This window comes from Candidatus Berkiella aquae (genome assembly GCF_001431295.2).
Classification (GTDB): domain Bacteria; phylum Pseudomonadota; class Gammaproteobacteria; order Berkiellales; family Berkiellaceae; genus Berkiella; species Berkiella aquae.
In genome coordinates this window covers 2,017,807-2,074,795 of sequence record NZ_LKAJ02000001.1, presented here as the reverse complement: position 1 = coordinate 2,074,795, position 56,989 = coordinate 2,017,807, and the positions used below count along the sequence as shown (strand labels likewise).

The 56,989-nt window shown below is 38.6% G+C and carries 61 protein-coding genes (1 of these 61 cut by a window edge); 35 read left to right on the top strand and 26 right to left on the bottom strand.

The window, feature by feature from the left end; translation table 11 throughout:
- Positions 1–55 precede the first annotated feature (55 nt).
- The 4 genes from HT99x_RS09220 to HT99x_RS09205 all read left to right on the top strand — a co-directional run bounded on the left by HT99x_RS09220 (position 56) and on the right by HT99x_RS09205 (position 4,780).
- Entirely contained in the window at positions 56–1,327 is a 1,272-nt protein-coding gene (locus HT99x_RS09220; protein ID WP_075066060.1) for an MFS transporter, read from the top strand.
- Positions 1,327–2,238: an EamA family transporter gene (locus tag HT99x_RS09215; protein WP_075066059.1), complete on the top strand. Its 912-nt coding sequence runs from the start codon at positions 1,327–1,329 to the stop codon at positions 2,236–2,238. Before HT99x_RS09220 ends, HT99x_RS09215 begins: the two co-directional genes overlap by 1 nt.
- A gap of 137 nt (positions 2,239–2,375) precedes the next feature.
- A complete protein-coding gene (locus HT99x_RS09210) occupies positions 2,376–4,319 on the top strand; it encodes an aconitate hydratase (RefSeq protein WP_075066058.1) in 1,944 nt (647 codons plus the stop codon).
- 95 nt (positions 4,320–4,414) lie between these two features.
- Positions 4,415–4,780, top strand: coding sequence for a BON domain-containing protein (locus HT99x_RS09205; protein ID WP_075066057.1), 366 nt, complete (start codon positions 4,415–4,417; stop codon positions 4,778–4,780).
- 167 nt (positions 4,781–4,947) lie between these two features.
- Here the strand turns inward: HT99x_RS09205 and HT99x_RS09200 are convergent, their stop codons facing one another.
- On the bottom strand, positions 4,948–5,583 hold the full coding sequence (locus tag HT99x_RS09200) for a glutathione binding-like protein (protein ID WP_075066056.1): 636 nt from the start codon (positions 5,581–5,583) through the stop codon (positions 4,948–4,950).
- Positions 5,584–5,739: 156 nt separating this feature from the next.
- On the opposite strand from HT99x_RS09200, the gene HT99x_RS09195 reads away from it, so the two are divergent.
- The 3 genes from HT99x_RS09195 (at position 5,740) to HT99x_RS09185 (ending at position 8,441) form a co-directional block, all read left to right on the top strand.
- The gene (locus HT99x_RS09195) at positions 5,740–7,005 is read left to right on the top strand and encodes a SidE phosphodiesterase domain-containing protein (protein WP_075066055.1); all 1,266 of its coding nucleotides are present in this window, start codon (positions 5,740–5,742) and stop codon (positions 7,003–7,005) included.
- 217 nt (positions 7,006–7,222) lie between these two features.
- Positions 7,223–8,077, top strand: coding sequence for an MFS transporter (locus HT99x_RS09190; RefSeq protein WP_075066054.1), 855 nt, complete (start codon positions 7,223–7,225; stop codon positions 8,075–8,077).
- Positions 8,052–8,441, top strand: coding sequence for an MFS transporter (locus tag HT99x_RS09185; protein WP_083482843.1), 390 nt, complete (start codon positions 8,052–8,054; stop codon positions 8,439–8,441). Before HT99x_RS09190 ends, HT99x_RS09185 begins: the two co-directional genes overlap by 26 nt.
- Positions 8,442–8,490: 49 nt before the next feature.
- Here HT99x_RS09185 and HT99x_RS09180 read toward each other — a convergent pair whose 3' ends face one another.
- Complete coding sequence (locus HT99x_RS09180) at positions 8,491–8,712, bottom strand: DUF6496 domain-containing protein (protein ID WP_075066052.1); 222 nt, start codon at positions 8,710–8,712, stop codon at positions 8,491–8,493.
- 234 nt (positions 8,713–8,946) lie between these two features.
- Between HT99x_RS09180 and HT99x_RS09175 the strand changes: the two genes are divergently transcribed.
- The 3 genes from HT99x_RS09175 (at position 8,947) to HT99x_RS09165 (ending at position 11,173) form a co-directional block, all read left to right on the top strand.
- A complete protein-coding gene (locus HT99x_RS09175) occupies positions 8,947–9,336 on the top strand; it encodes a BON domain-containing protein (protein ID WP_075066051.1) in 390 nt (129 codons plus the stop codon).
- Positions 9,337–9,486: 150 nt separating this feature from the next.
- A complete protein-coding gene (locus HT99x_RS09170) occupies positions 9,487–10,497 on the top strand; it encodes a methyltransferase domain-containing protein (protein WP_075066050.1) in 1,011 nt (336 codons plus the stop codon).
- Between the two features lie 244 nt (positions 10,498–10,741).
- The gene (locus HT99x_RS09165) at positions 10,742–11,173 is read left to right on the top strand and encodes an avidin/streptavidin family protein (RefSeq protein WP_075066049.1); all 432 of its coding nucleotides are present in this window, start codon (positions 10,742–10,744) and stop codon (positions 11,171–11,173) included.
- Between the two features lie 87 nt (positions 11,174–11,260).
- Here the strand turns inward: HT99x_RS09165 and HT99x_RS09160 are convergent, their stop codons facing one another.
- Entirely contained in the window at positions 11,261–12,373 is a 1,113-nt protein-coding gene (locus HT99x_RS09160; RefSeq protein ID WP_075066048.1) for a PQQ-dependent sugar dehydrogenase, read from the bottom strand.
- Between the two features lie 142 nt (positions 12,374–12,515).
- Between HT99x_RS09160 and HT99x_RS09155 the strand changes: the two genes are divergently transcribed.
- Entirely contained in the window at positions 12,516–13,070 is a 555-nt protein-coding gene (locus HT99x_RS09155) for a DUF1543 domain-containing protein (protein WP_075066047.1), read from the top strand.
- Here HT99x_RS09155 and HT99x_RS09150 read toward each other — a convergent pair.
- Positions 13,067–13,567, bottom strand: a complete 501-nt coding sequence (locus tag HT99x_RS09150; RefSeq protein ID WP_083482842.1) for a MarR family transcriptional regulator — start codon at positions 13,565–13,567, stop codon at positions 13,067–13,069. The two genes, HT99x_RS09155 and HT99x_RS09150, sit on opposite strands and share 4 nt — an antisense overlap.
- Before the next feature lie 196 nt (positions 13,568–13,763).
- Between HT99x_RS09150 and HT99x_RS09145 the strand changes: the two genes are divergently transcribed.
- The gene (locus tag HT99x_RS09145) at positions 13,764–14,939 is read left to right on the top strand and encodes a YbdK family carboxylate-amine ligase (RefSeq protein WP_075066046.1); all 1,176 of its coding nucleotides are present in this window, start codon (positions 13,764–13,766) and stop codon (positions 14,937–14,939) included.
- On the opposite strand, the gene HT99x_RS09140 is transcribed toward HT99x_RS09145, so the two are convergent.
- Together HT99x_RS09140 and HT99x_RS09135 are read right to left on the bottom strand one after the other, a co-directional pair.
- Positions 14,897–16,060, bottom strand: coding sequence for a YbdK family carboxylate-amine ligase (locus HT99x_RS09140; RefSeq protein WP_075066045.1), 1,164 nt, complete (start codon positions 16,058–16,060; stop codon positions 14,897–14,899). The two genes, HT99x_RS09145 and HT99x_RS09140, sit on opposite strands and share 43 nt — an antisense overlap.
- Before the next feature lie 11 nt (positions 16,061–16,071).
- The gene (locus HT99x_RS09135; protein WP_075066044.1) at positions 16,072–17,265 is read right to left on the bottom strand and encodes a cation:proton antiporter; all 1,194 of its coding nucleotides are present in this window, start codon (positions 17,263–17,265) and stop codon (positions 16,072–16,074) included.
- Between the two features lie 183 nt (positions 17,266–17,448).
- Here HT99x_RS09135 and HT99x_RS09130 point away from each other — a divergent pair, with 183 nt between their 5' ends.
- Together HT99x_RS09130 and HT99x_RS09125 are read left to right on the top strand one after the other, a co-directional pair.
- A complete protein-coding gene (locus tag HT99x_RS09130) occupies positions 17,449–19,254 on the top strand; it encodes an amidohydrolase family protein (RefSeq protein WP_075066043.1) in 1,806 nt (601 codons plus the stop codon).
- Between the two features lie 84 nt (positions 19,255–19,338).
- The gene (locus tag HT99x_RS09125; RefSeq protein WP_075066042.1) at positions 19,339–20,421 is read left to right on the top strand and encodes a hypothetical protein; all 1,083 of its coding nucleotides are present in this window, start codon (positions 19,339–19,341) and stop codon (positions 20,419–20,421) included.
- A gap of 1 nt (position 20,422) precedes the next feature.
- On the opposite strand, the gene HT99x_RS09120 is transcribed toward HT99x_RS09125, so the two are convergent.
- Together HT99x_RS09120 and HT99x_RS09115 are read right to left on the bottom strand one after the other, a co-directional pair.
- The gene (locus HT99x_RS09120) at positions 20,423–21,244 is read right to left on the bottom strand and encodes an SDR family oxidoreductase (RefSeq protein ID WP_075066041.1); all 822 of its coding nucleotides are present in this window, start codon (positions 21,242–21,244) and stop codon (positions 20,423–20,425) included.
- 14 nt (positions 21,245–21,258) lie between these two features.
- Positions 21,259–22,110 (bottom strand): putative RNA methyltransferase, encoded by an 852-nt coding sequence (locus HT99x_RS09115; RefSeq protein WP_075066040.1) that lies wholly within the window; start codon positions 22,108–22,110, stop codon positions 21,259–21,261.
- Positions 22,111–22,247: 137 nt separating this feature from the next.
- On the opposite strand from HT99x_RS09115, the gene dbpA reads away from it, so the two are divergent.
- Complete coding sequence (gene dbpA, locus HT99x_RS09110) at positions 22,248–23,633, top strand: ATP-dependent RNA helicase DbpA (RefSeq protein ID WP_075066077.1); 1,386 nt, start codon at positions 22,248–22,250, stop codon at positions 23,631–23,633.
- An 8-nt stretch (positions 23,634–23,641) separates the two neighbouring features.
- Here the strand turns inward: dbpA and HT99x_RS09105 are convergent, their stop codons facing one another.
- The 3 genes from HT99x_RS09105 to HT99x_RS09095 are packed head-to-tail and all read right to left on the bottom strand — an operon-like array spanning position 23,642 to position 26,258.
- Positions 23,642–24,391: an acetoacetate decarboxylase gene (locus tag HT99x_RS09105; RefSeq protein WP_075066039.1), complete on the bottom strand. Its 750-nt coding sequence runs from the start codon at positions 24,389–24,391 to the stop codon at positions 23,642–23,644.
- Positions 24,392–24,422: 31 nt separating this feature from the next.
- Positions 24,423–25,463: a patatin-like phospholipase family protein gene (locus HT99x_RS09100; RefSeq protein WP_075066038.1), complete on the bottom strand. Its 1,041-nt coding sequence runs from the start codon at positions 25,461–25,463 to the stop codon at positions 24,423–24,425.
- Between the two features lie 9 nt (positions 25,464–25,472).
- Entirely contained in the window at positions 25,473–26,258 is a 786-nt protein-coding gene (locus HT99x_RS09095) for a 3-hydroxybutyrate dehydrogenase (RefSeq protein ID WP_075066037.1), read from the bottom strand.
- Between the two features lie 206 nt (positions 26,259–26,464).
- Between HT99x_RS09095 and HT99x_RS09090 the strand changes: the two genes are divergently transcribed.
- From HT99x_RS09090 to HT99x_RS09065, 6 genes are all read left to right on the top strand, one after another.
- The gene (locus tag HT99x_RS09090) at positions 26,465–27,346 is read left to right on the top strand and encodes an MBL fold metallo-hydrolase (RefSeq protein ID WP_158003374.1); all 882 of its coding nucleotides are present in this window, start codon (positions 26,465–26,467) and stop codon (positions 27,344–27,346) included.
- Between the two features lie 5 nt (positions 27,347–27,351).
- Positions 27,352–28,653, top strand: a complete 1,302-nt coding sequence (locus HT99x_RS09085) for an adenylate/guanylate cyclase domain-containing protein (protein WP_075066035.1) — start codon at positions 27,352–27,354, stop codon at positions 28,651–28,653.
- A gap of 75 nt (positions 28,654–28,728) precedes the next feature.
- Entirely contained in the window at positions 28,729–29,898 is a 1,170-nt protein-coding gene (locus HT99x_RS09080; RefSeq protein ID WP_083482841.1) for a serine hydrolase, read from the top strand.
- Between the two features lie 50 nt (positions 29,899–29,948).
- Positions 29,949–30,491, top strand: coding sequence for a hypothetical protein (locus tag HT99x_RS09075; RefSeq protein ID WP_075066033.1), 543 nt, complete (start codon positions 29,949–29,951; stop codon positions 30,489–30,491).
- Between the two features lie 10 nt (positions 30,492–30,501).
- Positions 30,502–31,584 carry a histidinol-phosphate transaminase gene (gene hisC / locus HT99x_RS09070; RefSeq protein ID WP_083482840.1) on the top strand — a complete coding sequence of 361 codons (1,083 nt, stop codon included), beginning with the start codon at positions 30,502–30,504 and terminating at the stop codon, positions 31,582–31,584.
- 47 nt (positions 31,585–31,631) lie between these two features.
- Positions 31,632–32,447, top strand: a complete 816-nt coding sequence (locus tag HT99x_RS09065) for a hypothetical protein (protein WP_075066032.1) — start codon at positions 31,632–31,634, stop codon at positions 32,445–32,447.
- Positions 32,448–33,306: 859 nt separating this feature from the next.
- Here HT99x_RS09065 and HT99x_RS09060 read toward each other — a convergent pair.
- The 3 genes from HT99x_RS09060 to HT99x_RS09050 are packed head-to-tail and all read right to left on the bottom strand — an operon-like array spanning position 33,307 to position 34,516.
- Entirely contained in the window at positions 33,307–33,684 is a 378-nt protein-coding gene (locus HT99x_RS09060; protein ID WP_075066031.1) for a DCC1-like thiol-disulfide oxidoreductase family protein, read from the bottom strand.
- Positions 33,681–34,310, bottom strand: coding sequence for a pyridoxamine 5'-phosphate oxidase (pdxH, locus tag HT99x_RS09055; RefSeq protein WP_200957113.1), 630 nt, complete (start codon positions 34,308–34,310; stop codon positions 33,681–33,683). Before pdxH ends, HT99x_RS09060 begins: the two co-directional genes overlap by 4 nt.
- Positions 34,292–34,516, bottom strand: a complete 225-nt coding sequence (locus HT99x_RS09050) for a hypothetical protein (RefSeq protein ID WP_075066029.1) — start codon at positions 34,514–34,516, stop codon at positions 34,292–34,294. The genes pdxH and HT99x_RS09050 overlap by 19 nt, the downstream gene beginning before the upstream one ends.
- A gap of 148 nt (positions 34,517–34,664) precedes the next feature.
- On the opposite strand from HT99x_RS09050, the gene HT99x_RS09045 reads away from it, so the two are divergent.
- Together HT99x_RS09045 and HT99x_RS09040 are read left to right on the top strand one after the other, a co-directional pair.
- Positions 34,665–35,273 (top strand): DNA-3-methyladenine glycosylase, encoded by a 609-nt coding sequence (locus HT99x_RS09045; RefSeq protein WP_075066028.1) that lies wholly within the window; start codon positions 34,665–34,667, stop codon positions 35,271–35,273.
- A 178-nt stretch (positions 35,274–35,451) separates the two neighbouring features.
- A complete protein-coding gene (locus tag HT99x_RS09040; protein WP_075066027.1) occupies positions 35,452–35,655 on the top strand; it encodes a hypothetical protein in 204 nt (67 codons plus the stop codon).
- Positions 35,656–35,900: 245 nt separating this feature from the next.
- On the opposite strand, the gene HT99x_RS09035 is transcribed toward HT99x_RS09040, so the two are convergent.
- A complete protein-coding gene (locus HT99x_RS09035; RefSeq protein WP_075066026.1) occupies positions 35,901–36,476 on the bottom strand; it encodes a 2'-5' RNA ligase family protein in 576 nt (191 codons plus the stop codon).
- 59 nt (positions 36,477–36,535) lie between these two features.
- Positions 36,536–37,162, bottom strand: coding sequence for a protein-L-isoaspartate(D-aspartate) O-methyltransferase (locus HT99x_RS09030; protein WP_075066025.1), 627 nt, complete (start codon positions 37,160–37,162; stop codon positions 36,536–36,538).
- 195 nt (positions 37,163–37,357) lie between these two features.
- Here HT99x_RS09030 and HT99x_RS09025 point away from each other — a divergent pair, with 195 nt between their 5' ends.
- The 3 genes from HT99x_RS09025 (at position 37,358) to HT99x_RS09015 (ending at position 39,086) form a co-directional block, all read left to right on the top strand.
- A complete protein-coding gene (locus HT99x_RS09025; RefSeq protein WP_075066024.1) occupies positions 37,358–37,771 on the top strand; it encodes a hypothetical protein in 414 nt (137 codons plus the stop codon).
- Between the two features lie 12 nt (positions 37,772–37,783).
- Positions 37,784–38,263, top strand: coding sequence for a hypothetical protein (locus HT99x_RS09020; RefSeq protein ID WP_075066023.1), 480 nt, complete (start codon positions 37,784–37,786; stop codon positions 38,261–38,263).
- A 328-nt stretch (positions 38,264–38,591) separates the two neighbouring features.
- Entirely contained in the window at positions 38,592–39,086 is a 495-nt protein-coding gene (locus tag HT99x_RS09015; RefSeq protein WP_075066022.1) for a hypothetical protein, read from the top strand.
- A 2-nt stretch (positions 39,087–39,088) separates the two neighbouring features.
- Here HT99x_RS09015 and HT99x_RS09010 read toward each other — a convergent pair whose 3' ends face one another.
- Positions 39,089–39,790, bottom strand: a complete 702-nt coding sequence (locus HT99x_RS09010) for a methyltransferase domain-containing protein (protein WP_075066021.1) — start codon at positions 39,788–39,790, stop codon at positions 39,089–39,091.
- A 112-nt stretch (positions 39,791–39,902) separates the two neighbouring features.
- On the opposite strand from HT99x_RS09010, the gene HT99x_RS09005 reads away from it, so the two are divergent.
- Positions 39,903–40,625 carry a hypothetical protein gene (locus HT99x_RS09005; RefSeq protein WP_075066020.1) on the top strand — a complete coding sequence of 241 codons (723 nt, stop codon included), beginning with the start codon at positions 39,903–39,905 and terminating at the stop codon, positions 40,623–40,625.
- Here HT99x_RS09005 and HT99x_RS09000 read toward each other — a convergent pair.
- Positions 40,615–41,874 (bottom strand): methyltransferase family protein, encoded by a 1,260-nt coding sequence (locus tag HT99x_RS09000; RefSeq protein ID WP_075066019.1) that lies wholly within the window; start codon positions 41,872–41,874, stop codon positions 40,615–40,617. The genes HT99x_RS09005 and HT99x_RS09000 overlap by 11 nt on opposite strands.
- 159 nt (positions 41,875–42,033) lie before the next feature.
- On the opposite strand from HT99x_RS09000, the gene HT99x_RS08995 reads away from it, so the two are divergent.
- Positions 42,034–43,677 (top strand): sulfatase-like hydrolase/transferase, encoded by a 1,644-nt coding sequence (locus HT99x_RS08995; protein WP_083482839.1) that lies wholly within the window; start codon positions 42,034–42,036, stop codon positions 43,675–43,677.
- Positions 43,678–43,737: 60 nt separating this feature from the next.
- Here HT99x_RS08995 and HT99x_RS08990 read toward each other — a convergent pair whose 3' ends face one another.
- Positions 43,738–44,721: a hypothetical protein gene (locus HT99x_RS08990; protein WP_075066017.1), complete on the bottom strand. Its 984-nt coding sequence runs from the start codon at positions 44,719–44,721 to the stop codon at positions 43,738–43,740.
- 26 nt (positions 44,722–44,747) lie between these two features.
- Complete coding sequence (locus HT99x_RS08985) at positions 44,748–45,761, bottom strand: hypothetical protein (RefSeq protein WP_075066016.1); 1,014 nt, start codon at positions 45,759–45,761, stop codon at positions 44,748–44,750.
- 294 nt (positions 45,762–46,055) lie between these two features.
- Between HT99x_RS08985 and HT99x_RS08980 the strand changes: the two genes are divergently transcribed.
- Together HT99x_RS08980 and HT99x_RS08975 are read left to right on the top strand one after the other, a co-directional pair.
- Complete coding sequence (locus tag HT99x_RS08980; RefSeq protein ID WP_075066015.1) at positions 46,056–46,571, top strand: hypothetical protein; 516 nt, start codon at positions 46,056–46,058, stop codon at positions 46,569–46,571.
- 1 nt (position 46,572) lies between these two features.
- The gene (locus tag HT99x_RS08975) at positions 46,573–47,358 is read left to right on the top strand and encodes a dienelactone hydrolase family protein (RefSeq protein WP_075066014.1); all 786 of its coding nucleotides are present in this window, start codon (positions 46,573–46,575) and stop codon (positions 47,356–47,358) included.
- A 21-nt stretch (positions 47,359–47,379) separates the two neighbouring features.
- On the opposite strand, the gene HT99x_RS08970 is transcribed toward HT99x_RS08975, so the two are convergent.
- Positions 47,380–47,862 carry a PH domain-containing protein gene (locus HT99x_RS08970; protein ID WP_075066013.1) on the bottom strand — a complete coding sequence of 161 codons (483 nt, stop codon included), beginning with the start codon at positions 47,860–47,862 and terminating at the stop codon, positions 47,380–47,382.
- Between the two features lie 134 nt (positions 47,863–47,996).
- On the opposite strand from HT99x_RS08970, the gene HT99x_RS08965 reads away from it, so the two are divergent.
- The 3 genes from HT99x_RS08965 to HT99x_RS08955 all read left to right on the top strand — a co-directional run bounded on the left by HT99x_RS08965 (position 47,997) and on the right by HT99x_RS08955 (position 49,466).
- Complete coding sequence (locus tag HT99x_RS08965) at positions 47,997–48,779, top strand: alpha/beta fold hydrolase (RefSeq protein ID WP_075066012.1); 783 nt, start codon at positions 47,997–47,999, stop codon at positions 48,777–48,779.
- A 178-nt stretch (positions 48,780–48,957) separates the two neighbouring features.
- Positions 48,958–49,191: a hypothetical protein gene (locus tag HT99x_RS08960; protein WP_075066011.1), complete on the top strand. Its 234-nt coding sequence runs from the start codon at positions 48,958–48,960 to the stop codon at positions 49,189–49,191.
- A gap of 8 nt (positions 49,192–49,199) precedes the next feature.
- Positions 49,200–49,466 carry a hypothetical protein gene (locus HT99x_RS08955; RefSeq protein WP_075066010.1) on the top strand — a complete coding sequence of 89 codons (267 nt, stop codon included), beginning with the start codon at positions 49,200–49,202 and terminating at the stop codon, positions 49,464–49,466.
- Positions 49,467–49,542: 76 nt separating this feature from the next.
- On the opposite strand, the gene HT99x_RS08950 is transcribed toward HT99x_RS08955, so the two are convergent.
- The 3 genes from HT99x_RS08950 to HT99x_RS08940 form a co-directional block, all read right to left on the bottom strand.
- Positions 49,543–49,836, bottom strand: a complete 294-nt coding sequence (locus HT99x_RS08950; protein WP_075066009.1) for a hypothetical protein — start codon at positions 49,834–49,836, stop codon at positions 49,543–49,545.
- A 52-nt stretch (positions 49,837–49,888) separates the two neighbouring features.
- Positions 49,889–51,931: an ankyrin repeat domain-containing protein gene (locus HT99x_RS08945; RefSeq protein ID WP_139016589.1), complete on the bottom strand. Its 2,043-nt coding sequence runs from the start codon at positions 51,929–51,931 to the stop codon at positions 49,889–49,891.
- A 161-nt stretch (positions 51,932–52,092) separates the two neighbouring features.
- Positions 52,093–52,410, bottom strand: coding sequence for a hypothetical protein (locus HT99x_RS08940; RefSeq protein ID WP_075066007.1), 318 nt, complete (start codon positions 52,408–52,410; stop codon positions 52,093–52,095).
- Positions 52,411–52,682: 272 nt separating this feature from the next.
- Here HT99x_RS08940 and HT99x_RS08935 point away from each other — a divergent pair, with 272 nt between their 5' ends.
- Both HT99x_RS08935 and HT99x_RS08930 read left to right on the top strand, forming a co-directional pair.
- On the top strand, positions 52,683–54,236 hold the full coding sequence (locus HT99x_RS08935) for a Fic family protein (RefSeq protein WP_075066006.1): 1,554 nt from the start codon (positions 52,683–52,685) through the stop codon (positions 54,234–54,236).
- 4 nt (positions 54,237–54,240) lie between these two features.
- On the top strand, positions 54,241–54,732 hold the full coding sequence (locus HT99x_RS08930; RefSeq protein ID WP_075066005.1) for a GNAT family N-acetyltransferase: 492 nt from the start codon (positions 54,241–54,243) through the stop codon (positions 54,730–54,732).
- Here HT99x_RS08930 and HT99x_RS08925 read toward each other — a convergent pair.
- On the bottom strand, positions 54,729–55,181 hold the full coding sequence (locus tag HT99x_RS08925) for a hypothetical protein (protein ID WP_075066004.1): 453 nt from the start codon (positions 55,179–55,181) through the stop codon (positions 54,729–54,731). The two genes, HT99x_RS08930 and HT99x_RS08925, sit on opposite strands and share 4 nt — an antisense overlap.
- A 127-nt stretch (positions 55,182–55,308) precedes the next feature.
- Positions 55,309–56,989, bottom strand: the 3' portion of a protein-coding gene (locus HT99x_RS08920) for a hypothetical protein (RefSeq protein ID WP_075066003.1). The gene runs 176 nt beyond the window's last position; the window shows 1,681 of its 1,857 coding nt (coding positions 177–1,857); its start codon lies beyond the right edge, outside the window; the stop codon is at positions 55,309–55,311.

The window sequence follows — 56,989 nt, the reverse complement described above, 5'->3', positions numbered from 1 at the left end:
GCGACTATCTTCTATTTGCTTATTCTTTAACTGAACTTTTTCTGGGTCGACACTAATGAACACAACAACGCGCAAATCCCTTCATATTTATTATATTGCTTGGTTAGCGATTGCAGGCTTTTATCTTTATCAATATATTTTGCGAGTCTCTCCTGGGATTATGGTAGTAGAGCTTCGGCATGCCTTTAAGCTTACTGCAGAGCAATTTTCTTCGTTAGGATCGATTTATCTATTTTCTTATTCATTATTACAGATCCCACTGGGTTTCATCCTTGATAGAATTGGCGTGCGCAAAGTCGTCATGATGTCAATTATACTCTGTATTTTAGGTACTTTAATTTTCTCTTTTGCGACACATCTGTGGATGTTACAACTGGGAAGATTTTTAATTGGCCTAGGTTCAGCTCCCGCCTTTATTTGTGCTCTAAAGCTGGTGAATGATCATCTGCCTGAAAAATATAGTGGTCTGTTCATGGGGATGACCTTATCACTCGGGACATTAGGCGCGCTTTTATCGGGTAAATGTATGGTTACCATCCTTGAACTCAATGGATGGCAACATAGTTTAAACCTCTGTGCGGCTTTTGGTCTTGTCATTTTGGTTTTAGCGTTTATTGCTATCCCTAAACAAACGACCGTTGTCGATGTTCAAACCAATAACCTAAATCAACTGCGCCAAGGTTTAAGCGACATTTTTAAAAGCAGAGAAATTATTATCTATTCCATTGTTGCGGTTAGTGTTTATACGCCGCTGTGTGTGTTGGCCGATCTATGGGGCACCGCATTTTTAATGGAAAAATATGCTTTGTCGCGTGCGGTATCCGCTGAATTATCACTTTATTTATATGGTGGTTTAACGGTAGGAAGCTTACTTTTGCCTTGGTTAAGCATGAGATGGAATAAGTCAAAAGAAACCATCTTATTCTGTGCTATGGGTATTATGATTTCGCTGTTTTTCTTACTTTATGCGAATAACCTTCATTTATGGCAACTTTCAATGATATTAACCTCAATTGGTGTCTTTTGTGCTGCTGAAATGATTTGCTTTGCAAGTGCCGTTCAATTTAGTCCTAAACGACATTCCGGATTAACCTTGGGTGTTGTCAATACCTTGAATATGCTGGGCGGCGCAATTATCCAGCAATTTATTGGCTGGTATTTAGATGTTAAATGGAATGGCGAATATGGACAAAGTGGAGAGCGTCTGTATAGTGCGGATGATTTGAGTGCTGCCTTTACCTTCCTTATTATCATTATTTTTGCATGTAACTTACTATTTTTAAAACTGCCCAAAGGCAAAGCGATAACGGCACAGGCGATCAAATAATGAGTTTTTCTTCTGAAACACAAGGTGCTTTATTAGCGCTATTCTCGGGGTTGTTATATGGTTTAGTAGGCTATTTTGGTGTAAAGCTCATTGATTTAGATTTTAGCATTGCGGGTATGCAATTTTGGCGTTTCTTTATTTCTGCCATTACAGTGGGATTCGTACTGATTTATCAGAACAATACGATTAAAGAAAGTAAAACCGTCTTATTCAAAACATTTACGCTAGGCGGCTTATTTTATAGTGTTTCCGCCGGCATTTACTTTGTTGCTTGCCAATATATTGGCACAGGCCCCTCGATGGTGGTTTTCTTTACCTATCCTGCTTTTGTCATGCTAATCAATTGGATTTTATTCAAACAAGCCATGCCTAAAATATACTTTTTGGCGATTTGCTTGATTATCTTAGGAATGTCTTTATTAGTTGATATGAGTGAATTCAAAGCGGATGCTTTGGGTATCGCCATAGCCGTATTATCAGGCATTTGTTATGCAGGCTATATTGTTTCAAGTAAAAATCTTAAAGTATCGCCTATTATTTCAACCTTGATGGTCTCATTGGGCTGCGCAACAGCTTGTTTGGTCTACGCTTTATGGGATAAAAACTTTAGCTTACCAACTAGTTATCAGCAATGGGCTTATATTGTCGCTTTTGGCACCATTACTACGGCTATTCCGATGCTATTATTTTTGGAAGGCTTGAAAAGAATTAGTTCAGAAAAGGCTTCCATTCTTTCCGTATCAGAACCGGTATTTGTGGTCATTTTTGGCATTGTGCTTTTAGAAGAGAGCATTGAGCTGCCAAAAGTGGTGGGTATTGCGACAATCCTTTCTGGCGCGATATTAACGTTATTTGCCAATGCCATCAAAGAGCATGTGGTTTATAAGCGGCTGATAAAATTATTCACATAAGATATTAAGTTTAATTACTAAGGATTGTGTAAACAAACAGTACTGTTTTCTTTGTTCTAGCTTCATACTGATAGGTGGATTGGATCGCTTATACTTGAACCCGCAAAATGGAATGCGCCTATATCAAGGAGTTAGATATGCCTTTTAATGTCACCCAGAAACTTATTCAAGCCCATTTAATTGAAGGGGAGATGATCCCTAAAAAAGAGATAGCGCTCAAGATTGATCAGACCTTGACTCAAGATGCCACGGGCACATTAGTCATGCTAGAACTTGAAGCGATGGGAGTTGATCAAATCAAAGTCGATCTAAGTGCGCAGTATGTTGATCATAATCTTATTCAAGAAGACTATAAAAATGCAGACGATCATTTATTTTTAAGAAGCGCCTGCCAACGCTTTGGCATTTGGTATAGCCGCCCAGGTAATGGCGTAAGCCATCCAGTCCATATGCAGAGTTTTGGTAAACCCGGTAAAACCCTATTAGGTTCTGATAGCCATAGCTGCGCAGCAGGTAGTCTGGGTATGTTAGCGATGGGTGCAGGTGGATTAGAAGTCGCGATGGCAATGGCCGGACACCCTTTTTACGTCAAAATGCCCAAGGTATTTGGCGTCAAATTAACAGGGAGCTTACCGGATTGGGTGAGTGCAAAAGACGTTATTTTAGAAATGTTACGACGGCATGATGTGAAAGGTGGGGTAGGTTCTGTTATTGAATATTATGGCCCAGGAGTTAAGAAATTAACCGCCATGGACAGGCACGTTATTGCCAATATGGGGGCAGAATTAGGTGCGACAGCAACGGTTTTTCCTTCAGATCAAGAGACATTAAAATTCCTGAAAAGCCATGGGCGAGAACAAGATTGGGTTGAACTACAAGCTGATCCAAAAGCGCAATATGATCTCCATGATGAAATCGATCTCTCAACTTTAGTACCCTTAATTGCACTGCCATCAAGTCCTGGAAAAGTCGTACCCGTTAGCGATGTGCAAGGGAAAGAACTCTATCAAGCTTACATTGGCTCTTCTGCCAATCCAGGGTATCGTGATTTTGCAATTACGGCCATGATGGTAAGTAAAAAACGCGTTCATCCCAATGTTTCATTTGATATCAATCCTTCTTCACGTAATATTCTTGAAGAACTTGTCAGAGATGGGCATCTTGAAAATTTAATTCACGCAGGGGGCAGAATTCACCAAGCAGGCTGTAATGGCTGTATTGGCATGGGGCAAGCACCGGCAACCGGACGAAATAGTTTAAGAACTGTTCCACGCAACTTTCCGGGACGTTCAGGCACCGATGAAGATAGTGTTTTTCTCTGTAGCCCAGAAACCGCAACGGCTTCAGCCCTCATGGGGAAAATTACCGATCCTAGAAGTTTAGATTTTCCTTATCCCAAAGTGAAGTCTCATAAAACGATTATTAATAATGAAATGTTACAAGCACCTTTACCGATAGATAAAGCTCGTCAAGTTGAGTTGGTGAAAGGCCCTAACATTATTTCTTTACCTATTTTACATCCATTACCTGATGAAATGCATTGTCCAGCATTGCTAAAGCTTGGCGATAATATTTCAACGGATGATATTATGCCGGCCGGCGCTAAAGTACTGCCTTATCGAAGCAATATTCCTAAGATAAGCGAATTTGTTTTTGATAGGATTGATAAAGATTATGTAAAACAAGCCCAAACAATTCATAACAAAGATGGACATGCCATCGTTGCTGGCGAAAATTATGGTCAAGGTTCAAGTCGTGAGCATGCAGCTTTAGCACCGCGATATTTAGGGTTACATTTTGTGATTGCTAAAAGCTTTGCTCGAATTCATTGGCAGAATTTAGTCAATTTTGGCATCTTGCCGTTAGTTTTTGTCAATCCAACAGATTATGATTTAATCAAGCGAAATGATGTTATTGTATTGAAAAGCATCATAAACAGTCTTAAAAAAGGCAGTGAGCTAATCGCAACCGTAGAAAATAAAAAAGAGCCTATTACTTTGCGCCATGATCTTTCATCGCGACAAGTGGATATTTTAATCGCAGGTGGGTTAATCAATTGGGCAAGAGAAAATAAGCAGTAAACAATGTGGCTACACTGATATTTTTTAATACAGTGAAAAGTTGTGTTCTACAATATGAAGATATAAGAGTTTTCCATTTTATAAGGGGACTTGTAATGAAATTGAATAAATTGTCAGCATTGGTTATGGTTGCGTCATCATTCTTTGCAGCAAATGCCATTGCTGATCAAACATTCGATACTTCGACGCAACATTCTACGAGTACGTCAACAGAGCAACATTCAGATCAAACGATCACAGCTGATATCAAAGAAAAGTTTCTTAAAGAGAAATTGTTTGGTACGACTGATGCAAAAGCTATCACAATCCAGGTAGAAACCAAGAACGGTGTTGTTCATTTAACAGGAACCGCTACCAATCAAGCTCAACTGGATAGTGCGCTTAAGCTGACTGAATCGGTTGATGGTGTTAAGAAAGTTGTGAATGAAGTTAAGCTCAATACTTCATCGGATATTCAATAGCAACATGACCATGATATTCCTCTGTTTAGAGGAATATCATGTAAAACATCACCGTGAAAGCAATGGTGTTACGCAAAATAGGAGAGGGACTTAAGCTTCAAGAGGCTCCTATTCATATCGCAAAAGACGATGAATTGCCTTATTCTGATTTACAGGAGCTGGGGTAATCAAGTTGGGTTGATCTCTTTTGCCAGTGCGTAAGCTTTTTGAATGGCAGGGCGTTCTCGAAGATTAAAAAACCAGCGTTTAATGGCGGGGTAATCATCTAAATTGATTTGTAATGCCTTGTGCGGAACAATCCATGGGTAGCATGCCATATCGGCAATCGAATATTCATCCGCAATATAATCCTGCGCAGAGAGTTGTTTCTCAAGGACGCTGTATAGACGTTTTGCTTCTTTTTGATAGCGTTCAATCGCATAGGGAATTTTTTCAGGTGCAAAATTCATAAAATGATTTGCTTGTCCACACATCGGGCCTAATCCAGCATTTTGCCAAATGAGCCATTCCAATGTTCGATAATAGCCAACCGCATCACTTGCTATAAATTGATTTGCTTTTTTTGCTAAGTACAAAAGAATAGCGCCTGATTCAAACAAGGTGAAAGGTTCTTTACCTTGATTCGGTGAATGATCAACAATGGCTGGAATTTTATTATTGGGAGAAATCTGCAAAAAATCAGGTTTAAATTGTTCATTTTTAGCAATATTAACTGGAATAATTCGATAGGGTAAACCTGCTTCTTCCAAAAAAATAGTGATTTTATGCCCATTGGGCGTTGTCCAATAATAAAGATCGATCATGCATCCATTCTCTGTATTAATAGCAATGTTCTAAGATAGCCCATCTGTTTTACTCTCTCAACTAGGTGGGTAAAAAAGATGAATGGACAACGATTGCGTTAAAAAATTTGATATAATTCAGTATTCTTAATTTGTAGTTTGTTTGATATGAATGGTATGCAAAAAGGGTTTCAACATAAAAATATTAGCAACTTAACTAAATATTTTTATCAAAATGCTAATCAGCTCATCGAAGAGACTTATTTGCAACCGTATAATGGCCGTATTAAAGCCCATTTACGAGATGGGCAGCTTGAAAGAGAGCATCATGGTGCACTGCATGCCAGTCGTGTCAGTCTGTATGTAAAGGTACTGCATCGTTTAATCTGCGCACAATTACCGGATTATGCTAAACACGCTCTCAACACACTGACTGAAGAATGGCACTTAACCGAAAAAGAAATTATTAACTTAGCTTCATTTGCAGGTCTAGCCCATGACAGTGGGCGAAAGGCTGATGGCATTGATTATTGGGATAAAGAAAGTGGAGAAAATTGTACTGCATTTTTAATAAAAAAAGGCATTTCACCCAAAATCGCAAAGATCGTAGGTGCAGCGGCTGCTTATAAAGATCATCCCAATGATTATGCGAATGTTCTTAAAAAACAGGGCATTTCAGCCAAGTCTATTCCCGCTTACCAGTATTTGAGAAAATTAATCTATCTAGCCGATTGCTACGATATTATGCGAGTGCGTAGCGAATTTCAGTTAGAGTATGTTTTTCGGGCTTTTCGAGATATTAATGAATATCAGGCTAAAAAGCATAATCCCGCATTCATCGAATTTGCTCAGCAAGTCCATGCTTTAATTAGTGCGCATCAAGACATGAGACAACGTTGTGATATCGTGATGCCAGGTGGTGAAAAAATTGTCACAAAAGAGATATCTACTTCCTATAGTTTGTCGGAAAAGATTCGTTTTGAACATGCAGATAATGTGTTGCTTAGTGCCATGCAGTCGATGAAAACAATGCCATATTTTGCACTGTATTTATCGAACGAATTGAATGTTAAACCCTCTAAAATGCATGAAAAACCAGAGCAAAGTTGGTTTTCACTTACCAATATTGCTGTCATCACAGGGTGTATTGTCGCCGTAAGCGCTCTGTATTTTTCTGCTAGCCTAGGGTTGTCATTAGGTTTTGGCTTAGCGGCCTATTTGGGAATATCGCTAACCGCAAAACTTTTTGCCTGGTATGCACAATCCTCAACGAGAGCACAACAACCTGTAAAGCCTGCTGTGTTGCCAAACCATGATGATAAGCTAAGATTAACCAAAGCACCGCAAGTCATTTATTCGCTAAATAGATGCAAGCATATGCATGATAATACTCAGCCTATTTGTGCGCCGCTTAAAAGCCGGATGAGCAGATATAGCCGATAATTGCCCAAGCTTATCAGGCGCATGGCTTGATACAGGAATAGTTTGAAGCTACAATGCATTCAATATTTGAGAAAACGTTAGGATTTCATATGCTCCCTCGTCATACGCTCACCTAGAGTGAGCTTCAAAAGCTGCCATTAAATACTGGCAAACCATTTCAAGCTCTCTCTAGAGAAAATCTTCTATTTTATCAAGATTTTTCTTTAAGGAGACGTAAATGAGAATTTTCTCACTTTGTTTTTTACTGTTTATTAATGCCATGAGTATTGGGCTAGTATTTCCGATATTTGCCTCATTATTCATGCAATCCTATGAACCGTTGTTTAATCCGCAAACCACATTGGCTACGCAAACTTTTTGCTATTCTATGATTTTAGCGATTCCAACGTTTTGTATGATTTTTGGTGCCCCATTTTTAGGTAGATTGTCTGATCAGCAAGGACGCAAAAAAGTCCTTTTAATGGGATTGATTGGCATCAGTGTAAGCTTTTTGCTATCGGCATCGGCGATTTTTCAAGGAAGTTTGCTATTGTTATTTGTATGTCGTGCTTTGGCAGGATTTATGGATGGATCAGAATCAATTGCGCAAGCAATGATCATTGATCTAAGTAGCGATGAAGAGAAAAGCAAGAATATGTCTTGTGCCACTTTTGCCGGGACTATTGGTTTTATTGTGGGGCCTATGATAGGGGGATTGTTAGCTGAACCCTCCTTAACGGGGCGATTTCACTTTGAAATGCCATTTATGGTGTCGATGTTGCTGACAATCGTCAATGCGATAACGCTATATGCTTTTTTACCGAAAGACGGTTCTATTGCAAAACCTGCGAAGGAGCCATTGACAGTGTTGTTTAAAAAAGGCTTTTCTTTTTGCTTTGACAAGCGGATCAGAGGCTTTTCTTGGCTATTGTTTTTTTGTTCATTGGTGCCTTGCTTGTTTCTTTCAGCTAAGTACCTTGTTGTTAGCAGAAAAGTTCCAATATACCTCAGGACAAATAGGATTGTTTACCACCTTTTTAGGTGCTTGTTTCTCAGGGGGAATTTTAGTGGTGATTCGTTACTTATTGAATAAATGGCGATATTTAACCTTACTAAGAGGTGGGATTCTATTGATTGCTTGTTCAATAATCAGTGCCATTATTTTATGCCAATCTGATCTATTGGCATGGGTTAGTGTGGTACCGATGATGCTAGGAATAGCCATGATGTATAATGTCTTGCTGGTATTGATTTCAAATTCGGTATCGGCAGATGAGCAAGGCGAAGCGATGGGCAGTGGCACCGCGCTAAAAGCTTTAGCCTGGTTAATTTCCGGATTGACAATAACTTGTTTTTATCCAAATTTAGGCGTTTTGCTAACGTTTATGCTGTTAGTGGTGATAAGTACTTTAGTATTTACTTATCGGGTTTCACGATATCCACAAGTGGCTAATTAACCATAAATTGCACTTCAAGCATGTATTACATCTTGAAGTGCAAGTTTACTTATTTTCCTGCCGTTTTCTTAGCAGGGGTTTTTTGTCCTTTTTTTCGTGCTTTTGCAATACCAATGGCAACTGCTTGTTTGCGGCTTGTTACTTTTTTACCACCAGTGCCACTTTTTGCTTTGCCATGTTTAAAATCATGCATTTCTTTCTTAATGGTTTTTTGCGCACCCCTGCCATATTTACTCTTATGAGTGCCATGCCCTTTCTTTTTTGCTGTCATAATAACCTCATTCAATATCTTATATGACTATTAATTATTATATGTTAATTAACATGACATATATTACATTTAACAATGAAACTGCACTGAATATTCCCTTGGATTTTGCATTTATTTGTGGCGTATTACTGAAAATTTCAGTGTTTATTTTTTTTATCATATTCTCATGTTCTATGATTAGAGAGTAACAATATGATAATTTGATGGAAATCATAACAGTAGGAGATAATTTGTATGAAACGCTCAACATTATTAGTATTAGCAGTTGCCATAACGTCACCACTTTACGTGAGTGGCGTGATGGCCAATACCACAGCATATGAGGCTACTACCTTGCGACTTGCTGATTTGACTTCAACGTCAACAGAGCAACGCTCAGATACTGCCATTACGGCTGATGTCAAAAGTAAATTTCTGAAGGAAAAACTTTTTGGTGATGCAGCCATTAGTGCAGTATCCATCAGCGTTGAAACGCAAAATGGCATAGTCCATTTAACAGGGACGGCGGATAATCAACAACAAATAGACAATGCTATAAAATTGTCTGAAGGGGTTGCTGGTGTAAGAAAAGTCGTCAATGACGTGAGGATTAAAGCACCAGAACCTGCAGCGCAGAGGGAATAATGCCAAGGGGCCTTTCTATCAAACTCATTGTGAGTTTGATAGGGGCTTTTTAACCATAAGCTATATTGATAAATAAAAATAATAACTGTTCATTCACTCATTTATTCTATTAAAATGCTCTAGCATTCTCATAGAAAGTTAAGGTAATGAATGAACACCCCGCCATCGATTCATGCTGAATGGGCCTCTCATTTATTGAGCAAGATTGATTTATCTGACCATCGGTCAATATTAGATTTAGGATGTCGCCAAGGTAAAACTAGCGCTCATTTAGCAAAACAATATCCTAAACAGCTATTTCTAGCGGTAGATAATCAAGCCAGTGAGATTGAACAAGCAACAGAGCATCAATTACCTAATTTGCAATTTGCCCTGCAAGACGCTCGCAAGCTTTGTATGCCTGAACAATTTGATGCTGTGATTTCTTTGAATAATTGTTTTATGTGGATTAAAGAAAAGCAAACCGTTTTTAATAATCTTTATAATGCGTTAAAACCTCAGGGAAAAACCTATTTACAATTTTTTGTTCGTCATGGTCATCCCAAAAACGATCGCTTTCTTTCTCATGCAGCCAAAGAAATAGAATGGCGTAGCTATTTTAAAAACTATTCGCAAGATTATTATGATGTTTCTATTCCTGATGTGTGTCGTATGCTTTGCGAATCAGGCTTTATTATTCATAAGCTAGAATTAATGAAATATGGTACCTACTTTAAACACCCTGATTTATTGGAGCCTTTTTTTAAGAGTTGGGCATCACAAATTAAATATTTGCCTATCCACAGGCAAGATCACTTTTTACACAGGGCAATGAAACACTATCTCAATTTTTATCATTATAACGAGAATGAATCTTTTTATTATGACGAGTATGTGTTGGAAGTGATTTGTGAAAAACCGTTTCCTGTTGAAAATAATGAGGAAATTTCATATCAATATGGTGCTATTGAGTTTTCGCAGCGTGAAGCGCAAGTGATTAAGCATTTTTTAAATGGCAAAGCGGCAAAAGAAATTGGTGCTTTATTAGATATTTCAGCCAAAACAGTGGAGTTTCATTTGGCGAGTATTAAAGAAAAATGCCATTGTCGTAAACGTTCTGAACTTTTTCAAATAGCGATAATGGAAGGTTTTATACATCTCATGTTTGATAACAAGTTATAAAAACGAGTGACCTTTAACCTTTTATTTGTGTCACCGCTACCGCGGTTCTTTATGAGGTAGATTTCCTGTTCCCTCCATTACGGCCGTAAGGCACGTGAGTAGAACCCGGGGTAAAAGAATCTTCTAAAATCAAAACTGCGGTAGCAGTGAAAAAAGTACCTAGTAATTTTCCTGGGTGCACTTCAGCAATACTCCTGTTATGCTCTAACGGTGTTTTAAGTTGTTACTCGAAAAAGGAATCAATATGAATCAGTTACAATATGGTTTGGTTATTACGGTGCTGGGTATGTTGAGCATGGGCTGCTCTGAAGTGGCCTCTGCACAGGAAATGATTTACAAAAATCAACGTGGTTCAATCATGAAACTGGAATTACATCCCCAAGAAGAAAATACCGGAAAAATTACGGGTACTTTTACAACGGCCGTTGGGAATTGTAAAGCGGATATGAATGTTCCTATGCCAATCACGGGTTTTTACAATGGCAATGCTATTACAGTTGCGGTTAATTTTCCGCATTGTAAGCAAGTCGTTGCCATGACAGGGCATTTACTCGAAGAGAATAAAACACTTTACACGCTTTGGTTAGATGCAGCTCATACAGCTGATCCAATGAAAAAAGATTGGGCAGCGAATATCACAGGGGCAGATTTTTATCAGCAAGTAAAATCTGCTTAATGACGTTTAATGATTCCATCACCCACTTCGCTTCGCTCAGTGACCTCTCCCGCAGGGAGAGGTGAAAAAATAGGGATAATCCTACGGTTATTTCTCGTAGCTAATCCGATAAATAGCATCCGCCAGATCATCAGAGACCAGTAAAGAGCCATCTGGCATCACTTGGACATCCACCGGTCTGCCCCAAGATTCGTTATTATGTAACCAGCCTTCGGCAAATACGTGATAACTTTTTTGCGGTTCAAAGTCTGGGTTGACCATGGTGATACGGTATCCAACGGGACTTGTTCGGTTCCATGAACCATGTTCTGCAATGAAGATTTTATTTTGGTAGTCTTGTGGAAATTGGTTGCCATGATAAAAACGCATGCCAAGCGCTGCGACATGTGGTGCTAATTCAACAACGCTTTGGGTAAATTCCTCGCAAGTATGACCTTGGCCAAATTCAGGATCAACAATACTGTTGCCGTGGCAATAGGGGAAACCAAAATCTAATCCTTTATGAGATGCTCGATTAAGTTCATCGGGAGGGAGATCATCTCCCATCCAATCTCGTCCATTATCTGTAAACCATAAATCTTTGGTTTTAGGATGCCAATCAAAGCCAACACTGTTTCTAATGCCGTGAGCAAAAATTTCTAAATTACTACCATCAGGCTTCATACGCATAATGGTTGCAAAACGGGCATCTTCGGAGCGACAAACATTACAGGGGGCTCCAACAGGGATATAGAGCCACCCATCAGGACCAAAGGCAATAAATTTCCAACCATGATCATCTTCTCTAGGAAAGGTATCATTCACCACAGCGGGTTTAGGCGGATGGTTTAAGTTTTTTTCAATATCATCATAACGCAGGATCCTATCGACCTCTGAGACATAGAGGGCGCCATCTTTAAATGCAACACCGACAGGCATATTTAAGCCGCTTGCAATAACAAGTACTTTTTTCTTTTTAGGGTGATGAGGATCATCAATGATGGCATACACTGTCCCCAGATCTTTAGAGCCAACAAATAAAGTGCCCTTATCACCGAGTGTCATGCCACGTGCGTTAGGAACTTTGTAAGCGAAAACCTCAATTTTGAAACCTGGGGGTAACTTGATATTCTCGATGGGAGGTAATTTTTCCCGATCGCAAGCAGCAGAAAATACGGTGATGAGTCCAAGTAATATAAGGTAGCGCTTCAAGTTTGACATCCAAATTGTTTTAATTTAATCCATTACCTTGAACTAAAACATTAAAATTCAAAGTTAACCAACCAATCACGTTATGCTATAACGTTTTTACCTAGGGTAAATTTCGTTAGAATGTTGAAGTACTGCTGTTTTGGAGGATGAGATGCTCAAATTATACGCGGTTTTATTAGGTGGACGTGCACCTGGTTGTCATATTGAATTACATGATGTGGTATTTGCTATCGGTGAATCTTTAGAAGCACTTTATCCGCAATTAGTGAATCAATGGTTTGGTAAAATAACCAAAAGTTTGCATATCGATTCTTCCGTTGAATTGAAATATGTTGATGGGCATGAAGTTGTGATTCGTGAGTATTATCAAAAGCAAGAAGGTGACAAAACACTGTATTTTGCCAATTTTGGTGGTTATCAAGAGGGTTTGTTTGGGGAAAAGCACGAAACCAATTTTTATGTCGCGACTTCACGAATAGACGGTTTAGCGCGCGCAAAAGAAGAGTTATGTGTTGGTATGTTGCAACAACATAGTGATGATCATTTAAGTGTCGATGATATTTTAGCGGTTGAGCATATAGGGCCTTATACCATCGAATTAATTCCAACCACTAAACCTTGTCACTTAACTATCGAATCATACTATCGAAAATTGACGCTACCGGATATTTTAGAAAAAGCGGAAGCGTTGAAAGTATCGGCTTAATTAGGTTGCTCCAGTAGATGGACGAGCAATTCAAGCGAATTTGCAATGAGAATTTGTTCACTTTCTGAAAGTGATTGTAAGCTGCCGTAGAGCCGATTGTGCATTAGTTGTGGTACATTTTTTACAAAATCTCTTCCTTTATCGGTAATATCGATAAAAATAGCTCGTCTATCAGCAACGTCCCTCATTCGCGTAACGAGTTTTTTTTCTTCTAATCTATCAATAACGCCGACTAAAGTGCTGGGTGTAAGATGAATACTTTTTGCAAGTACTGAAATGGTCATTGCACCCCTTTCGAAAATTTCATACAAGCAAACTATTTGTGGAACCGTAATATCAAACAGCTTATTTAATTTTCGTGAATGCGAATCCATCGATTGCATAATAGAGCGTAGTGCGAGAAAAATCCGCTTAGGATAGTTTGGTAACTTGATTTCAGAAGTGTGTTCTTCGGGAAGTGCTTGTTCTGCCAGCGGAATTGAATCTAACAAATCCATTCAGTATCCAGTTTAAATGCCACTTTTTCATCATTTTACCATTCTGCTTATTGAATAAAAAGTAGTTAATTACTCAAATTAATTTAATACCAAAAACTTGAATGAAAATGATTTGAATGCTAATTATATTGGAACGCAGAGATTTGAATGATGATATGCATGGGTAAATCACATCAAGTATCGTAAGGAAAAATAGATGATTGAGCAGCTTGCCTTAGAGATCACACCATCCAAGTTATCTGAGATACCACATGAAATGATCTTCAATGAAAGTGAAGATCTGACGTTAGGCGTAGAGATTGAATTACAGTTGATTGATGATAAAACACTCGATCTAACCCCTAAAGGTGGCATTTTACTCGATGAATCTTACTTGAATCCTAAAATTAAACAGGAATTTTATTTAAGTACCATCGAAGTGATTACCGATATTTGCGGCAACACACATGAAGCAAAAGCAGATTTAAAGCGTTCATTGAGACATTTAGATTTATTAGGTAAAAGCTTAGGAATAAAATATGCTTCAACCGGTTGTCATCCCTTTGCCAAGTATTCAGATTGCATTATTTCTCCAACACAGCGTTACTACGAATTAATTGATCGCAACCAATGGTTAACGCGTCGTATGACGGTTTTTGGTATGCATGTCCATTTAGGGATGAAAAATGGGGATGAGTGTATTCGATTTAATAATTTTTTTATGCACTTTATGCCGCACTTGCTTGCATTATCTTCGAGTTCACCGTTTTGGCAAGGCAATGATACAGGGCTTGCTTCATGCAGGCCGACAACATATGAAGCATTACCTACCGCAGGGCAACCCTACTGTGTAAAAAATTGGCGTGGCTTTGAAAATCTTTATCATACCTTAATTAAATCTGAAGCGATTAAATCACTAAAAGATTTATGGTGGGATATTCGTCCAAGCCCGGCATTTGGTACTTTAGAAATAAGAGTTTGTGATGGTTTGGCCACTTTAGATGAAACGATGGCCTTAGTTGCCTTTATTCATCTTCTCGCTCATTGGTTTCGTGATAATGGAGATTGGATTGATCAAGTACAATTGCCAGAATCATGGATGTCACGAGAAAATAAATGGCGTGTTATGCGTTATGGTTTGAATGCAGAAATTATTATATCCGGTTCAGGTAATTTAAAATTAATTAAGCAAGACATTCTGGATTGGCTACAAAAATTATCACCCTATATTATCGACTTAAAATATGAAGAATATATGTTAACGATTATGAATATTCTTGAACGAGGTACAAGTACCCAGCGGCAACGTCAGCAATATCAATTATCGCAATCATTAGAGAAGGTAGTACTTCATAATATCTTAGAATTTGAAAATGGCTCGCCTAACTGGTAAGCATCATCTTGCATCCAGAGATTGGCTTGGCTTCTAACCGTATTTTCTAAGATTTCAAATTGTTGATATTGTGCCCGCAGCCATGTAGCCCCGTTGTGCCGCTTTAAGGTAGTTTCGCGGATGCGGTTTAAGGCGATGCCACTTTTAAGGGTGATAGCATAACTTTCTAATGTATCACAGGTCATTAAAATATCTTGTAGTAATGGGACATGTCTTCCTTTAAGAGAATCGACTAAAATAGCACCAAAGCCATAACGCGCTGCTCTAAAGCGATTGATTAAATAAGTTGTGTAAAGCTCTTTGTCAATGCGCGGTTTTTTATCTAATAGCCAATAAACCAGTAACTGAGCGTAAGCTGCAACTTCAGCGGCCTTTTCAACTGTAAGAGGGGTATCACATATCCTGATTTCAATCGTACTATATTCAGGCTTTGGCCTAATATCCCAGTAAAAGTCTTTCATACTTTTAACGATATCGAGTTCATAAAGATAATCAAAATACTTTTCAAATTCAGACCATTTCAAAATCCACGGAGGGGTGCCACTCAAAGGGAAAGCATTGATCACGCCAAGGCGCGAGCAATCAAAAGAGGTATCAACGCCTTGCTGGAAAGGAGAGGCGGCTGTTAAGACAATAAAGTGAGGAATGTATTGTGCTAAGGCATGACAAAGATAAAGTGCATCATCCCCATTGGGACAAGCAATGTGGATATGCTGGCCAAAGACCGTAAATTGTTTTGCTAAATAACCATATTGCTCTGAGACATTGGCAAAGCGTTCTGTTTCATAAATGCGTTGATGTTTCCATTTTTGAAAAGGATGGGTGCCGCCACCGCAAACGCCAATGTGTGTTTTTTGCGCTTCATCGGCGATTAAATTACGTAATAATATAAGTTCCGTATTTAAAGAGGTATAGTTTTCATGAATTGAACTATTAATTTCAATCATGGCTTGGGTTATTTCGGGTTTGATTTCACCTGAGTGTTGTCGTTGTGAAAGGCGTCGTAAAAAATCTTGTGCTTCGGTTGCAAGATTAAAATTAAATAAATTGATGAGTTGTAACTCTAATTCAACACCGATGGTTGGGAAGCTGGCGCCTTTAAATGATTGTAGATGACTCATAACCCATCCATTTACATTCTATTAATTAATGTTTCATTGGAACGAATAAAAGCATACTGAGTCGCAATAGGACCCAAAATATGCAAAACAGCGACTGCAGAAGCAATAATAGTGGTTAATTGGCTGCCAAATTCTGGATTAAAATCGGTAAGCGTGCTTAGCATGCCAATGGTAACCCCCGCCATCGGGGTTAATGCAAGACCAATCGAAAACGTTTGCTTTGAAGTTAATCGACTCTTTTTGGCCAATAACCAAATGCCGGCACTTTTCGCTAATAAACGTAAGCTAATAAATGCGAAGACGGCAAAGGTATAATTAACAATGCCATGAAGATTGATTTGCATACCAGTGATAACAAATAAAAGGATAAAAGCTAAATGGATACCCCATTCAAAGTCAACTTCAATAAAAATGTGTTTAAAATCTAGATTTCGTACCATAACACCAAAAAGAAAAAGTGATAGTTTAACTGAGAGATCAATAGATTTAGCAAGACTGATAGTAATTAAAATCATACCAACAAAGAGCACAATTTGATTGAGTTTGGTTTTGGTAATAAGCTTGCCAATGAATACGCAAACACTAAAAATCGCGAGCACAAAGATTAATGCACCAAAAAATTTATAAGCATAATCAGCTAAAATGGGGAGCGCGCCATGTATTTTAGGATTGGCAAAAGGAATCAACAAAGTGAATAAAATAAGCCCCCAAAAATTATTTAAACTCGTTAGCATTAATGTTCTTCTGGTTACAGGGCCTTCTGAAGAAAGATCGTTTGCTATTAGCATGATAACAGCGGGGGAAGTTGTGATAGCAATGGATGCCGCAAAAGAGGCAGCTAATATTGAAAAATTCATCCAAATAAATGCAATAAATACAGTAACAAAGGTTAAGAGTGATTCGGTGATAGACATATAAAGCAGGCTTAAATCATGTTTTAGCCAAGTAAAATCTAATTGGCGCCCTAAGTTAAAAAGAATTAATCCAAGTGAAATATCGATAAGAATTTTAATGTCATGCAAAACAGATTGGTTCACGATGTTTAATAATCCAGGGCCGACAATAAATCCTACGGCAATATATCCTGTGATCTTAGGTATAAAGCGAATTAATCGTGTGATCTGGCCACCAATAAGTCCCAGGATTAAAAGAATGCCGCAAATGGCTAAGGGATTTAATTGAGAGATAAGGGTTGTGATATCCATTTCTTTGCAGATTTTTCCTACATTTATAATAGTATCGCCGTTATAGGTAAGGTGCTTTAGTTTAAATGGTTGTCAATTTTTATACTGAGTGTTTTTATAGTCGTTATCTCATATATACTTTTTTAATGAATTTAAATATCTGTCGTGTTTATGCACCTAAAATAAATGATTCTGGAGGCCAAGATGTCAGTCGATCTCATCATTTATAATGGCAATATTCAAGGTTACGGTACTTTTGGAAAAAACATTTCTGCCGCAGCAATTAAGAATAAGACTTTTATTAAGTTTGGCAGTGATCAAGACATCATGAAGCTCGCAGATAGTAACACTCGTAAAATAGATTTAAAAAGCAAAACGGTTATTCCTGGTTTAAATGATTCACATCTACATCTGATTCGTGGAGGACTCAATTTTAATATGGAATTGCGTTGGGATGGGGTAAAAACACTTGGTGATGCGCTAATGATGTTAAAAGAGCAAGCGCGAAGGACTCCACCACCACAATGGGTCAGAGTGGTTGGTGGTTGGAACGAGTTTCAATTTAAAGAAAGACGAATGCCAACGTTAAAAGAAATTAATGAAGCATCCAACGAAACACCGGTGTTTATCCTGCATTTATATGACAGTGCCTTGTTAAACAAGGCTGCGTTACATGCCATTGGTTATGATAAAAATACTCAAGAGCTACCCGGCACTAAAATAGAACGAGATGCAAATGGTAATCCCACAGGTTTACTGATTGCTCACCCTAATGCAGTGATTTTATATTCTGCCTTAGCGATGGGGCCTAAACTCAGTGAAGCAGATCAAGTTAATTCAACTTTACATTTCATGCGAGAATTGAATAGATTAGGGGTAACCAGTGTCTGTGATGCCGGCGGTGGTTTTCAACGCTATCCTGAAGATTATCAAGTGATTGAGAAATTGAATAACGAAAATAAATTAACGGTACGCATTGCTTATAATTTATTTACACAAAAACCAAAACAAGAATTAGAAGATTTTCAACATTGGACGAAAACCACAACTTATCAACAAGGGAATGATTATTATCATCATAATGGAGCAGGGGAAATGTTAGTGTTTTCAGCTGCTGATTTTGAAGATTTTTTACAACCAAGACCTGATTTGCCAGAATCAATGGAAAAGGAGCTTGAACCGGTTGTTAGTTTATTAGCGCAAAGCCGCTGGCCATTTAGGCTGCATGCAACGTATGATGAATCTATCGCCCGTGCATTGACGGTGTTTGAAACGATAGACCGTCAAGCCTCTTTAAAGGGATTAAATTGGTTTTTTGACCATGCTGAAACGATTTCAGATCATTCTATAGAAAGAGTTAATAAACTCGGTGGGGGGATTGCCATTCAAAATCGTATGGCGTTTCAAGGGGAATACTTTATCGACCGTTACGGTAAAACGAAGACGCTACACACGCCACCGGTTAAAAAAATCTTAAACGCAGAGATCCCCGTTGGCTTAGGTACCGATGCGACACGCGTTTCTAGTTATAATCCCTGGTTATGTTTATATTGGATAACGGCTGGTAAGTCTATTGGTGGTGAAAAACTCTATGATGAATCTAATATTTTATCTAGAGAAGAAGCATTGACTCTTTATACCAAAGGAAGTGCTTGGTTTTCTAATGAAGAGAATAAAAAGGGCTCATTTGTCGAAAATCAATTAGCAGATTGTGCCGTACTTTCTAAAGATTATTTCACGGTTGGTGAAGAAGATATAAAAGAGATTGTCTCTGTGTTGACGATAGTCGGTGGAGAAGTCGTTCATGCCTCTGATGAATTTTCTGAGTTGAATCCACCATTGCCAGCGGTCAGCCCTGATTGGTCACCACTGGCGCTTTATGGGACGTATGGTCAGAATAAAACCCTTATTTCTCATGCAACCTGTCAGCAACATCATCATAACCATCATCATCGACATGAGATAATGATATCACCCAGTTGGGGCGGTTGTTATTGCTGGGCATTTTAGGTTTATTGCATATTCTCTTGATGTTGTATTTCAAGATAAATGTGCTCTATGATGAAAATGACATGTATTTGATTTAGGATTACCATGCTGACATTTATCGATTTACTACCCACGCCGTTAAGAGCGATTCAAGTTGGCGATGAAGTGTTAACATTTTGCAATTTCTTACATCGTGGTTCAGGTGGCCTTACATCACTCTATCTTGATCAAGCGCAAAATAAATATGTTTTAAAATCCACATTAGGTGATGATGCATCACTTGAGGCAGAATTAAATGAACGGCTTGGGCGAATGCGCAGATATATAAAAGGGGATGATGATCATGATCATTTGTTGCTTACCTACATTGATGGGGAGGATGTTGAAAAAGCGCTTGCAAAGCATCTAGCAAGTCCTCCTATTGATGAAATAGGTTGTGCATTGTTTGAACCTGCTTATCTTGAAAATCCTTATTTAGGATTTAAAAATGGCTTAGAAAGAAATTTAACCATTGCAATAGAATTAGTAAAAGAGCAAGAAGCATTATATCTAAATAACATTATTCATAATGACGTTCAGCTTGCAAATTATATTCTTACAGAAACGCAAGGCAATATTAAGATATCAGGCATCGACTTTGGAACGGCAACGGATCTGATCAAGGTGGGCAGCTCGATAAAAAATCGACAAATTTTAAAAGAAAATATTATCTCTTTACAAGAAGCATTAAAAGCGATTTTGCCCCAAAGAAATTATCAAAGAATGATCAGTGCATTATCTAAAAAAAGAACGATTAAACATGAAGATATCGTTGAGGCGTTACAAGCACAATTAGAACCTAAATTGACAGAAAAGCAAATTGGTTTACCTTCATTTATCCATGCCTTGCAAAGCATGGAGCAATCCATTAAATCAGAGTTGTCTACAGAAGCAATGAAAGTGAATCCTCGGCATATTGCTTTTATTGAAAGTCGTTTAGAGCGAAGTATTCGACAAAATAATGTAAATGATACTGTTTGTTATATTTTACATGGTGGAAAATTAACGGACAGAATGGTAGAGCAATTAACACGCAATCCAGAGTCAGATCTCACAAAATTATTAGCACCTTATATTCAAGAACATGAATTGCAAAAACTTGAAGTTGGCATTGAGCGGCTTACGCTATCAAAATCTCGCGGCAAATAAATTAATGCTTCTGTATTTTCTTGGCAAATTTCCAACGAAAATAACGTGGCAATAGTCCTGGGAATAATCGATTCAACCAAACACCTGTTTTGCCAAATAGCGTGATAATGCATTCACGTTTCTTATGGCGTATCGCTTTAAGCATAATGTGAGCTGCTTGTTCTGCATTCATTCGAAGGGCGGCGGGGGCTGCATGCTCTCTGGTATTTTCTTCGTATTGCCCGAAATTGTTAATGTTGCGAAATTCGGTATTAATGTAACCTGGACTAATCAGGGTCACATTAATATCAAAAGGCGCTAATTCAATATAAAGCGATTCTGCTAATGATGTAATGGCATGCTTGCTCATGCTATAGGGGGTATACTGTGGAATAGTAATATGGCCAAGCGCGCTCCCCACTAACACCAATTGCCCTTTGGTTTTTTTAAGATCATCTAGGGTTGCATGGATGGTACGTAGCACGCCGTAAACATTTGTTTCAAATTGACGTTGATAATCTTGAATATTGAGTGCCTCAAAATTTCCAATGACCCCAAATCCCGCATTAGCGATGACAATATCCACGGGACCAAGTTGCTCATGAATTTTTTCAATGGCAAGTGATTGATCTTGTTCTTGGGTCACATCACATCCAATGGCGATAGCCTGAGTATTCAGCGCTTGGCAATCATTGACGAGTGCTTGAAGCCTATCTTGGCGTCTTGCTAGTAAAGCCAGTTTGGCGCCTTCTTTGGCAAAACACAAAGCAAGAGCTGCACCAATGCCTGAAGAGGCACCGGTAATGATTACAACTTTATTTTTGAAAGAGGGACTAGCGGTCATGATTGTCCTTGTTCTTAGGGTTTAAATACCCATAACATCACATCAATACTTACCTTGAGCTTATCTAATGATAACAGCATGTCTTTTTTGAAGGCACTTGAGCGCCAATAAAAAGGTGTCATCTTCAATAAATTTTCAATCTCTTCTTTAGATTCCAATGTCATGGTTGCTTGAATAGGAACTGATTCTGAGAATTCAAAAAAGCCATCCGTTTTGAGCAACAATTTATCTTCATCAATTTCTTTGAGCTCATCAAATAAATATTCTCTTAATTCCATCAGATGATTTTTAGCAGGTGTTACCGCAAAGAGTAACCCATTGGGGGACAAGATCCTTTTAACTTCATCATGATAAAGTGGTGAAAAAACAGACAAAGCGATATCAATCGACTCTGTTGCAAACGGAAGATTTTTATTACTGCTGACGATCCAAGAAATGGCTTTGTCATGCTGATTTGCACAATGAATAGCCTCTTTGGAAATATCCGTACCCCAATAGTAGGCATCAGGAAATGACGAAAGTAATGCTTGTCTTAAATGGGAGAGGTAATAGCCAACTCCACAACCTAAATCGACAATGTTGGGATTGGGCCGTTGCAATTCATTCAATTTTTGCTGTATCGCTTCATTTAAAGCGGTGACAATCGGGGAATAATAATCTTTTTTGAGAAAATCTATTCGACTTTTCACCATTTCCTTATTATCACCGGGTTGCTGCGTTTTCTTTTGATTAGACAGCAATAAATTCACATAGCCTTGTTTGGCTTTATCAAAAGAATGATTATTCGCACAATAATAGGTTTTTTCACTTTGCTTTAAAGGGGAGGCGCAAACCGGGCAAATTAAGACGTTGTTTTCTACGGACATTGATGTTTTCCACGATTAGCAATAAGGATTTTGGCGCTATCCTTTCATATTTGACCTCGTTCTACAACTAGAGATTAAGCTTGTAAGCTAGTTGAGAAAGTGACATAATGCACGCAGTTTTTCTAACGGTTGCTGCTATGAGTACACATTCTTTCGCCAATTTACCGCTTAGTGCCGAGATGCTTAAAAACTTAGAAAGTATTGGCTATCAACAAATGACGCCAATACAGGCTAAAAGCTTACCGTATATCCTTAATAAACAGGATGTTATTGCCAAAGCGAAAACAGGCAGTGGCAAAACGGCGGCTTTTGCCTTAGGGGTACTTAGTCGACTTAATCCTTCACTCATACAGGCTCAGGCAATGGTTATTTGTCCAACTAGAGAGTTGGCCGATCAAGTGAGTAAAGAAATTCGACGATTAGCACGCTTAATGCCCAATGTTCGGGTATTAACCCTTTGTGGTGGCAAACCTTTTCGTATGCAAGCCGAATCGCTCTATAACGGTGCACAGATTCTAGTGGGTACGCCAGGACGTATTCTGGATCATCTTAAAAGAAAAACGTTATACCTGGGCAAATTGCAAACCTTAGTTTTAGATGAAGCAGATCGAATGCTGGATATGGGTTTTCATGACGATATGCTGGAAATTATCAAACAGACTCCAGCCTCTCGGCAAACGCTTTTATTTTCTGCAACGTACCCTGACTCTATTACACAAATGAGTCAGTTATTACAAAAATCACCGGTCGATGTCTCTTTTGAAACGCACGATGAATCGACTCAAATCCTTGAATTGGCTTATCAAAGCGCAGATGTTGAAAAATATGATGCGCTGCTTGCGGTACTTGGGCATTATCAAGAAAAGTCTGCCATCATTTTTTGTCGAACCAAACGCCAATGTGATGATGTTGCCATCTTGCTTTGTGAAAAAAACTATCATGCATTGTCGATACACAGTGATTATGAACAAAGAGAGCGCGAAGAAATTTTGCTACAGTTTGCTAATCAAAGTTGTTCGATTTTAGTGGCGACCGATGTTGCTGCGCGGGGGATTGATATCAAAGCATTGCCTCTGGTAATTAATTATGATTTGCCATCTGATCCTGAAAGTTATGTGCATCGGATAGGGCGCACTGGGCGTTGTGGTCAGGAAGGTGTAGCTATCAGTCTTTTCAATGAAAAAGAAAAATTTAAATTAAAAACCATTGAAGAATATACCCAAAAACCGATTAAACAGCTCGAACAGACCATGTTATCGCAACCGTCGATACCTATCATGCCTCCCCCTATGCGCACACTGTGTATTAATGCCGGTAAGAAGAATAAAATGCGCCCAGGCGATATTCTTGGCGCATTAACTGGCGATGGCGCTTTAAAAGGGGATGAAGTAGGCAAAATCGATATTTTTGATTTTCATTCCTATGTCGCAATTAAACGCAGTGCTGCTTCGCCTTTGTTACAGCGTTTGCAAGGCAAGATAAAAGGACGAGCATTTAAGCTTCGCTTTTTAGATAATCCATAACCGATCCTTTAAGAGCTTGGGTTTTTGAGGAAATCCTCAACCACTTCTCCATAAGGCAACGTTAAATCAGAAACAAAGTGCAAAGCATTAACAATTTTTCTGATGGGTAACTGAGCGACAGGTGCTAATGCATGAGGGTGTAATTCAAGGCTACCCGGCCCATACCATGCCCCTTTAACCGTAATATCTTGTAAATAGGTTCTGGTGAGTTGGTTAATGAGGGGTTGACCTGTAACATCAGGAATATTTTTTAATAAAAAAATCGGTTTTTTCAAGCTCTCAAGCACAATGCTGGCATCAGATATATGGTGTTTATAACCCATGGTGGCGGTAGCAACGCGAACGCTGCCATAATCTAATGTCCCAAGTAAAAAATCTTCTTCTACCGTTAATGATGGCTTAGCGAGTTTTTTAGGAAAGCCCCAGATTTCGCGGCCACCTGCAATGGGTGAATGATCATCCAAAAACATCGATATCGTAAAACCGCCTTCTTCACCTCTGTAGCGCACAGGGATCACTTGCCCCGTTTCGGTATAATCACCAAACCCGGTTGAATCAGGCATTCTAATAAATTCATATTTCACTAAAGGTTTAGGAATTTCAAAAACCGAAGGTACGATTTCGCGTAAGATATCCATATCGGTTTCATAAGTAATAATAAAGAATTCTCGATTAATAAAACGATAGGGACCATTAGGATAGGTTACCATCCACCGAGGAACGGGCATGGAAAATTCATTGTTAAGTATATCAGTCATTGTGAACTCCTCGGATTGTAATGTCTTAACTTTATAAAAACTCTTTATCGATATCGATAGAAGATTTTTTGCCTAAATCGTGAAAGTGATTATCTAACCATTGTTTGGCAACTTCACGTCCTTTGTCCTTTAAATGTTTGAGAAACTGCCAATCAGTATTCATTTTGCTGGAAACACTATGGGTTGCCATTTCCTCATCTGAGCGAATAGAATGAATATACATTTTCTTCATTTTATCTGCAGCAATCGTTTGATTATCGATTAATTTGGAAACAAATGAGATCGCTCTCATTTCTCGCATCAAGGATGAGTTAAAGCTGATTTCGTTGACGCGATTTAAGATTTCTGTTGCCGTTTTGGGCACCCCTTTGCGAACGATAGGATTAATGTGACTAATCACCACATCTTGAGATTGGCAATGATAAATCAAGGGAAAAATAGCTGGATTACCAATATAACCACCATCCCAGAAATATTCGCCCTCTATTTCAACAGCTTGAAAAAGAAAGGGTAAACAGGCCGATGCTAAGATGGCATCAACGCTAATCGATTGATGATCAAAAATCCGAATTTTACAAGTTTCAACATTGGTGGCGCAGATAAATAGCTTTAATTGGGTTTTGCTGCGTACTTCGTTAAAATTAACTGTTTCTTCTAAAATGGTGCGTAAAGGATTAATATTGAAAGGATTAAACTGATAAGGAGAGAACACTTTGGTCATTAAATCAAAACTGCTAAATAGCAAAGAGTCATCTAAGCTAAATTGATCGAATTTCCCTTGGGTTAACATATTCATGAAAGGAAATCCTTTAAATTGGCTGTAACTGACACCTGTTTGGCTAATGCGTTCCCAAAATTGATTTAAAATACGGCGTGCTTCATCATGACTGTCATTGAGTAAACCTTGGGCTAATACAATGGCATTCGCAGCTCCTGCACTAGTGGCACTAATGCCTTCAAAATGCACTCGACCATCTTGTAGTAAATAATCTAAAACCCCCCAGCAAAATGCCCCATGGGCTCCGCCACCCTGTAATGCTAAGTTGATTGATTTAATATGGGTGTTTGCCATGTATGATTCTTAATGTGCTGTCCAACCGCCGTCTATGCATAATGCTTGCCCTGTTAACATTCGAGCAGCATCGCTACATAGAAACACAGTCATTGCTCCTAAGTCTTGAACGTTAACAAATTCTTTGATGAATTGATCTTTGAGTAATACCTTTTCAATCACTTCACTTTCAGAAATTTTATATTCTTTTGCTTGGGCTGGGATTTGCTTTCTCACTAAAGGGGTATCAACATAGCCTGGGCATATCGCATTAGCCGTGATACCAAAGGGTGCTAAATCTAATGCTGCAACTTTAGTTAAGCCAACGACCCCATGTTTTGCTGAAACATAAGCGGCTTTATAAGGGGAGGCAATAACACCATGAACCGAGGATACATTAATAATTCTGCCCCATTTGCGTTTTTTCATTCCTGGAACGCAGGCTTTAATGGCATGAAAATTGGATGATAAATTAATAGCCATGATAGCGTCCCATTTTTCATCTGGGAATTCATCAATTGGTTGCACATGCTGAATGCCGGCATTGTTAACCAAAATATCAACGACATCAAAAGCCTTTTCAGCGGTTTTAACCATCTCTCGTATCTCTTGTGGTTTAGAGATATCCGCTTGAGAATAGATGGCTTTAACTTGATAAGTTTTTTCAAGTTCCAGGCGCTCATCTTCAATTTCATCACGTTGACCAAAACCGTTGATGACAACATTAACCCCTTCTTTGGCTAATGCATGTGCTATCCCAAGGCCAATGCCACTGGTTGAGCCGGTGATAATGGCAGATTTAGATTTTAAAACCATTTTTTCCCTCAATTCGCGTACGTTATCAAGATAAAGCTATCCTTTATCTTAGCAAAGAGCGGTTTAAAATTGGCCTTAAGACTGATTTTACATACCACTCGCTAAGCAAAGATGCGATATTTTTCACTAAACAGGTGTAAGATCGCTATTTTGAACTTAATAGGCTGTAAATTGTCACATGAATTAGAATGTGTGAGGATGTTGTTTTGAGTAATACGTTTAATAATGATTTTATTATTCAATTTTGGGGAGTGAGAGGGAATCTACCTGTTCCTGGTTTAGAAACGATTCGTTATGGGGGTAATACTTGTTGTACAACCCTGCATATTGCTAATAAGTATTGGCTTATCTTTGATGCAGGTAGTGGTATCAAGCGATTTGCAGAATATTTATCTGAATCTGGCATTAAACCACTTTCCGCAAAATTGTTTATCAGCCATCCGCATTGGGATCATATTAATGCCTTACCCTATTTTGATCCGTTATACGTAAAAGGAAATGAACTTGAAATATTGATTGGTAATGATGGGAGCATGCCCGTTGAACAGTTAGTCTTTGGCCAAATGCATTACCCTCATTTTCCGATTACGCTTAAAGAGTTATCAGCAACATTAACTTTTCGACAACTTCAAACAGAAAGTTTTGAAATGGATGATATCAAAATTCAAACTATTCGTCTAAATCATCCTGGTTTTTGTTTGGGGTATCGTATTCAATACCAAGATAAATCTTTTTGCTACATTACCGATAATGAATTGCCTTTGAGAAATTCTCCTGATTTTTCTCAAGCACAAGAAGATGCATTAATACAATTTATTGATAAAACAGACGTCTTGCTGATTGACACGGCTTACTTTGATGAAGAATATAAAGTCAGAATTGGCTGGGGACATGCTTGTGTCAGTCAAGTAGTGGATATTGCCGATAGAGCGAATGTGGAACGTTTATGTCTTTATCATCATTGTCCTCATCAGAAAGATAACGATATCGATTTAAAATTGTCTACAGCACAATCTCTTTTAAAATCAAAGCACTCTAAAACAGAATGTTTGGCACCACGAGAAGGTGAAAAATTAATCATTAGGTAAAAACGATGCATGATGAGAAAGATGGTGATTTTGGATCATCAGTCATTTACAAAAACGTTTTGCAAAATATGCAAGATGGTGTTATTGCCATTGCATCGGACGGGAAGATTGTTACCTTTAACCAGGCAGCAGCTAACATTTTAATGATAAAAATTGAGCAATATATTGGCCAGCATTTTACTAAAATATTTTCGACCCTGCTTTTAGATCCTCGTAATGATGAATTAAATGATGCCATTTTGAGTGCTATTTATGAATCTAAAACAGCGCATCATAAAGATGTTAAGTATTATTTTAATGGTTTATCTAAAGATTTATTGGTCAGTTCTGCGGCCTTGATCATAGAGAGTGAAGGTGCCAGTGTTAAAGCAGGCATGATTATTGTCATTAGCGATATTACACAAAGACAGCGTTTAGCTCACGTGCAAAATCTATTTGGTAAATATGTTGATCCCAGTATTGCTAATCGTTTAATTGAACAATCAGACCATGAAATCATGAAAGCCAATCGCCAAGTCATTACGGTGAGTTTTTGTGATATGCATGATTTCACCTCATTATGCGAAATTTTGTCTCCAACGATGATGGAAGATTTAACGAATCTTTTCTTGTCAAAAATGTCGCGCTCCGTACATAAAAACAAGGGAGTGATTGACAAATTTATTGGTGATTCAATCATGGCCTTTTGGGGATTTCCAGCCGCAGAAGGCGTCAATCATTCATTCTATGGTTGTTTAACTGCGTTAGATCAAGTTCAATGTTTAGCAGAACTTAATGCTGAGATTAAAGCTTTGCTGAAATTAGAAGATTTTTCGATTAGTCTTGGCATTGGGGTTGCAGCAGGGGAACTGATTGTTGCTAATGTGGGTTCTCAAGAACGTAAAAATTTTACGGTTTTAGGTAATATTGTCAACCTTGCTGCAAGATTAGTCGGTGTGAATAAAATTTATGGTACACAAGTATTGGTGACCGATGGCGTTTTTAACGCTACCTATAATGAATTTGAGTTTCGTGAGATTGATACGATTGTGGTGAAGGGTAAAGAACAACATACCACCGTTTATGAGTTACTGTCCTTAAAAGGGATGTTAGATGAAAGTAAACGCGATTTTATGGCGTGTTATGCCCAAGGGTTACAATGTTATCGTAACCGGGAGTGGGCAGACGCGAAAAGTCATTTTAATAAAGCGCTTGAGTTGAAGGCCGATGATAAAGCATCACACGTGATGCTTGGGAGGATTGAAGAATATCGTATTCATCCACCCGGTGAGTCTTGGGGCGGCGTTTGGGTTATCGATCGAAAATAGATCTCACCTGAGTGGCTTCGCATCTTGAAGGGCTCTTGGTTATAATAACGTCCTAATTCCTATACGGACTCTCAAATGAGACAGCTAAATACCTATCTATTATCGCTTGGCATATCGAGATTCGTCACTGCCGTGATGCTTGTTTGTGCTATTGCTTTTTCATCGATTGTATCGGCAGCAGCAAAAGTCGAAAAAGAAGTTCCCTCTATTAAAAGTATCGTTAAAAAAGCGAACAGCGAAAAAATGATACAAAGTGGACTTCTGGTGATTGCAAGGGAAGGGAAAATTCTTTTTACCCAAAGTTATGGCTATGCAGATAGAGACCAAAAATCAATCATGACGATTGATACTTTATTTCCATTAGGCTCCATTTCTAAACAATTTACCGCCGCATTGATTCTAAAATTGGTCGAAATGAAGAAGATTGATCTCAATGCGCCCATTGATACTTATCTTGAAAATGTACCCAAAGAATGGCATCAGATCACCGTGCATGATTTACTAACGCATACCAATGGTCTGCGAGAGTGTTATGATTTATTAAAATATTCTGCGCCTTATGATAGAGATGCATGTCTGGTCGCCGTTAAGCCTTTGCCTTTAACACATGTCCCCGGTAAAACCTTTGAATATAACAATACAGGCTATTTCCTATTAGCAAAAATCATTGAGAAAGTGACAGGAAAATCGTATCCCGATTTTATCAAACAGACGCTGAATAAACCTTTACATTTAACGCATATATATTCTCCCAATATTGAGGGAGAATATCCCAGTGCTGTTTATCAAAAAGACAGGTTGGCGAAGCATTATTTAATAACGCCAGAAGCTGGCAAGATTGAATATGCCAAAGCAAATGAAACCAATTTAAATTTTGCCCATTATCTTACTGGAGCGGGTGAATTAATCGGTAGTGCTAATGATTTAATTGCTTGGACGCAAGCCTTATTTGAATCAGATTATCTAACGAAAAATTCGTTAGATAAAATGAAAACCAAATATATCTATGATGAAGAAAAGCGCAGATGGTATGGCTATGGCTTATGCATTCGAGAAAGCGAAGTGGGTGATGTTTACTTTCATGCAGGTAAAATCGATCGTAATGGTACGCTGTTTATGGCTTATGTGCCTCGTAGCAAGCTGCAATTAATCATATTAAGCAATGCTTATGAAAAGGATTACAATCCTTTGCCCATTTTTGATTATGGTGTTGGATTAGTCGTTGCTTTAAGTAAAGTATTGTAGGATGCGAATAACATGGTTATAGTCCTTTTCTAGTTGAGAAGAGGATATTAATGAGTAAGATAACTATCTTCAGTAATACGAGTCCGGAAGCGCCTTTATTTACTTCCGAGAATCAAAGCGAAATCCGTGAACAATTACATCGGGTTGGCATTCGATTCGAACAATGGTCAACCCATCCCGAAATTGGGCCTCATTCAAGCCATGAAGCGATTTTAGAGGCTTATGATGAACCTATCCAAAGACTCGTCAGAGAAGTCGGTTATCAATCATGGGATGTGGTTGCTTTATATAGCGATCATCCCGACAAAACAGTTTTAAGACAAAAATTCTTGAAAGAGCATACGCATAAAGAAGATGAGGTGCGTTTCTTTGTCGCTGGCAGTGGCCTCTTTACTTTGCATATCGATGGTAAGGTCTATAGCGTGCTTTGCGAACGAGGGGATTTCATCAGCGTGCCCGCAAAAATGTATCATTGGTTTGATATGGGGCCTTCGCCACATTTTATTGCGATTCGCTTATTTAATAACCCAGATGGTTGGATTGCAGAATACTCAGGCAGCGAGATCGCAGAGTCCTTCCCCAAAATGAGTTAGCAGGTGCCACTTGTCAGATATTCATACCCTTATTCGCCCCGAGTTACTGGCCATTAAACCCTTTGATGCATCAAGACCTGGTTTTGCAAACAGCGTGTTATTAGATGCTAATGAATTACCCTGGGAAAGTGCTTGTTTTAATGAGATTGGTTTAAACCGTTACATTGATGAGATGTTTGATCCAACCCTATTGGCAATCTTATCAGCCTATTATGAAACCAAGCCTTCACAGATTTTGTTAACCCGAGGGAGTTGTGAAGGGATCGACTTGTTGGTACGTGCTTTTTGTCGACCTGCCCAAGATGCGATTATGGTTTGTCCACCGACATTTAGCATTTTTGCACAATGTGCCATGATGCAGGGTGCGCAGGTGCAGGTTGTGCCATTACAAGCACAGCAAGGCTATACCTTAAATAAAGCGTTATTACTAAAAAGTATTACCGATACCACTAAATTGGTGTTCATTTGTACGCCCAATAATCCCACGGGTAATTTAATTCCTTTAGAAGATATTATTGACATTATTGAGGCGTTACAAGGTAAGGCCATGGTGGTGGTTGATGAAGCTTATATGGAATTTGCTAATGGCAAAAGTGCGGCTTCATTAGTTGAAAAATATAGCAATCTGGTGGTTTTAAGAACTTTTTCAAAAGCCTTTGGGCTAGCAGCGCTTCGCTGTGGGGCGTTGATTGCACAAGCACCCTTAATTCAGATCTTAACGGGTATGATGATGCCTTTTCCTTTTTCTTTGCTCACTTTGCAAGCCTTGAAGCAGGCGCTCACCAAAGAAAAGCTTGCGCAAATGAAACAGTATATTCAGGAAATACAGACGCAACGTGAATTGTTTAAGCAAGATTTGCAGCGTTTGCCGGTTGTTAAGCAAGTGTGGGACAGTGAAGGCAATTTCTTATTTATTCAATTAAAAGATGGTAAAACGGTGTTACAAGCATGCCGTGATAATGCCATTTTAGTGCGACACTTTATTGGCGTAAAAGACTATGAAGATTTTCTGCGAGTAACGGTTAGTTTGCCATCACACAATGCTATCTTTACACGTGCATTGGCGAGCGTTACATTAACGGAATTAGTGTAATGAGAGCCCGCTTTCGGGCAAAAATGAATATACAGGGAGTTAAAAAGATGGTTTCAACGCAAGTTTGGCTGCAGGCAGATGGCGATATATCTGATCTCGATTTTGAGACTTTATTAAAAGCGATGGATCATGAGCGTTCTCCACGTGTTCAGGAAGTTGGAGTTGATTATGAAGGGATTAGCGAAGAGCAAGTCAAAGCCTTGATCCCTGCGATGACACACAATCGCTTGCATTATTTTGAAATGGCAATAGAGCATTGGGGACATCCTGCATTAAGTGCTAATGTCATTGCTGCTGTCAGTGGTAATGATAAAATGACCCATGTTTTGTTATTGCTGGGCAATGAACACTTTTATTTTCGTGGTGATGCCATTACAGATGAAGAACTAATGCAAATTTTTCACGAAAAAGTCACACTTCACCTTGAATCAATCACAGATGAACAATTGACCATACTCATTGATCAATTGAAGACCAATGAAACCAAAGAGTTATCGTTGACCATTACCCAGATGGAACCGGAAGTGGCTCAGCATGTTGCCGAGATGCTTCGTCATAAAATTCCGAGTATTGAGAAGCTGTCTTTGAGTCTGGGGACGCAAGTTTCTACCGTTGGGCAAGATATTGGAGATGACTTTATTGTGCAATTTGCTGCTTTAATGCAGGAAGGTCAGAACGATTTATCCGATCTGGCAACAACCGCTTCGGGCTACGCCAATAGTCTTTTGACACAAGGGAAATCCTGGTTAAGTGCTTTAACGACGCCAATGACAGCGTGCATGAGTCTAGGGCCTGATTTAACAGGGGAAGAAGAAGCGGACATTAAGCTTCAAGAGAAGTTAAAGCTGGGCAAGTTGGCGTAATTGATCGCCCCCTTTGAATAAAAGGGGGCAGCTCGCACTTAGGCGAGCGGGGGATTTTTTGTTGATTAGGATAAAAATCCCCCCGCTTGTTTTTCAAACAATCGGCCCCCTTTTATACAAAGGGGGCGAATGATTGGCTACGCTCATCGTTGTCGCGAATTGACATTCATCTGCTGCCAAGTCATGAGAGGTCATACCGGTTTAAAGTGTTACCCATGTGCCCGGTTTGTACCCCATTGATCGCCCCCTTTGAATAAAAGGGGGCAGCTCGCATTTGGGCGAGCGGGGGATTTTCTGTTGATTAGGATAAAAATCCCCCCGCTTGTTTTTCAAACAATCGGCCCCCTTTTATACAAAGGGGGCGAATGATTGGCTACGCTCATCGTTGTCGCGAATTGACATTCATCTGCTGCCAAGTCATGAGAGGTCATACCGGTTTAAAGTGTTACCCATGTGCCCGGTTTGTACCCCATTGATCGCCCCCTTTTATACAAAGGGGGCAGCTCGCATTTGGGCGAGCGGGGGATTTTTTGTTGATTAAGATAAAAATCCCCCCGCTTGTTTTTCAAACAATCGGCCCCCTTTTATACAAAGGGGGCGAATGATTGGCTACGCTCATCATTGTCGCGAATTGACATTCATCTGCTGCCAAGTCATGAGAGGTCATACCGGTTTAAAGTGTTACCCATGTGCCCGGTTTGTACCCCATTGATCGCCCCCTTTGAATAAAAGGGGGCAGCTCGCATTTGGGCGAGCGGGGGATTTTTTGTTGATTAAGATAAAAATCCCCCGCTTGTTTTTCAAACAATCGGCCCCCTTTTATACAAAGGGGGCGAATGATTGGCTACGCTCATCGTTGTTATAACCGAGACTTACCCTTTAAAAAAAGCGCAATATTGCGCAGGGTTTTCATGACCGGATAAACAATTTTCGCAAGCCATTTTGAACGACTGAAAAGTCGCACATTTAATCGGTTAAACCAGTCTTGATCCGAGCCAATCATGGCTAATAGATGTAAAGCGTCGGGCCCATGATAAAAGTTACCTTGGTATTTAACGATCAACCCTTCATTCAAATCGAGTTGATGTTGTTTGATTTCTTCTAAAATCGGATGAGGGGTTCTGGCATTGATCACATGAAAAGCACCTACCGATTGTTTGATTTTAATCAGCCGTGCAGACATGCTGCAGATTGGACATTCGCCATCATAGACCAGCCAAATGCCATCATCATTCATGGGGAAAGCTGCACAATCTGCCAAATATCATCCACGTTGAGATACTTGAAGCGATCACTCATGCGGTGCTCGCGCCCTTGCCAGAATTCAACGGTGCTAGGAATTAAGCGAAAGCCTCCCCAAAAATCGGGGCGAGGGATCGGTTTACCTTGCACTCGAGATTGCATTTCATTGAATTTTTCCAGTAAATAATCACGTGAAGGGATCACTTCACTTTGCTTAGAAATAATTGATGCAATTTGTGAATCTTGGGGGCGGCTTGCAAAATAATCATCGGATAGTTTTGCTTCTACTACCGTCACGGTTCCTGTCACTCGTACTTGCCGTTGGCAGCTTTGCCACCAAAAGACTAAAGCAGCTTTAGGAATGGCTTTGAGTGCTTGCCCTTTAGGGCTTAAGTAGTTTGTATAAAATACAAAGCCTTGTTCATCGACGGATTTGAGTAAGACGGTTCTTGCAGTGACATCGTAGTTTTGATCAACCGTTGCCAAGGTCATTGCATTGGGTTCGGGTTGTCCGCAAAGGGTTGCTTCATGAAACCACGTTTGGAATTGATTTATCGGGGAAGGATTTAAATCACTTTTTGATAACGGTATTTGTGAAAAAATTAATTTTTCAGCAGCCACAATGCATCCACTTCAAACTTATCAGCAATTTCTTTCAACAACTTTTTATTGGGCACTTGCTCACCAGCAAGAACGCTTTCACTTTCAACCAATGTTAGCCCGAATAAATTGGAGAAATGTTGCGCACGTTCAGGTTTGGTTTTCGGGACGCGATTAAAATCGAGCAGGGCGTGAATATTTTCTAATATATGCTTGTGCACTGGCATGGCGTAATGGTTAGAAAACCTTTATGTATTTAGGATGTGCTTGATTATATCCCGATTGCGCTCTGAGTAAACACTCAATCATGGCTTTTTTTTAGCTAACAAGATCTTGTAGAATGCTCTTTATTTTGAAAAGTTTGATAATGAACTTATGAAGCCACAAAAGTTACCACGCGATTTTTATTTATCAGACGATGTCGTCAAGCTTAGCCAAGCCTTACTGGGAAAGTTTATTGTGACGGATATTGATGGCAAACGAACTGCCGGGATGATTGTTGAAACTGAAGCTTATCGCGGGGCAGAAGATCGTGCATCGCATGCCTTTAGTAATCGACGTACCAAGCGAACTGAAACGATGTTCCAACAGGGAGGGGTTGCCTACATTTATTTATGTTATGGGATACATCATCTCTTTAACGTGGTCACAGCGCCGCAAGGGACGCCGCATGCTGTATTAGTGAGAGCTATTGAGCCTGTTGATGGCATTGATATCATGTTGCAGCGTCGAGGGATGACTACCTTATTGCCTAGATTGACGGCGGGCCCCGGTGCATTAACTCAGGCACTAGGCATTACGACGGTGTTTGATGGTAGTTTGTTATCAAGCAAACACTTGTGGTTAGAAGAAAGAGGAATTCAGTTTTCCAAAAAAGAAATTGTCTCAAGTCCTCGCATTGGAATTGATTATGCCAAAGAACACCGCGATTTACCTTGGCGTTTTCGAGTACAAAACAATCGATGGACTAGTAAAGCTAAGTAAAAATGAAATTTTTGAAAAAGTGGGTTTGCAAAGTAATACAACTTTAGTATTCTGGTAGAGCAGTTCACTAAACAAACTTGGATATTGAAGTATTTATTAAGTTAAATTAATTCTATAACAAGAGTGCCCACATAAAAAATGTGGTGCGTTGATAATCAAAAAATCAAGGGTACTCGATATGAACAAACTACATATGCTTGATGTACTTGAAGCGTTAACACCAGATGAACTTGAAATTCGTTACAAAACCCCCTCACAGTCTGTTTCTATTCAGGATGATGAAGCTGTTTTAAGAGCGATGTCGACTAGCGAAAGTTATCAGGCGTTGTTAAGCCATCTGATCTTACTTGCTTTACCTACACCCTCACATCAAGTTCACTAATTTCAATGGGTTTCAGCTGTACCCGGCAAATGACATTTGCCGGGTTTGAATTTTTATACCGCTCATACTTGAAGATGCGAGATTTCAAAATTCCTAGCGAGCGGTATAATCTTGTTTGGATGCTACGCGCAGAGCAACTCTGCGCTTGCAATCAGGGGGATAATCGCGATTATCCCCCTGATAACCCCCATCGCGTAAGGACGCACTTCAAGTTATGCTTCGCATCTTGAAGTGTATTGGGTATATTAACCTGTGAATCGGTAAAGTTGGATTGTTTGATAGGAAGGGACGGCATTTTCAGCAATCCGTCGCATTAAAGCGCCTTGCTGAATTAAAAATGAATAACCTCTGAATTGTTCCTGAATAAGACTTAACAATTGTTGCATATGTAAGGGATTGAGTGCTTTTACATTACGGATTCTGCCAATTGTCATATGGGCATCGTAGCGCTTTTTGACATCGAACTGATAACGATTCAAAGATCCTTCATGTAATTTTTGATTCATTTTTTTATGAATGGATAAAAATCGATGATAGGGCTCACATCTTAAGACAATCGCCGTGCCATAGATTTTGATTTCCTCAACGTTTGCCATAAAAGGGGCGTTTTGCGAAACACTGGATAAATCTAAAGCAATCTTACGTAGATCATTTTCTTCAACATTAGGGATAAACCCTAGGGTCAAATGAAAATCTTGGGTGTGGGTCCATTGTATTTTAGCCAATGGCGAACGTCTTGTTTCACAAGCGAGGATCTTTTGCGCAATCGTCATCCGATTATCATGACTTGGCAATGCAGCTAAAAAAATGTTGGTTATCAAAATTGAGCTCAATATGTAAACCACAAAAAGAAATAATATAGCACGACAATGAAAATGCGCTAATGGTGATTGGCTATTAAAGGAACAAAAGCAACCGGGGCTAGAATTTTTGTACGTAGGGTGTCGCCTTGCTTTTGTATTAAAGTTAACATCTGCACTTCATGAGGGGTGCCAAGGGGTATCACAATTAACCCATGAGGGGCTAATTGGTTAATTAGGGGGGGAGGAACTTCCTTGATAGCAGCAGTCACAATGATGGCATCAAAAGGAGCGGCTTCTTCCCAACCAAGCGTGCCATCGCCCAAGCAATAGTGAATATTATCATATCCTAAGGTTGTTAATCTTACTTTAGCCGTTTCATACAGATGCGGGATCCGTTCAATCGTCCAGACTTCAGGAAAAAGAGATGCTAAAACAGCTGCTTGGTACCCAGAACCTGTGCCCACTTCAAGCACTTTTTGTGGGTGAGGATGTTTTAGGATGGCTTGGGTCATGAGGGCAACAATATAAGGTTGTGAGATCGTTTGTGCACATTCAATAGAAAGCGCCTGGTTAGCATAAGCGACTTTTTTAAAATTGGGTAACACAAATGCATCACGTGGAATTGAACCTAAAACCGCTAATACTTTAGCGTTTGTAATTCCTTCTTGTTTAAGGGTTTTTATCAATTTGCTTTGTTCTGACATATTTGTTGTGCTCAGCAACTTCCTATATAAATATTATACAATAATCAATACTGTCCATGCTTCACATCTTGAAGTACGCTGGGTATATACCTATTACTTGAAGCGTAGCCCTTGCGCATCGCAAGGAAATCAAAAAATCGCATCTTCAAGTATGAGAGGTATATACTGACTTTATGGTTAAGAAAGTAATGTAGAATGATGCAATTACATCGAATTTATGTGATTGGCGTGGTTACCAACCCGGAAAAAGGCGTGATGATTTTTAATGATCAAATCGCTAATGGTAGCTTTACGTTTTGTGGTTGTGAAGTTCATCCCGGTGAAGATTGGCGTAATCAACTCTTTTTAGCAATTAAACAAAAAACGTGGCTTGAAGATATCCAATTTGAACAAATTCTTTGGGCACAAAGTTTTCCTGCCCACGTGATTGCTAAAGATCCGACTTTTACTTTTTTTGTACACGTTAACACCGTTAAAAAAGGCCATGAACATGGTTATCGCTGGGTAAAGTCGCTTGAGGAGATGAATCAATTGGCGTTGTTTCATCCTTTAGCGCTTTCATTGTGCGAAGATGTTTTGAAAAAGAGAGTATCCTTATCCTCAAAGTAAAAGGAGGACATTATGGTCGATGTCAGCTTTATGAAAAATAAATTTTCGATCGATGATTTAGTTGAACATTATTTAGCAGAAATTAAAAATTTAAGACAATATGTTAAAACACCACAAGATGAAAGTAAATTACAAACCTATTATCAAGCCGTGAGCACGTTTAAAAGAATATCAGTCAAAGAGTTAGTGCAATTTGCGTTATCTTATGGACGTCAAGCTTCGGGAAAAGCTGCACAAATGCAAAGTGCATTTCCAATTATCTTGGGAAATCGAGTGCATCAGCCATCGCAAATCGATGTTGCCTATGCACAATTGTTATTAGAATATACCAAATCGTTTAAAATCGGACGAAGCCGTATAAAAGATTGGATGTTAAGATTTATTTTAAGTAGCCGATTTTCGCCTATTTCACAATATGTCGAACGTGAGATAGTGCATGTGATAGAAAATACCGAGCAGAATGTTAGAAGCTTCAAATCGCAGTTACAATAATGTGCTCAACCTATCACCCTTTCTAAGAAAATAATCAGAGCAAAAATGAGCCCACCTGTTTTAGTTAATTGTCATGGTTTTGCAAGGAAATTCAGAAATCCACGCTATTGAGATGATTAAGTGGAATGACCAATCTGAATACGGATGAGAATATACCGCTGGTACTTGAAAATGCGAGATTCCAAAATTCTTAGCGAGCGGTATAATCTTGTTTGAATGCGACGCGCAAGTGCATTGGGTATATACAGTGCTGGATAAAATTGGGATTGCAAACGAATATAGATCCGTTACGATACTCGAATGAGAAAAAGCAATAAAGGAGTGAGATATGGCAAATTACGGTCCGAGTAGTGGTATATCAGAAATTGAATTAAGCGTATTAGGTGGTAAAAGCTCATCATCAGCAAATACTGAAATGGGATCCATCCCTAATTTACCATCAAAACCTCAAGCCTCTTTACTCACACTGGCGCTAAAACCAACGGCATCTTTGCCCGTAACCATTCCAGGTAGGGAAGGACAATTACAGGAAGATAAATTACGTAAAGAAAAGCAAAAAGAGAAATCAGTTTCTACAGTAAGGTCGAAGTCATTACCGACTCAACCCATGCCGTGCCCTATATCATCATCATCAACCGTAGAAGAAGATGATGATGTTCTGAGCTCTTCTTATAGGAGTCAGTCTTATATACCTCAATATCATGAAGCAAAGGGAAATCCCATTCTTGAGATTGTGCAACGAGGTGACGGGAAAACCAATTTGGTTGTTGGAAGCCCCGGTTTATGTGATGGATACGTTAAAAAACGGTATGGTAATCTATAACCTTAGCGTTTCTTCCCCATAAACACGTAATAGTGATTCATAGTGCCTGGTTTTGTTCCAGGCACATTCACCTCTTGAAATCCCACAATCTCAAAGCCATTCAATAGCGCCATGGCTTCTGCTTTGCTATGAAAGGTCATGTGTGATCGAAATTTTTCAGCAAAAAAGCTAAAATCTGGCGCAAAGAAATTACCAATAAAATAGCCGCCCGGTTTAATTTTTTCGACAATTTTTTGCCAAGTCGGATTAAAATCCTGGGTTTTCATAAAGGGTAGTGCAAAACTTGCAATCACTAAATCAACCTGCGGCAATTCGCTAAAAGGAAGCTTTTCAAAGGTTGAGACAATGGTACGCAGATTCCCTTGATATTGTAAAATATTAGGTTGTTGCTTCATGTATTCAAAAGCTTCTGCTTGGCTATCAACAGCCACCACCTGATATCCCCGTTGTAGCAACTGTAAGGTTTCATGACCCACGCCACAGCCAAGATCGAGTGCAATTTTATTAGGGCTATTCTGTTGAATCGCATTTAAACCATCGACAATAAAGCCGGTAGGGGGGTCACGTAATTTTGCTTTAAAATAGGCTTCCCAGTATTTGTTTTTGGGAGGTGGGTTCGATTGTGCATAACTATGGGTTGTTAACAGTAAAAAACTGACGATGATTGCAAGCAGGGTCGTGGTTAATTTATGGATGAATGCCATTTCGAGATCCGTTCCTTGTGTCTGTACTGAGTATAGCTACAGTTATTTTTTGCTTTGCATACCAATGTTTGCTAAGTTCCTCAATAAAGCTATCGACCGATTAAGGTGAAATATGAAGGATTTTCGAATATTGCTTTGCGCCTTTGTCATGATGTGGTTTATGCCGGTAGAAGCGTCTCCCCTTAATTCGAATCCATCTTCTAATCCTGGTACACCCACTCCCCATCCAACAACGCCACCAGCCCATATGCCAACGGTTATGCCAAAACCGGCACCTGCTGCCATTGCAAAAGATATATTTAAGTTATCAGCGGTGGTGACAGGGTGTGAAATGAACGATCAGTGTATTGTTACCATGCTTAATGAGTTGATTAAAACTGATCCCAATCCAGCTTATAAAGACTATTTAAAACGGGTTGAAGCACAAAAACCCCTCGTCGAAAACAATATTAAAATGTGTAATACCCAGTCTATTGGCACTTTTAAAAAGGCCATTTCGCTGTGTATTGCTGATTCAATGACAACGCTTGAGAAAGCACCAGGCAACCTAGTTGAACTTAACACCAAGGTAGAAAAACAAGTTAAGGAATGTCTATCAACCAATATGCATACGCTTGCAACAGCTGGGAATGTGTATGCACAAATGACCATGGCCCAAGATGCGCTAGAAACGAATGATACTAAAACCTATCAATATTGGTATGCCATGGTAAGAGAGCAAGCAAGAACTACAGCTGAAATAAATACGGTACAAAATTGCGCTGAAGGCTTAGATTTTTCCTTAAAAATCCTTGGCGAATCAATCCGAATGTTTGCAGGACTTCCTAATAAATAGGAGGTTGATAACGTAAAAAATGCCAATGTTTTGCCAAGGGCGCAAAAATGCTATGTTCATTCATCCATAGACCATATTCCACGTAGGCAGGATCTTTCGATAAATGCTTTTCTTCTGTTTTTGCTCGAAAATAATAAATAATGGTAGTCCCGATGAGAAACAGTATGCTTGTGAACAAGATAATGGGATTAGGAGCAATGCTCGCCAGAGGAATGAAGGCAATCCACCAAAAAATCGTTTTTGCAACATAGGCTGGATGTTTAGTCAAGCGATAAACACCTTGGGTAATAATGCCGCGGTTAGTGAGATTGGAAAAGCGAAGGCCAAAAGCAAGGGTTGCTAACACATAGCAAAATAGCATGAATAGCACACAACCGCACCAAATAGATTGTAAGAGTGGGTGGTCAATACTATTAAGGCCAGTGAGAAAGTTAATTTTTTTGGGAATATACAGCATCAAAATCGCGTTATAAAAGGGCTCATAACATATCAGGCAGACAAACCATCCAAAAAAAGTAGAATCTGTTGAGCGAATATGTGAATCAAAAAGCCGTAAAGTAAATAAATAACCAACCGTTGCAATTAACACATCTATTGTAAATAAAATGACAATACCCGTCATAAAAAAAGTATTTATGTTTGAAAAAATATGACTAAATGAGGTGATGGATAGTGTTTGCGATTTACTATATAACTCTGCATACATTAGTGGCAAAAAATACCCTTTTACTATCCAGCCTAAACTGTGTTGAGCAAGGCCTTGATAAGATTGGGGGCGGTTAAAACAAAGAATGCGCCCTAAATTCCAATAACTATCGAAAGGATCATCCATTTTGGCATCAACGAGAGCAACATAGGGTATGGAGATTAAAAATGCCCAAGGGGCAATTTTAATAAGAAATGACCAATAATCTTTGTAAAAGGGTTTATGGTATTCTGGAAAAAGCCAGTACAGAAAAATAAGCATTGCAAAAGTCGCATATAAGCCGACCAATTTAAAAAAGATCCTTTCAAAACTCAGGTTATGCCAAGTAGCACTAAACCCGGTTGATTCACGGTAGGGCGTTTTTAGCAATAACACTTCGAGTAATAGAATGGGTAAGGTGTAAGCCGTTAATGTAGAAAGCACAGCAACTAAAGGCGTTATATACCATTTCAGGCAGCAATAAAATGTAATTGTCGCGCTGCACAACCCTAGCAGGTTAATCCACTGATTATTAACAGATGGAAGCGATTTGTTATTGTTCATGGAATGATAATTCTAGGGAGCATTTATCAAGTATAGTGAGACTATTCTAACAGATTTGATTAGGTATACATAACGCTGCCTTTATGAACATGTAATCTTTAAAATATTTTTCACAATTGCCGAGATGTAGGTGATCCATAAAATATTAAGCGAGTCTGTATGTACACTCAACACCTAGGTAAAAAATTTGCGGTTGCTTTAACCCTTATGGCGGTTTCGGGTTTGTCATGGGCCGCAAAATCCACTACGCCGACATCGACATCAAAGTCATCACAACCAAATATTATCGTCATAATGGGGGATGATATTGGTTGGTTCAATATCGGTGCTTATCATCAAGGGATTATGTCTGGAAAGACACCGAATTTAGATAGGCTTGCTTCAGAGGGCATGCGTTTTACAGATTATTACGCTGAAGCGAGTTGTACAGCAGGGCGTGCGAATTTTATTACTGGAGAGTTACCGATAAGAACAGGACTCACCACCGTAGGACAAGCAGGAGCTGATGTTGGTATGCCAGCAACGGCGCCTACCATTGCGACTGCCCTTAAAGAAATGGGCTATGCAACGGGACAATTTGGTAAAAACCATTTGGGCGATTTAAATAAATATCTTCCTTGCCTTCATGGCTTTGATCAGTTCTGGGGATATTTATACCATCTTGATGCGATGTCAGATCCTTACTGGAAATCTTATCCTAAAGATCCGAAATTCCGTGAACAATATGGCCCACGTAATATGGTTCAGTGTGAAGCAACTACCGTTGAAGACACGACTGAAATGCCACGTTGGGGTAAAATTGGCAAACAAAAAGTGACCGATGAGGGAGCGCTTGATCCTAAACGGATGGAAACGGTAGATGATGAAATTTTAAGTAAAACCTTTGCCTTCATGGATAAAGCAAAGAAAGAGAATAAGCCCTTCTTCGTGTGGTTGAATCCAACAAGGATGCATATTTTTACTTTTCTTTCAGATAAATATAAAGACATGCAAAATTCTGAGACCAACTACGGTACAGAAGAAGCAGGGATGGCACAACTCGATGATATCGTGGGTTCAGTACTCAAATATCTAAAAGATAATGGCTTAGAAGAAAATACCATTGTTGTATTCACAACCGATAATGGTGCAGAAGTCTTCACTTGGCCAGATGGTGGTATGACGCCTTTTAGAAATGCTAAAGGGTCTATTTACGAAGGCGGTTTTAGAGTCCCTGCGCTGATTCGTTGGCCAGGTAAGGTACCTGCTGGAAAAGTAGAAAATGGGATGATTTCAGGACTCGATTGGTTTCCTACCTTGGTTGCAGCTGCCGGCAATGACAAAATTGCCGAAGAACTAAAAGAAGGTAAAAAATTAGGCGATCGTGAATATAAAGTTTACTTAGATGGTTATAATCAAATGGATTTGATTACAGGTAAGGGGCCTTCAAAACGTCATGAGATTTTTTATTTTGCAGAAGACCGTTTAGGTGCCTTACGTATCGATGAAATGAAATTCCGCTTTATTGATCAACCTGATGGTTGGGCTGGTCCTAAAGTAGGGTTAAATATGCCTACTATCACCAACTTAGGTCAAGATCCTTTTGAACGGACTCAAGATCTCAATATCAACGTTGGTGCACCAGGCTATTTCGATCAGTTTATGGCGAGAGAATTTTGGCGTTTTGTCTTGGTGCAACAAAAAGTGGCAGAGTTGGCAGAGACAGCTATTAAGTATCCTCCTATGCAAAAACCAGCTTCATTCAACCTAGAGGCAATTAAAGCTCAAGTTGAAGAAGTGATTAAAAATCATCCTGGACAATAAACTTACAAAGGACACCCTGAGTGGGTGTCCTTTTTATTTTTCTTTTTATTGTTTTTCTCATTAAAAAGTGGGACTACATTTTCCAGACTTATTCTTTTCAATATTTTCAACACGACTGTTACGCACTAATAAACGTTCTCGGGTCAGCCTTAGATTCTGTTCACGAAACATATTCAGCATTTGAGTGGGGGTTATATCAGTTTGTGGCTCATCATCAGGATTTAAGAGTGAGCGGATTTGAGATGGGCCAGCAACCGTTACCTCGGGTGATTCAGCTTGTCGTTGTGTTGCTAGCATTAATTGCAGTTGGCTTTTGACTTTCTCCAACAGAATGAGGGTTTTATCCCTATTTTGTGATGATTCGTTAAGATTACTTGTATTACTGCGTTCGATACCAATATATTCATCATTCGGTAATGAAGGCTGCGCTTGTGTTGTTGGTATTAATTGTCGTCCTTTTAATTCTTTTGCAACCTCTATCCCTAAAAAGGTGACATTAGGCCAGGCTCCTACCAAACCAGCTCGTCTTAGTCTAGTAAGGCATGTATGGAGTGATTTTTTCTTTATTCCAAATTTATCCGCTGCATCTTGTTGACGTAAATACTCTCCTTGTGGAGAGTAAAAATAGTCATACATTTTCACTAGAGTTTTCAATTGGGCAGGTTTTTTTATTATTGATTTTACCGCATCGCTTATTTGTTGTTGAGTTGGAGTGAGGGTAGAAACTACCCGAACAGAGGAAGGCTCTACAGGTTGTGCAGTATGTTCAATGGTATTTCTGGACTTTGATTGTTGCAATGTGTGCTTATACCTATTTTCTTCTATTGTTGGGTTTTCAATTGATAGTATTTTAAATCTTGCAACCGCAAATGGATGATTGCTTTGAGCATAATAGTGTGAAGCGAAAAATAAATCCCCTCCCAGTTCTTTTTCTCCACCCCGAATGGCATTTTCAAGGTTACTATTTGTAGAGTATGGGTTCCTCTCATTTTTAAGTAGTTCAACGGCTCTTTTTAGTGAATTTTTGGTATTCATGTTCAACATTGAATTATTTTCCTTAAGTAATTGGGCTAGTTGTTCAGAAATGCAAAACCCATTTTTTTCTTTGTCTCTGTTTCTTGCGCAGTAGGTTGTGCAGGCAATGATTGCTTTTCTTGTTTATCTTTGACTGCGCGCAGTGGTAAGAGCGTTTTTGCAAAGGTGCTTTGCTCTGATTCACTTCCTGTAGGCTGCATAGGAGCGACAAGCGGATGAACAATCGCTTCTTCCATAATCTTGCGACGTTCACTCTCAAGGGTATGAATTTTTTCGCCAACACGAATGCCCAGGTGCGTTAATTGGGGCCATCGTGCCATTAATTTATGTTTTTTTAATGTCCCACAAGTTGAAGTCAACTGTGTCTCTTTAATATTCAATATTTTAGCAAATTGCTCTTTAGTTGGTTTCTTTTCTGCATTTTTATACAAATAAGATAATATGCTTTTTTGACGTGCATTTAATTTAAGGATAAAACTATCGATGGGTTGTTCTAATAACGCATCAACAGATATTGAGCGAGCCTGCTTTGGTATAGCACTTTGTTTTGAGGACGAAGCTTGTGTGGGCGACTCTTCAGCAATATTTGTCGCAGGTGTGGGAAGCGGTCGAATTGACATCTTTGGGGGCTGAAAAGTTGTATTGGGTTCTGTGCTTAACACCTGATGAGGAATTTCGCGATAAGCATGATAAAAGTGCATTGAAACAGGCTGTGTGTAATGATGGGTTGTATGGAATCCTGAAGGAATAGGGGTAGATTGGTGGCGATATTGATTTGGTAAGGGAGTGCCATAGTAACCTGAATGTTCGTGATAAATGGGTTGTTGCGGCATAGCAGTGGGGCGAGTCAAAAACGGAGCATAATGTGATAATCGAGAGAGAGCAAAAGCATGTGCGCTTTGTTGGTAATGGGCGATTGCAGCTGGCCAGTTACCCATTACTTCACATTGTAATCCAGAAATTGCTTGTTCAAGATGAGCGCTAGGTTGTGACAGGAACTCTTTGTGTAATTCGATTAATTGTAATTCAAGAGGGGATAAACCAATCATGTAAATTTTCCTAATATCTATTTTATTGAGAACGTAGAAATTGAAATGGTATTTTCTTGTATTGAATGTTTTTGTTATTATTTCCCGGCAATTCTAATTGAGCTTCCCAAAATGTCAGGATTTAGCCACGATGAGGAATGAAGAAGTGGACTCTATGCATATACACCTTCTCCTTATTTTAAAATAAATCGCACTATACTCAAACTCTCGTGAATATGCAAAGTTCAATAGCTTTCTTTATTCGAAAAAATCTTCTACGTTTCTATAAAGGGATTTTGATGAAAAGGAAAAGTGATGTTAGGGAAAACTGCACTTTTAACCATGAGTTTATTAGCGGCATTCCCACTTTATGCTGCGAATATGAAATCACAGCCTCAAAATGCAAAATGTGCTGCGGTTAATGGTATTCAAAAATGCAATCTTGCCATCAAAGGTGCTATCAATATCAAAGCCACCTCCGATACGGGGGATGCTATAAAAATTCCCATGATGTTTATTAACGATAAAATGATGGGTGATCTCTTATTATATCAATCACACATTTATGATGATGACCATTTCAAAGATGTGGTCAAAGGGGAATTCGTTATTGATAATTTGACCGCTAAAAATGAATACATTCAATATCAAGTCGTTTTAAAAGGTAAAAATGGACTGATTGCTAAAACGACGGGTGATATGCTGGTAAAGCCAGGTAAAAATCAAACGATTCACTTAAGTAATGTTCCGTTGAGTGAAAAAGAAATTGCTAAAATCACCAGTTATGAGGTTAAGTGCATTTCTTCAAATATTAAATTGCATCGGGTGTAATATGAAGTCACAAGCATTATCAATCATGACTGCACTGTTACTGGCGTTTAATGCTCAAGCTGCCATTAAATCACAGAAACTTGATTATAAATCGAATGGCATCACGATGGAAGGGTATCTGGTTTATGATGCAGAGAAAAAAAAGCAGAAAAGACCTGCTGTGATTATTGTACATGATTGGATGGGGCTTGGACCTTTTACCAAGGAAAAAGCAGATAAATTGGCTAAAGAGGGTTATGTAGCTTTTGCGGTTGATGTATACGGCAAAGGACAACGTCCCAAAAACAATGATGAAGCCGCAAAGTTTGCTGAAAAATATAAAAATGACCGTAAATTATTTCGCGATCGCCTGAAAGCAGCTTATACCGCATTATTATCAGTCGATGCGGTGAATGGTAAGAAAATTTTTGTGATGGGTTATTGCTTTGGTGGGACCGGGGCATTAGAGCTTGCAAGAAGTGGCGTTCCCTTATTAGGGACGGTGAGCTTTCATGGGGGCTTATCAAGCCCAACCCCAGAGGATGCTAAGAATATTAAAGGCCCTGTCTTGGTTTTGCATGGTGCAGAGGATCCTAATGTTCCGCCTGCGGAAGTAGCGGCATTCAAAGAAGAAATGAAGAATGGCCATGTCTCCTATGAATTTATTGAATACCCTGGTGCGGTTCATGCTTTTACCAATCCTCTAGCAGGCAATGATAAAAGCAAGGGGGTTGCTTATAACAGGGAAGCTGATAGAGAATCTTGGGAGGCGTTTGAAGCTTTTTTAAAGCAACAACTTACTGAGTAAATACTTTTCTCAATTTTTGTATTAATTTAAATTAGTTTGAGTATTAGAAGTATCCGATTCTTCTTGCACCGCTCGACGAAACGCCAGTGGATCAACGATGTTATAAAAAGATTCTCTGGTACCACCGGTGCCTGTGATAGTGATGGAGCCATAATTTAAAATGCGACCTAAAACGGTTTGATCGACGCCAATCGCTTCCACTTTTTGTAATAAAGTCTCTAAGGTTTGACGACTAATGAAACCCACTTTGATAATGACGCGTTTATTGGTGACGGCAAATTCACTGGATATATATTGAATATAGGGTGCTAACAAGAAAGCTACTCCGACAACGAAGCATAAACCTGCAAACCCTGCTCGATAAGCTGGGTGCATCAAAATCCATACCCCAGCAGCAAACATCGCACAAGCCAACACGCCGGGCCAGAAAAACATAATTTTATGTAAATGAGTACGATGTACAACTTTTTCATTTGGTAATAAATGTGAATCAACGTAACTCATGGATACCCCAATAGTGTTTGTATGAATTGACAGATTGTACGTACTTTCAGATTCGAGAATGTTACTATCAATAGGATTAGAATATAGCAGTGTTCTGCTATCTTTACCCTATAGTCTTCACGAGGGTAGATGATATGGCAACAATTCGTATCGGTGAAACAGATTTTTTCTATGAATGTCGTGGCAAAGGCACGCCTCTTGTATTGATAGCAGGCTATTCTTGCGATCATACCTTTTGGGATGCCATTTATGACGAATTGACACAACATTTTCAAGTGCTCATTTTTGATAATCGTGGTATTGGCCAAACTATCGACGAAACCTCGACTATTAGCATTGACAGTATGGCGCAAGATACCATGCAAATTGTTAAGGCACTCGATTTAAAACGCCCTATCATTTTAGGGCAGTCAATGGGAGGCACCATTGCACAAACGATTGCTCGAGATTATGGCAGTGATATTGAAAAATTAATCATTCTGAATTCATCAACGAGCATTAATCAAAGAACCCGAATGGTTTTGGCTTCATTGTTGAAATTATATGAAGAAAAAGCTGCTTTTGATACGCTGATTGAAGCAAGTATGCCTTGGTTTTTTTCTGCACAGTATTTAGCCGATCCTAAAAATATTGCGGCTTATAAGGAAATTTGCATGAATAATCCTTATCCACCTAGCCCTGAGATTTTAAGAAGACAACTCCAAGCGTTAAATAATTTTAATTCACACTTATGGGTGAATAATATTCAAATGCCGACACTAGTCATTGCCTCTGAAGATGATATTGTTTGTTTACCAGCAGAAAGTGAACAATTGGCAAGTCATATCAAAAGAGCAAAATACCTTAAAATAGCGGGTGGGCATTCAAGTCCACTTGAAAATCCTCATGATTTGATAGAAGCTATCATGACCATTTAGAACTGCCTCTTTTTCAGGGTGTTTAACCATGAGAACCTTATGATAGGTTAGATACCCTTATCATCAAAAAATGTGCATCATCACAAAAAATAGGTGGAATAAACATCTAACTTAACTTGCCTTGGACAAACTTCATGATAAAATATTCTCTTTTTGTCAGTATATTTGAGATTAAAATATGAATATTATTTCGAATAAGTTTTTAAACGATATTTCAGGAAGTGGGAAGGAAACTTGTTGCGCCATATTTTCTTATACCCGTCCTAATCATCATACAATTTCCACCTATGAAATGCCTGGTTCTTTTGATGAGTTGATAAGAAGAATAAAAGAAAAGGATTATCCTACGACAATAGGCAATCAAGAATTATCATTGGTCGATATATCCATTAGCTGTATGCTGGATTTTTAGGAAAAAACATGTATTTAATTAATCAATCTTATTTAAACAAAATAGTCGGAGGGAATACGCCGGCTCAAACTATAGGCGCTCATGTCTCTTTTGTAGCGGGTAGTGGTGATCTTTCGAATCCGTATAAAATTTGTTCTTTTTGGTTTAATGTCAATAATAGCACTGATCCGGATATATTTAATTTACCGCAAGTTAAATCATACATTGAGAAAATACAAAATATAGGTCTTGAACTTGGCTTGTTTCAAGTTTTCATCGAACGAGATTATGCCTAGAATGATAATCATACTTCTTTTTGCGTTAAGCCTGCAAAGTTTTAGCTTAACGCAAAAAGTGTATTTTGTGGGTTATTTATTGAGCAGGTTTCGCTAAATCGCCTGGATGCGGTTTAGGGCCATCATTAGGAGCACAACCTAAGGGACCTTGACCATGAGGACCTTTATGACAAGTACCCTTTACTTCATCCCCTAATTTTCCGGTAAATGAGCAGCTTTCATTTTCTGCTTTATTTTTACAAGCATCGAGAGATTCTTGGGGAGGTACTAAGTGAGGGGCACCACTTTGCGTTTCATTTGCTTGAACATTGAATGCCACAATGCTTGATAATAAGCACAGTGATAGAGGCAATTTGCTAAGGTTTATCATTTCGTTCACTCCACTCAAAAAGGTAACTATAAAAAGTGTAGCGACTCTTCCATTATTTTGGCATGTGGTTACACGTGTTAGAAGTTGGGTTTTGTTGTTCCAATTGTTTCAGAATAAATTGTAGTTCGTTTGCTCTGTTGGCGTACACGGCAACTTTATATTCTTCGATGCTAATAATGCCATTTGTTTTTAATATCTCTTGGATCACACGGCTGACCTCTTCTTTGGGGAGATTCGTTGCTTGTAAGGTCACGTGTTTTTCCTTTTCCTCCAAATAAAGTGCAGCCTTATTTTTGTTAGTAATTTTGATGGAGCGCCATTTATGCCAATAGGTCCAATGTTCAGTGCAAAATAGTGAATGTAAAGCAGCAAGAAATCGTAAATTAAAATAACTTCTACGATCTTTTGCAAATGATAGCGAGGTTTTTATTTGGCTTAGTTCAAGAATATCGTCTTGATTATCATAATAACAACAAAAAGTAGGGTCAAAGAAGCGAGAACCGACTTGCAAAACATAATGTCGTTCGTATCTATATCGATCATAAATAGGGGAAATTTTAGTTTGATAATCTTGATCGAAGCAAACAAAATCTCCTTTCAGTGGGCCTTTATCATTAAACGGGCGACTATTAAAATTAGTATAGGTATGTAATCTTACATTATCGATACCTTGCATTTTCAAGAAGTAGCCCAAATTTGTAGCGAGATCGTAACAGTTAAGGGTAAGGGATTCTCCTAATCTTGAGTCAAGGATCATTCCTGAGTATAAGCGATCGCCATGATATTTAAAACGATTACTGCGCACATAACCTATGTAGGTTTGAAAGAATTTTAAGAGATGTTCATTAAGATCTTTACTCTTTAAGCGTAATTGATTAAATGAAAATGCAAGGCAAGGATAAATGACTGGCGCATAACTGCGTTGTAAATACGTTTTGTATCCTTCTGATTCACTAGTGGTTAATTCGCTGGTGTATAAAGGTACCCCATATTTTTGTAATAGCTCAATGATAGCATAGCGCTCTCTTACCGCTGCTAGTTTGATTAAACTAACGCCATCTGAGGTGCGTACCTTCAAGTCACAATGAGGGTATTTCCCAAGAATCTCTTGGAATAATGGAACAGGAATAAATTCAATGAAACGATGTAATAATGTGCCGTCATTTTCATCGATAGGATCATCAATCCCTAGTCCATATTGCATCGCTTTTGCTAACAAATGGTTGATATCTAATGTTTCATATAACACTTCTTCAACGAGTTGATTCATTTCAAGATATTGTTCAACGCTTGTCATTGTTAATAATGATTTATTCAATGGGAGATAATTCAAAGGCGTGAAACCATCTGAATCAGGAATATCGAGTCTAGCACCCGCACGCCTCAATAAATTAGCTTTTACATAATGTTTGGTTTTAATTAAAGAATGCAATATGGTTGTCCCTTTCCTATTGCTTACTGCTAATACTTCAGGCGTTAAATAAGGTAGAAGCGATTTTATTCCTGCTAATGAGCAATTAAATATGACATAGTGAAAAATGGGATCATCATGATGATTAATCGGCGTTGTTAAGAGATAGTTAATACTATGTAACCAAACAAGAAAATCAGATATACCTTTGCCACTTTTTATCTTGGTTAAGTCAAACAATCTTTTTTCGATTAAAGGTAATGTGGGTAGGTGATTCCATGCTTTGAATGTAACCTGCTTCCTATTATTCATGTTATATTCGAGAGCATTTTTTCCGTTGTAATCACGAAGTTGCCAATTTGCACCATGAGCCAATAATAATGAGACGACATTTTGTAATCCTGCAACGGTCGCTTGTATCAGTGGCGTGATCTGATAATTATTAGGACAATCGATTTCACCAGGACGCAGAATAGATAACATATAATCAATATCAGCAAGGTAGCCATTTAGGGTGATAAAATGGACTAGCGTATTTCCATAAGTATCAGTAGGGACGGTGAAGGAGGTTTGCTTGCTAAGCTGATTAATCATTGAGCGCTTTGTCTCTACGGACTTTATATTGGGAAATTGCTGCTTAAAAGTGGTGATTGCGTTTTGGCAGCTTGAAACAGAATTCATCATGGCTTAACTCAGTAATATTAAGTTAGAATATAAACTATTTGGTATTGGTGAGGCTGACTTATATCAGAATTTGAGCTTGATGTATAGCAACTAGCTTATTTGTGTAGGAAAAATGCGCAACCATGGCGCAACATTAGGCCATGGTTGGGTAAAGTGCGTTATTATTTGACTTCGAAGTAAGTTGTATCGAGTGGATAGCAATTCCATGTTGCTTGTTGGCCACCGACTTTAACGTTAATGGTAACGACATTTAAGCTAGCAAAATCTGCTTTTTTCTCAAGAAAGCATGCTCGTTTAGTGCCATCGATTACCGCAAATTGATAGTTATCAGCTACTTTATAGGTTTCTGGCACAACGTAGAGATCCCCTTGTTTTTCGAGAATAACAGGTTCTCCGGTGATGATAAGTTTTTCTGCAAAAGCACTTGCACTAAATGCAATTAAGCCGATTACTGCCGTTTTAATGATCATATTTTTCATAAGAAGCTCCTGCGCATTAAAGTATTTCACTGGTAAAACTATAGACAACACTCAGCGTAAATGGGAGATTTTTTGCGGATGCGTTGTACTTGAAAGATGGTAACTATTTCTGTACGATATTCAAAAATCAAATGGCATCACTCCAAACTAGGTATGTTTACACGTATTAGCAGGCGTTTTTTATAGAAAACTCAATTAGCAGGCGTTTTTAATTGAGAGCAGATAAATTTCATGCTAAGTTTAGATAAATAGACTATTAGCAGGCGTTTTTCATGGAAAGTGAAACTAGCAGGAAATTTTCAAAAGCAGCAGGCGTTTTTCACGATCGCTATCTACCTGAAAAAGGAGCCCAGCTAGCAGGTTACGCTGCCTTAATGAGTGTATATCAGCTTGAAGTCCCTTTGCCTGATAGGGTTGCCATTATTAGCCAAAAGCATAAGCGTTATCAAAAAGATCATTGGTTAATTTTTACGCCTAAACATCAACCTGAAAACACGCTTCATGGGCATTTGGTTTTTGCACTTAAATATGAAGGTGTGAATTTAAGTGTTTTAAGCGCTTTATTTAAAGTAACCTCACAACATGCATTAGAAGAAATCATTCAAGGGGAACCTTGGAGTAGTTATAGTCGACGTATTTGGTTCCTTTATGAATGGTTAACGGGCAAACAACTCAATATCCCAGATATTAATGATACTAAAATCAATTTCATTAATGTTCTTGATGAAAAATTACAATATGCGGGCCCTATCAGACGTTCTGTACGACATCGTATAAACAATAATCTGCCCGGCGTCCAATCTTTTTGTCCATTAATACGAAGAACCGCATTATTAGATAATTACATTCATAGTCATTTAAATACAATTGCCAAATTAGAATTAAAAAGCATTCATCCTGATTTACTCATTCGAGCGGCTGCTTTTTTATTACTGAAAGATTCAAAAGCTTCTTATGCAATCGAGGGTGAAACGCCGCCTCAAAATAGAGCAGAAAGATGGGGTAAAGCCATTGGACAAGCTGGATTACATCCTTTATCACATGATGAATTATTGCGTTTGCAAGAAATTGTGATTGCCGATTTTCGATATACGCATCCTGGATACCGCATTGATGGTGGTTTTGTTGGCGATCATGATAGAGCGACCCAACAGCCGATCCCTGTGCATATTTCTGCCCGTTTTCAAGATGTACCTGATTTGATGGATGGCTTAATTGAAACCGATAATTTATTAAAAGAAGCTGAATATAACCCGGTATTAGCGGCCGCAGCGATTGCTTTTGGTTTTGTGTTTATTCATCCCTTTGAAGATGGCAATGGCAGAATTCATCGTTATTTAATTCATCATGTATTGGCTGAAAACGGTTTTACACCAGAAGGGGTTGCTTTTCCTGTTTCTGCTGTGATTTTAGATCGATTAAAAGAATATCGCATGGTATTAGAAGCTTACTCTTCGCCACGCTTAAAATATGTAAAATGGCGAGCCAATGAGAAAAATAACGTAGAAGTGCTCAATGAAACGATCGATTTATATCGTTATTTTGATGCAACGATACAGGCAGAGTTCTTATTTTCTTGTATAAAAGAAACGATTGAAGAAGTTATTCCTAAAGAAATTGATTATTTGCAAAAATATGATGAGATGAAGCGTTTTATTGAAAATTATATTGAAATGCCAGATAGGCTGGTTAATTTGCTGATTATCTTTTTACAACAAGGTGAAGGGAAATTGTCAAAGCGCGCAAAAGACAATGAATTCTCTGCTTTAACACAAGAAGAAGTGAATGCATTAGAAACAAAATTTTCATCGATTTTTTATAGGTGATCAGATGGATTATCAGATTATTCCTATCACGATGGCCCATATTGAAGGATTTAGAAAAGCCGTAGACAGTGTCGCGAGAGAAAAACACTATCTTTCTTTTTTGGAAGGGCCACCTTTTGAAATGTCTAAAGCCTTTGTTGAAGCTAATCTTGCCGAAGGGTGGCCACATCTATTAGCGGTACGAGCTCAAGAGGTTATTGGCTGGTGTGATATCACTTCATTAAATAGACCGGTTTATGCGCATTGTGGAGAATTAGGCATTGGTATAGTCGCAGACTATCGCGGACAAGGCATTGGTCAAGCTTTAATATTAGCTGCTTTGCAAAAAGCCAAGGAAAAAGGACTTTCGCGCATCGAGTTGACGGTTTTTGAAAATAATCTACCTGCTATTAAATTATATGAAAAATGTGGCTTTATGATTGAGGGAAAGAAGCGCCTGGCCGTTAAAATAGATGATCATTACCAAGATCTCATTTGCATGGCACTTTTTATTTAACCACAAACTTTACCGAAGCTTTTTAGCCAGTCAAAATGATTTTGATTCAGGCTCCCCGTTAATGGGGTTCCTTGCTTCATGCCAATTTTAAAATGAACTGAGTTTGCCGCTTGCAACTTGAGAATAATATTCGTAGGGATGAAAGCACCTTTAGAGACATCCACTGTGCTTGTGCCTTTTTCAACCTTTAAGACTTCCGGTTTGCGATTGTCGATGTAGAGCAACAGGTAATTACCAATTTGATCTTTGGTATTAATGTTAATAAAGACTTCACCACGATGATCGGTGCTGCGAATAACATCGAGGTTAATTTTTTCACCATTTGCGCAGACCACAGGAATATCTTTCATTGTGCAAGGATGGGCTTTATCAATACTAGGATCTGCAAAAGAAATCGATGAAGTTGCAATGATTAAGACCAGTGTAGCTGCTTTAAAACATTGTAACACTTGTAGCTCCTTGGAATTGACAAAATTACCGATAGTTTCATCTTACAAAGTTTTCATAAATAAGCAATACGACTAAGGCACTATAATTCAATACTTGTAATTCAACTTATATCTATTTGCTATCCTCTTAAGGTTTTGTTGATAGTTTAGCCTTGTAACATTCACTTTTTTTACCTGATTTGGTATGGCGAATTTCGTTATAGAAGAAAGCCATTTCACCCGATGCATTAATCAGCTTATGAGAGGGAAATAATCGAAAAGGTAATGTGGTTATCTTGCCAACGAGTATGGGATCATTTTCATTCGCTATCCATTTAAAGCCATTATCATTGATGGATACCGCTAGTTGTGGATCATTTAATAGTTTAATAAAACGTTCTTCGACGGTGCTATCTAACTTTTTGGGTTTAATAAAATGATAAGTTGGATTAAAGCAAATAAAAATATTTCGTGCACCATTGAGTAAACGACAAACAGCATTAGCAACAGGCAATGCAAAGGGCGAATTGGGTAAAATAGGTGCAGGAATAAGTGCTGGTGTATTCACTCTGGTGCGTTTTGATAATGAAGTATTTTCAAGTGATGTGCAACGCTTTTTCGGTATCGGTTTTGGGGATGCATAAGAGGGCTGTACAACAACTTGTGGCTGATTTTTAACAGTTTTTTCAGGTATTGTAGGGACTGTTGCGAGTGTTTCAGTTGCTATGCATGGCAGTATTTTCGATGGATTGTTAGTACGGTTTTCTGTTTTTTGTGCTATTGCGGCATGAATAATGAGATTCTTTATCTGCATAATTAGCTGGGTATTAGGTGTGTGCGTCATCTGGACCATAAGGCCGTTGTTCGTGCTAGTTAATTTGAAATCGGGTGTTTGTTGCAATTTTTTTAATGATTTTTTTAAGTGATTTAATATTGTATTGTCGCTAATAAGGACTGCTATCGTTTGTGAATTAAACATTTTTGCACTGATGCTAGGATGTTCAGCAAACAAATTTGATAATTCATGATCGCAAAGTTGGTGGATGGACGAACGACGAAACCAGTTTGCAAGTTCAATGCAGTCATTGTCAGTGCGAAACTCACTTAATCCATGTTTTTCGATCAATAGAGAACCTTGTTCGGTGAAATAAAATATTTTAAAGCTGTCCATGTTTTGTTGTTCAATCAGCTTCTCTAAAAATAACCTAATGGAATTAATTAACATTGCTTTAGTAGGTGATTTTGATTCTTTAATTAACGAGATCATGATATTAAGATGATATTCTGCTTCAGAATACTGATTTAGAGCAAGATAAGTACAAGCCATGCATTCTCTTGTGACTATCTCATGTAGTTTTTTCGCTAAGGGATTTGAGTGAAACGCTTGCTCAATTAAATATAAGCTTAAATTACTTTGAGAAAGGACTCGTAGATAAGCAGCGTTATTGTTATGTTTTGAAGCTAATGTTAAGTTTTTACGATTAAGAATGTAAGAGTCGCTGACGCTTTCCTCGAGTAAATCTTGACATAAACTTGAGTTTCTCAAATGATTCTCTTCTAAAATTTCTATCCATTTTTCGAGTTTTTGTAAAGAATAAGAAGCAGTTGCTATGGCAGTTTCTAACGGAAGATGATCTAGAGTAGCTGTTAACTTTGTAAAAAACGGAATAATTTCGTTTTGCCAGGGAGTTAAGTGCAATTGCATTTCATTATTAAATTGTTGATAGCCAACTACTTTTTTTAGATTGAGATGCGTTAATGTTGCTTTTTTTGCATTAAATAATTCATTAAAGTCATCATCCACTTGATTAAGGCATTCTTTCATTGAA

Bases quoted from the DNA above. Each gene is read 5' to 3' on its own strand.
- HT99x_RS09040 (WP_075066027.1), top strand. From the start codon at position 35,452: ATGAACAAACTACATATGCTTGATGTACTTGAAGCGTTAACACCAGAT.
- HT99x_RS09080 (WP_083482841.1), top strand. From the start codon at position 28,729: ATGAGACAGCTAAATACCTATCTATTATCGCTTGGCATATCGAGATTC.
- HT99x_RS09085 (WP_075066035.1), top strand. From the start codon at position 27,352: ATGCATGATGAGAAAGATGGTGATTTTGGATCATCAGTCATTTACAAA.
- HT99x_RS08960 (WP_075066011.1), top strand. From the start codon at position 48,958: ATGAATATTATTTCGAATAAGTTTTTAAACGATATTTCAGGAAGTGGG.
- HT99x_RS09095 (WP_075066037.1), bottom strand. From the start codon at position 26,258: ATGGTTTTAAAATCTAAATCTGCCATTATCACCGGCTCAACCAGTGGC.
- HT99x_RS09215 (WP_075066059.1), top strand. From the start codon at position 1,327: ATGAGTTTTTCTTCTGAAACACAAGGTGCTTTATTAGCGCTATTCTCG.
- HT99x_RS09190 (WP_075066054.1), top strand. From the start codon at position 7,223: ATGAGAATTTTCTCACTTTGTTTTTTACTGTTTATTAATGCCATGAGT.
- HT99x_RS08965 (WP_075066012.1), top strand. From the start codon at position 47,997: ATGGCAACAATTCGTATCGGTGAAACAGATTTTTTCTATGAATGTCGT.
- HT99x_RS09195 (WP_075066055.1), top strand. From the start codon at position 5,740: ATGCAAAAAGGGTTTCAACATAAAAATATTAGCAACTTAACTAAATAT.
- HT99x_RS09145 (WP_075066046.1), top strand. From the start codon at position 13,764: ATGATTGAGCAGCTTGCCTTAGAGATCACACCATCCAAGTTATCTGAG.
- HT99x_RS09005 (WP_075066020.1), top strand. From the start codon at position 39,903: ATGAAGGATTTTCGAATATTGCTTTGCGCCTTTGTCATGATGTGGTTT.
- HT99x_RS09105 (WP_075066039.1), bottom strand. From the start codon at position 24,391: ATGACTGATATACTTAACAATGAATTTTCCATGCCCGTTCCTCGGTGG.
- HT99x_RS08955 (WP_075066010.1), top strand. From the start codon at position 49,200: ATGTATTTAATTAATCAATCTTATTTAAACAAAATAGTCGGAGGGAAT.
- HT99x_RS09020 (WP_075066023.1), top strand. From the start codon at position 37,784: ATGGTCGATGTCAGCTTTATGAAAAATAAATTTTCGATCGATGATTTA.
- HT99x_RS08970 (WP_075066013.1), bottom strand. From the start codon at position 47,862: ATGAGTTACGTTGATTCACATTTATTACCAAATGAAAAAGTTGTACAT.
- HT99x_RS08990 (WP_075066017.1), bottom strand. From the start codon at position 44,721: ATGTTGAACATGAATACCAAAAATTCACTAAAAAGAGCCGTTGAACTA.
- HT99x_RS08995 (WP_083482839.1), top strand. From the start codon at position 42,034: ATGTACACTCAACACCTAGGTAAAAAATTTGCGGTTGCTTTAACCCTT.
- HT99x_RS09150 (WP_083482842.1), bottom strand. From the start codon at position 13,567: ATGGATTTGTTAGATTCAATTCCGCTGGCAGAACAAGCACTTCCCGAA.
- HT99x_RS09010 (WP_075066021.1), bottom strand. From the start codon at position 39,790: ATGGCATTCATCCATAAATTAACCACGACCCTGCTTGCAATCATCGTC.
- HT99x_RS08935 (WP_075066006.1), top strand. From the start codon at position 52,683: ATGGAAAGTGAAACTAGCAGGAAATTTTCAAAAGCAGCAGGCGTTTTT.
- HT99x_RS09115 (WP_075066040.1), bottom strand. From the start codon at position 22,110: ATGTCCGTAGAAAACAACGTCTTAATTTGCCCGGTTTGCGCCTCCCCT.
- HT99x_RS09200 (WP_075066056.1), bottom strand. From the start codon at position 5,583: ATGATCGATCTTTATTATTGGACAACGCCCAATGGGCATAAAATCACT.
- HT99x_RS09220 (WP_075066060.1), top strand. From the start codon at position 56: ATGAACACAACAACGCGCAAATCCCTTCATATTTATTATATTGCTTGG.
- HT99x_RS09050 (WP_075066029.1), bottom strand. From the start codon at position 34,516: ATGCCAGTGCACAAGCATATATTAGAAAATATTCACGCCCTGCTCGAT.
- HT99x_RS09060 (WP_075066031.1), bottom strand. From the start codon at position 33,684: ATGAATGATGATGGCATTTGGCTGGTCTATGATGGCGAATGTCCAATC.
- HT99x_RS09125 (WP_075066042.1), top strand. From the start codon at position 19,339: ATGCTGACATTTATCGATTTACTACCCACGCCGTTAAGAGCGATTCAA.
- HT99x_RS09015 (WP_075066022.1), top strand. From the start codon at position 38,592: ATGGCAAATTACGGTCCGAGTAGTGGTATATCAGAAATTGAATTAAGC.
- HT99x_RS09065 (WP_075066032.1), top strand. From the start codon at position 31,632: ATGGTTTCAACGCAAGTTTGGCTGCAGGCAGATGGCGATATATCTGAT.
- HT99x_RS09130 (WP_075066043.1), top strand. From the start codon at position 17,449: ATGTCAGTCGATCTCATCATTTATAATGGCAATATTCAAGGTTACGGT.
- HT99x_RS08950 (WP_075066009.1), bottom strand. From the start codon at position 49,836: ATGATAAACCTTAGCAAATTGCCTCTATCACTGTGCTTATTATCAAGC.
- HT99x_RS09000 (WP_075066019.1), bottom strand. From the start codon at position 41,874: ATGAACAATAACAAATCGCTTCCATCTGTTAATAATCAGTGGATTAAC.
- HT99x_RS08930 (WP_075066005.1), top strand. From the start codon at position 54,241: ATGGATTATCAGATTATTCCTATCACGATGGCCCATATTGAAGGATTT.
- dbpA (WP_075066077.1), top strand. From the start codon at position 22,248: ATGAGTACACATTCTTTCGCCAATTTACCGCTTAGTGCCGAGATGCTT.
- HT99x_RS09205 (WP_075066057.1), top strand. From the start codon at position 4,415: ATGAAATTGAATAAATTGTCAGCATTGGTTATGGTTGCGTCATCATTC.
- HT99x_RS09075 (WP_075066033.1), top strand. From the start codon at position 29,949: ATGAGTAAGATAACTATCTTCAGTAATACGAGTCCGGAAGCGCCTTTA.
- HT99x_RS08940 (WP_075066007.1), bottom strand. From the start codon at position 52,410: ATGAAAAATATGATCATTAAAACGGCAGTAATCGGCTTAATTGCATTT.
- HT99x_RS09160 (WP_075066048.1), bottom strand. From the start codon at position 12,373: ATGTCAAACTTGAAGCGCTACCTTATATTACTTGGACTCATCACCGTA.
- HT99x_RS08980 (WP_075066015.1), top strand. From the start codon at position 46,056: ATGTTAGGGAAAACTGCACTTTTAACCATGAGTTTATTAGCGGCATTC.
- HT99x_RS08985 (WP_075066016.1), bottom strand. From the start codon at position 45,761: ATGATTGGTTTATCCCCTCTTGAATTACAATTAATCGAATTACACAAA.
- HT99x_RS09175 (WP_075066051.1), top strand. From the start codon at position 8,947: ATGAAACGCTCAACATTATTAGTATTAGCAGTTGCCATAACGTCACCA.
- HT99x_RS09155 (WP_075066047.1), top strand. From the start codon at position 12,516: ATGCTCAAATTATACGCGGTTTTATTAGGTGGACGTGCACCTGGTTGT.
- HT99x_RS09030 (WP_075066025.1), bottom strand. From the start codon at position 37,162: ATGTCAGAACAAAGCAAATTGATAAAAACCCTTAAACAAGAAGGAATT.
- HT99x_RS08945 (WP_139016589.1), bottom strand. From the start codon at position 51,931: ATGATGAATTCTGTTTCAAGCTGCCAAAACGCAATCACCACTTTTAAG.
- HT99x_RS09100 (WP_075066038.1), bottom strand. From the start codon at position 25,463: ATGGCAAACACCCATATTAAATCAATCAACTTAGCATTACAGGGTGGC.
- HT99x_RS09140 (WP_075066045.1), bottom strand. From the start codon at position 16,060: ATGAGTCATCTACAATCATTTAAAGGCGCCAGCTTCCCAACCATCGGT.
- HT99x_RS09180 (WP_075066052.1), bottom strand. From the start codon at position 8,712: ATGACAGCAAAAAAGAAAGGGCATGGCACTCATAAGAGTAAATATGGC.
- HT99x_RS08975 (WP_075066014.1), top strand. From the start codon at position 46,573: ATGAAGTCACAAGCATTATCAATCATGACTGCACTGTTACTGGCGTTT.
- HT99x_RS09165 (WP_075066049.1), top strand. From the start codon at position 10,742: ATGAATCAGTTACAATATGGTTTGGTTATTACGGTGCTGGGTATGTTG.
- HT99x_RS09170 (WP_075066050.1), top strand. From the start codon at position 9,487: ATGAACACCCCGCCATCGATTCATGCTGAATGGGCCTCTCATTTATTG.
- HT99x_RS09025 (WP_075066024.1), top strand. From the start codon at position 37,358: ATGATGCAATTACATCGAATTTATGTGATTGGCGTGGTTACCAACCCG.
- HT99x_RS09045 (WP_075066028.1), top strand. From the start codon at position 34,665: ATGAAGCCACAAAAGTTACCACGCGATTTTTATTTATCAGACGATGTC.
- HT99x_RS09210 (WP_075066058.1), top strand. From the start codon at position 2,376: ATGCCTTTTAATGTCACCCAGAAACTTATTCAAGCCCATTTAATTGAA.
- HT99x_RS09120 (WP_075066041.1), bottom strand. From the start codon at position 21,244: ATGACCGCTAGTCCCTCTTTCAAAAATAAAGTTGTAATCATTACCGGT.
- HT99x_RS09135 (WP_075066044.1), bottom strand. From the start codon at position 17,265: ATGGATATCACAACCCTTATCTCTCAATTAAATCCCTTAGCCATTTGC.